The sequence below is a fragment of the Achromobacter sp. 2789STDY5608621 genome (assembly GCF_001299375.1).
GTDB lineage: Bacteria > Pseudomonadota > Gammaproteobacteria > Burkholderiales > Burkholderiaceae_B > Achromobacter > Achromobacter insuavis.
The window spans coordinates 66408-112055 of the sequence record NZ_CYTU01000009.1; the positions used below are offsets into that span (position 1 = coordinate 66408).

Consider the following 45648-nt stretch of genomic DNA (forward strand, 5'->3'; position numbering starts at 1 on the left):
GGGCCGGCGACACCAGTTGCGCGGCGGCGCGATCCAGCCGCTGCGCCGCGCGTTCCAGGCGGCGCTGCTGGCCGCGCACCAGGGTCTCGGCCGCGTACATGACGCGGCCCAGCAGTTCCGAGCGCGGCACGCAGGCCAGTTCGGCGGCCGCGGTCGGCGTGGGCGCGCGCACGTCGGCGACGAAGTCGGCGATGGTGAAGTCGGTTTCATGGCCGACGCCGCTGATGGTGGTGATGGCGCTGGCGTCGATCTCGCGGGCCAGGGCTTCGTCGTTGAAGCTCCAGAGGTCCTCGATGCTGCCGCCGCCGCGCACCAGCAGCAGCGTATCGACCTCGCCACGGGCGTTCGCCAGGCGGACCTGCGCGGCCAGCCGGCCGGCCGCGTCGGCGCCCTGCACCGGCGCCGGATAGATGATGACCGGCACCTGCGGCGCGCGCCGCGCCAGCGCCGACAGCACGTCGCGCAGCGCGGCGGCATGCAGCGAGGTGATCACGCCGATGGCGCGCGGCATCGGCACCGGTTCGCGCTTGCGCGCCGGATCGAACAGGCCTTCCGCGTTCAACTGCTCTTTCAGGCGCAGGAAGGCTTCGTACAGATTGCCCAGGCCGGCGCGGCGCATGGCGTCGACCTGCAGCTGGTAGTCGCCGCGCGGTTCGTACAGCGACACCCTGACCCTGATTTCGACCTGGTCGCCCGCGCGCGGCACGAAGCCGACCGCGCTGGCGCGGCCCCGGAACATGACGGCGCGCACGGCGGCGCGGCTGTCCTTGAGCGTGAAGTACCAATGCCCGGAAGCCGCCTGCGTGAAGTTGGAAATCTCGCCGCGAACCCACAGTGCCGGGATGCTGCGCTCCAACAACTGCCCCACCGCTTGGTTCAGCTGGGCAACTGTCAGGATATCCCGCGCAAATACGTTGTTTGTGACTGCAAGTTCAATTGTCATAAGGCTTTCCGATGCGTACCTGTCCACAGGGCATACGTAGCGGGCCGCCATGATACCGCGTCCGGGCATTTTTGCCGCGGCTGGCCCGAAAGCTAGCAAATTCGACCTAAGAACATGATTTTTATGGAATTTCCGACCATACGCGGCTGCTCGAATTTGGAGCAAACAAGCGCAAGCCCTGTGCCCGCAAGCGTTCCGGCGAAGTTTTGCACAGAATTATCCACAAATTCTGTGGATAGTTTTGGCGGCCGGCCGCCCTTGCCACATCCCCGCCGCGCCGTTACAGTTTCGGCTTGATCAGATGCCGGCGCGTGGCCCTTCCCCGCCCCCCGGTGCACCTGGAGTTGACCGCTTTGCTTTCCATCTTGCGCGAGGCCGGCTGGCCGATCTGGCCCCTGCTGGCGACGTCCGTGCTGGGTCTTGCGCTGATCTTCGAGCGCTTCCTGTCGCTGCGCCGCAGCCAGGTCATGCCGCGCGGCCTGAACGAACAAGTGGCCGAGATGCTGCGCAACCGCCAGGATTCGCCCGAATCGCTGAGCCGCCTGGAACGCAATTCCCCCCTCGGCCGCGTGCTGGCCGAGGTCATGCGCCACCGCCACCTGCCGCGCGAGGAATTGCGCAGCGTGGTCGAGGACACCGGCCGCGCCGTGGCCCATGACCTGAGCCGCTACATCCCCGCCATCGGCACCATCGCCGTGGTCGCGCCGCTGATGGGCCTGTTCGGCACCGTGGTCGGCATGATCGAGATCTTCGGCTCGTACACGCCCGGCGGCGGCGACCCCGCCCAGCTGGCGCGCGGCATCTCGATCGCGCTGTACAACACCGGCTTCGGCATCCTCATCGCCATCCCCGCCATGATCGCGCACCGCTATCTGCGCGGCCGCGTCGACGGCTACCTGAACGCGATGGAGCTGTCGGCCGCGCGGCTGGCGCGCGCCGTGTCGCACGCGCCCGCCCCGCGCGAGGACCGTCCATGAATTTCCGGGGCTCCCGGGGCGACCGCGACGAGCTGGACATCAACCTGATTCCGCTCATCGACGTCCTGCTGGTCATCCTCATCTTCCTGGCGGCGACCACCTCGTTCGCCCGCTTCACGCAGCTGAAGGTCACGCTGCCGCAGGCGTCCGCCGAACAGGAGACCCCGCCGGCGCTGGAAGTGGCGATCAGCCAGGACGGGCGCTATGCGCTCAACGGCACCCTGATCGACGTCTCCACGCCGCCCGAGATCGCCGACGTGCTGCGCCAGGCCGCCGCCGGCAAGACCGAACCGCTGGTGGTCATCAACGCCGACGCCCAGGCCACCCACCAGTCCGTGATCAACGTGATGGAAGCGGCCCGCCTGGCCGGCATCGGCCGCGTCAACTTCGCCGCCCAGACCACCCGGTGAGCGCGTCCCGCCCCAAGGCCTCGCTGCTTGCGCGCCAATGGCAGCACGGCGGCTGGCTCTCCACCCTGCTGCGCCCCCTGTCCGCGCTGACCGCGCGCGTGGTGGCGCGCAAGCGTGCGCGCTACCGCGACGGCCGCGCCAGGGCCTACCGGGCGCCGGTGCCGGTGGTGGTGATCGGCAACATCTTCGTCGGTGGCACCGGCAAGACGCCGATGGTCATCGCCACGGTCCAGGCGCTGCGCGCCCGCGGCTACACGCCGGGCGTGGTCAGCCGCGGCTACGGCGTGAAGCTGGGACCGCAGCCGCGCGTCGGCCTGGGGGAACTGGAGGCGGCGCAATTCGGCGACGAGCCGGCGCTGATCGCGCGCGCCACCGGCGCCCCGGTGTCGGTGCACCCGCGCCGCGCGCTGGCCGCCCAGGCGCTGCTGGCCGCGCATCCGCGTGTCGATGTGATCGTGTCCGATGACGGCCTGCAACACCTGGCGCTGGCACGCGACGTGGAAATCGTGGTGCAGGATCAGCGCGGCATCGGCAATGGCCGGCTGCTGCCCGCCGGCCCCCTGCGCGAGCCGGCCAGCCGGCTGCGCGAGGTGGATGCGGTGATCACCAACATCGGCGTGCCCGACGGCCGCGCGGCGCCGCCAGCCGACGCGCGGCCGCGCCAGGTCGCCATGTGGCTGGAACCCGATGACGCCCGCCAGATCGAGGGCGGCGCGCGCCGGCCGCTGGCGGCCTTCGCCGGCCAGCCGGACGTGGCCGCGGCCGCCGGCATCGGCAACCCGGAACGTTTCTTCGCCACGCTGCGGGCCCAGGGCATCGCGCTGGCGGCCACCCTGCCCCTGCCCGACCACCACGACTACGCGCGTTCACCGTTCCAGGAATTGGCCGCGCCCATCATCCTGGTCACGTCCAAGGACGCGATCAAATGCGCCGCCTTGCACGACGCGCGCCTGTGGGAAGTGCCGGTGCGGGCCGGCTTTTCCGACCCGCAACTGTTCGACTGGCTGGCGCAGGCATTGCGCCAGCGCGCCCCGCGCCAACCGGCCTAGAAGAACGCCGGACGCGCCGCGACCGGACGCCGGGCGTACTCCGCCAGGCCGCGCTTGCGCGCCGCCGCCGCGCGCAGCCGCAGCGCCGCCAGGACGCCGTGCACGATCACCAGCAACAGCGCCGCCGCCAGCCAGATCACGCGCGCCAGCGAAGGCCACGGATCGTCCAGCGAACGGCGCGCATCGAGGTCCACGACCGTGTCGCCCGAGGCCTCGCGCTCGACCGCCGTGACCACGCCCGCGGCCTGGAACGGCTGGGCGCCATCGGCCGCCAGCATCGCGACCTGGCGGCTCCAGGACTGCAGCATGTCCGGCATCTCCTCGCGCGCCATCAAGGACGACAGATCGGCATAACGGCCGGGCCACACCTGCAGGACGACGCCGCCGCGCTGGCGCGCCATCAGGTCGTTGCCGGCGCGCGCCAACACCTCGCGCAGCTGCGGCTCCATGCTGCTCTTGGCCAGGCCGCGCAGCTGGTTGGCGGCGCGCGTGATGATGACGCCCTCGTCGGCATTGCCCCGCTGCTTGAAGGCGCCGCCCTGCGCCAGCTGCAACAGCGCCAGCCAGTTGTCGGGTTCGTCGCGCGCCAGCATCAGGCTGTCGACGGTCTCGGCCTTGAGGCGATCGCACTCGGCGATGGCCTGGCCGGTGGCGCTCTCGCACGCCAGCTCGATGGTCAGCACCAGATCGGTCACGCGGCTCACCGTCACGGCCGACACGTTGCGGGCGTTGTAGGCGGCCAGCGGATTGCCGGCCAGGCTGCCGTAGACCTGATTGCGGACCAGCATGTCCATCATCGGGTTGGGCCGGGTCTTCAGAAAAGCGCCCGAATACAGCTGCAGCGCGGCCGGCGCCACGCGCAGTTCGTCGGCGCGGATCGCCTCGCCCTGCCAGCGGATGCGCTCGCAATCGAAGCGCACCTCGCCCTGGCGGTACGCGTCCGGCTGGAACTGGCAGCGGCCCGCGCCCTTCAAGGACACCAGGTCGCCGGGCGCGGGCGGATCCTGGACCAGCGCCGCGGCCGAGTCGTAGACGCGCGGCTGCGCGCCGCGCGCCCAGGCCGACGCAAGCGCGATGTCGCCGCGCAGGTCGGCGCCATCGATCAGGCCCAGCGCCACGCCGGCGATCAGGCCGGCCAGCGCCAGCGTCACGTGGCGACCCCAGGCCACGCTCGGAAACAGGCGCTGCTCCTCGTCCACCGAAAAGCGGTTGCCCAGGCGCAGCACGGCGTAGTCTTCCACCCGCAGGTCCACGTCGACGCGGCCGTCGTCCGGCAGCTCCAGGTTGGCGCGCCAATGGTCGGGCAGCGTCACCGGCAGCTTGTCGCCCAGGAACAGCTGGGTCGACACCGCCTGCGCGTTGGCCGGATTGGTCAGCACGATCGCGTTCAATTCGCCCCGCACCCGGTTCACCTTCTGCGCCGCGCCCAGCGGCCGCCGGCGCCAGGTCAGCCAGACGGCCAGCAGCGCCGGCGCGGCGGCCGAGGCCAGCCACGCCAGGCCGCCGCCCGCCGCGGCCACGCCCAGGCAGACGAAGGCCGCCAGCCACAGCAGGGCGGGCCAGAAGGCGATGCCGGACGGACGGCGCCAGGCGATCTCGGCGGGCGTTTCCTCGCGCTGGCTCAGGATCTCGACCCGCATGGCGTCGGCGAACTCGCGTTCGGCGTGGGCGTCGGACGCATTGCCGGCGTCCTGCGCGGCGGCCGCGTCGGCGTCGACCACGTTCTGCATCTCGCCCAGCTTGCCGCTGGACCATTGCTGGTTCTGCTTCTGCCGGCGCGCCTCGCGCTCGCGGCCGCCGGCCAGGTCGAATTCGCCGTTCAGCGCCACCACGATGGCGAATTTCTCCGTCATCACCACTTCGGCCTGGTTGTCCTCGCGCAGATAGTCGCGCGCATCGTAGGGCAGCACCACGTCGACGCCGCCCAGCGTGTCGTGCATGGTGGCCGCGCCATGGCCCGATTCCAGCCCGTGGCGCACGAAGGCGCCGCGCAGCGGGAACACGCCGTCATTCAGGAGCGCGACGCGTTGGGTCGGCTTGGCGGGCCGCACCAGGAACGGCTGCACCAGCGCCTGTTCCTCCGCGCTCAGCCGCCGCAGCGGCTGGCCTTCCTGCTTGAGTTCGCGCAGCGCGCCCTTGTTGTCACTGCGGCGCGCCATGTAGGTGATGGCGCTGATGACCGACCAGACCAGGATGATGAGCATCAGCCCGATGCGAAGGGTGTTGGCATCCATTGTTCTGTTTTTCCTCTTTCCTCACGTCGCGGCGGATCATAGCCACCATCCGTCCCGGAATTTCTAGCGCGAGCGTCAAAACATGACAATAATTAACAGAACCACCCATCCGGCGGCCCCGTTCACCGCCTCGCGCCGCGCGCCGGGCGGCCGATCGCGGGTTGCGCGCGCCCAAACTGTTTTAGAATCCCGGTCATGGAATCCCGCCTTCTCGACATCCTCGTCTGCCCCCTGTGCAAGGGCCGCCTCGAACACGACCGGACCCAGGCCGAACTGGTCTGCCGCGCCGACCGCCTGGCGTTCCCGCTGCGCGACGGCATTCCCGTCATGCTTGAATCGGAAGCGCGCTCGCTGGACGACGCCCCCGTTTCCTCCTGACCCGCCCGCATCGTGAGCTTCATCGCCCTGATCCCGGCGCGGACCGCCTCGACCCGCCTGCCCGACAAGCCGCTCGCCGACATCGCCGGCAAGCCGATGGTGGTGCGCACGGCCGAGCGCGCGGCGCAATCGGGCGCCGCGCAGGTCTACATCGCCACGGATGACGCGCGCGTCCAGGACGCCGCCCGGGCCCACGGCCTGCGCGCCCTGATGACGCGCGGCGACCATCCCACCGGCACCGACCGCCTGGCCGAGGCCGTGGAACAGCTGGGCCTGCCCGACGACGCCATCGTCGTCAACGTGCAGGGCGACGAGCCGCTGATCGAACCCGAACTCATCGACGCCGTGGCCGCCCGCCTGGCCGACAGCCCGGAGGCGGACATCGCCACCTGCGCCTGTCCGCTGGCCGACGCCCAGGCGCTGTTCAATCCCAATGTGGTCAAGCTGGTCTGCGCCGTCGACGGCCGCGCGCTGTATTTCTCGCGCGCGCCGATCCCGTGGGCGCGCGACGCGCTGGCCGGCGGCGAGCGCGTGCTGGCCGAGGGCCTGCCCGCCTGGCACCACATCGGCCTGTACGCCTACCGCGTGTCGTTCCTGCGCCGCTACCCGACCCTGCCGCAAGGCGCGCTGGAACGGTTCGAGTCGCTGGAACAGCTGCGCGCGATGGAGCACGGCCACGTCATCGTCGTCCATCGGGCGTCGCACCCTCCGGCCGCCGGCGTAGATACCCCCGCCGACCTGGAACGCGTTCGCTTGATCTATAGCAAACAGATATAAGGGTTATTTCGCATGGCGCGGCCCCGCAGAGGCTGCTGCGTTGCGGCATAATCGCTCGGATCACAAAAATTAAACCCCATTCAGGAGCACTCATGCGTCTCATCTTGCTCGGACCTCCCGGCGCCGGCAAAGGCACTCAGGCCGCGTTTCTCACCCAGCATTTCGGCATTCCCCAGATTTCCACGGGCGACATGCTGCGCGCCGCGGTCAAGGCCGGCACGCCCCTGGGCATCGAAGCCAAGAAGGTCATGGATGCCGGCGGCCTGGTCTCGGATGAGATCATCATCGGCCTGGTCCAGGACCGCCTGAAGCAGCCCGACTGCGCCAACGGCTACCTGTTCGACGGCTTCCCGCGCACCATCCCGCAAGCCGACGCGCTCAAGAGCGCCGGCGTCAAGCTGGACTACGTGGTGGAAATCGAAGTCCCCGAAGAAGACATCATCGAACGCATGAGCGGCCGCCGCGTGCACCAGCCCAGCGGCCGCAGCTACCACGTGCGCTTCAACCCGCCCAAGGTCGAAGGCAAGGACGACGTCACCGGCGAAGACCTGATCCAGCGCGACGACGATCGCGAGGACACCGTCCGCAACCGCCTGAACGTGTACCGCCAGCAGACCCGTCCGCTGGTCGACTATTACTCGACGTGGGCCCAGCAAAGCCCCGCCGACGCGCCGAAGTATCGCAAGATCTCCGGCGTCGGCGCGGTCGAGGAAATCAAGTCGCGCCTGTTCGACGCGGTCAAGAACTGACCGGGCGCTTCGATGGCTCCAGGCCTTCGGCGCCGGCCGGACGCGATGCGTCCCGGCCCCGGCCCGAAGGCCTTGTCGCATCCGGCGCCCGCCGCGCCGCTTTCATCCCTTGAATTGATCTGGTGGTAGAGACATGGAAATCGCGAACAAGGTATTCATCGTTACCGGTGGCGCATCCGGCCTGGGCGCCGGCACCGTGCGCATGCTGGTGGCCAACGGCGCCAAGGTCGTCATCGCCGACCTGCAGGACGGCCCTGGCGAGGAACTGGCCAAGGAACTGGGCCAGCGCTACGTGCACTGCGACGTGACGCAAGAGGCCGACGGCCAGCGCGCCGTCGCCGCGGCCAAGGAACTGGGCGCCCTGTTCGGCCTGGTCAACTGCGCCGGCGTGGCGCCCGCCGCCAAGATCGTCGGCAAGAACGGCGCGCACCCGCTGGACCTGTTCCAGAAGGTCGTGTCGATCAACCTGATCGGCAGCTTCAACATGATGCGCCTGGCCGCCGAGGCCATGAGCGGCAACACGCCCGAGCCCACCGGCGAGCGCGGCGTGATGATCAACACGGCCTCGGTCGCCGCGTTCGACGGCCAGATCGGCCAGGCGGCCTACGCCGCCTCCAAGGCCGGCGTGGCCGGCATGACCCTGCCGATCGCCCGCGACCTGGCCAAGACCGGCATCCGCTGCATGACCATCGCCCCTGGCATCTTCGGCACCCCGATGATCTTCGGCATGCCGCAGGAAGTGCAAGACTCGCTGGCCGCCAGCATCCCCTTCCCCGCCCGCCTGGGCCGCCCGGAGGACTACGCCAAGCTGGTGCAGAGCATCATCACCAATGACATGCTGAACGGCGAGACGATCCGCCTGGATGGCGCCATCCGGATGCCCCCGAAATAAAAATGCCCCCACGCCCCCCCAATTTCCCGGGGGGCTTTTTTCTTTTGCAGTCACCTCAATGAGCCTGTTCCGTTCCGCGGCCACCGTCAGCAGCCTGACCCTGCTGTCCCGTATTTCCGGCCTGGTCCGCGACGTCCTGGTGGCGCGCGCTTTCGGCGCCGGCCCCATCACCGACGCCTTCTGGGTCGCCTTCCGCATTCCCAACCTGCTGCGGCGGCTGTTCGCCGAGGGCGCCTTCGCCCAGGCCTTCGTGCCGATCCTGGGCCATGCCCGCAACAACCGCTCCGAGGCCGAAGTCCGCACGCTGCTGGACCGCGTGGCGCTGCTGCTGACCATGGCGCTGATGACGGTCACGCTGATCGGCATCATCGCCGCGCCGTGGGTGGTGTCGGCCATGGCCAGCGGCCTGCGCGGCGCGGCCCGCGATACCGAATTCGGCGCCGCCGTCTGGATGACGCGGATGATGTTCCCCTACATCTTCTGCATGTCGCTGATCGCGTTCGCCTCCGGCGTGCTCAATACCTGGCGCCGCTTCGCCGTGCCGGCGTTCACGCCGGTGCTGCTGAACCTGGCCATGATCGCCGCCTGCCTGTGGCTGGCGCCGCGCATGGACGTGCCGGTCTACGCGCTGGCCATCGGCGTCATGGCCGGCGGCGTGGCGCAACTGGCGGTGCAATGGGTCGCGCTGGCGCGGCTGGGCATGACGCCGCGCTTTTCGCTGCGCTTTCGCGAGGCCTGGGCCGACCCCACCGTGCAGCGCATCCTCAAGCAGATGGCGCCGGCCACGCTGGGCGTGTCGGTGGCGCAGATCTCGCTGCTGATCAACACCAACATCGCCACCTGGCTCACGCCCGGCAGCGTCACCTGGCTGTCGTTCGCCGACCGCCTGATGGAATTCCCGACCGCCCTGCTGGGCGTGGCCCTGGGCACCGTGCTGCTGCCCAGCCTGTCGGCGGCCCACGCCCGCGACGACCACGACGGCTACAGCGCCCTGCTCGACTGGGGCCTGCGGCTGGTGCTGCTGCTGGGCCTGCCCGCGGCGGTGGGCATGGCGCTGCTGTCGGACGGCCTGGTGGCCACGCTGTTCCACTACGGCGCGTTCTCGTCCCAGGACGTGCTGCAGACCCGGCTGGCGGTCATGTCCTATTCGGCCGGCCTGATCGGCCTGCTGGCGGTGAAGATCCTGGCGCCCGGCTTCTACGCCAAGCAGGACATCCGCACCCCGGTGAAGATCGCCATCGGCGTGTTGATCCTGACCCAGCTGATGAACGTCGCGCTGGTGCCGCTGATGGCCCACGCCGGCCTGGCGCTGGCGATCGGCCTGGGCGCCTGCCTGAACGCGCTGGCGCTGCTGATCGGCCTGCGCCGCCGCGGCGTCTACCGGCCCGGCGCCGGCTGGGGCCGCTTCGCCCTGCGCCTGGTTCCGGCCCTGGCGGCCCTGGCCGCGCTGCTGGTGTACGCAGATGGTCGTATTGACTGGATCGCCCTGCAGGCCCATGCCGGCCATCGCGCGCTCTGGCTGACGGGCGTATTGGCGGCCAGTGCGGCCGTCTACTTCGGCATGCTGTTACTGTTTGGGTTCCGTCCCCGGGACTTCGGACGCCGGTCCGCCCGCTAATTTCCGGGGTTCGCACCCCAATCTCCGCAAAAAGCCGGCTACCCGCCGGCTTTTTTTTGCATTTGATTCGTCAAGAATTGACAAGCGGCCGGTAATCTTTGGTAAAAAACCTTTATTATTTACAAATTGCCATCGAAAGGATTCCCGCCTGGCTACCCAGGCGGCAGCTTGAAGTGAAGTACGCCCAAGGACAACCCATGGCGGACCAAGTCATCAATTGGTTACTGCTGCTACGCTCCGGTAAAGCGACGGCGCAGGACTACAACGATTTCCTGGCGTGGCGCGCGGCCGACCCCCTGCATGAGAATGCCTGGCAACAATTGACGGGCACTCTGGCGGGTTCAGGCTTTGGCCGGCTGGGCGACGCCTATCCTGCCGGTTACGCCACGACCGCCTCGCCGCCGCCCCCACCGCAGGTGGCGCCCGCGCCTGCCGTCACGCCCCCCGTCGTCGTGCCGCCGCGCCGGCGCTTCCTGACGGGTTCGCTCGCGCTCGCCAGCGCGGGCGCCTGCGCCGCTTACGTCGGCAATGCCTTCTACCCCTTGAGCAACGTCGCGGCGGATGCCGCCACGGCCACCGGCGAGCGCCGCCGCTACCAGCTTTCCGACGGCAGCCAGTTGCTGCTGGACGCGCGCAGCCGCGTCAACCTGGACTTCACCCCCGCCTACCGCCAGGTGCGGCTGCTGGACGGCGCCGTCACCGTGTCGGTGGCGCCGGACGCCCGCCGGCCCTTCCTGGTGCAGACCGCCGAGGGCACCGTGCGCGCCCTGGGCACCCGCTACATGGTGCGCCAGCAGGCCCAGCGCACGGTGGTCGTGGTGCACGAGCACGAGGTGGTGGTGGAGACCATGGCCGGCGCCCACGGCATCGTGCGGGCCGGCACCGGAGCGCGCTTCGACGCCTCGCGCATCGACACCCCGCGCGCCGAGCTCATGGCCGAGGCCGCCTGGGAATCGGGCTGGGTCGACGCCCGCGGCCGCCCGCTGGCCGAGATCATCGCCGCCCTGCGCCCCTATCGCAGCGGGTCCCTGCGCGTCTCCATGGCCGCCGGCGGCCTGCCGGTGTCCGGCCATTTCCCCCTCGACGACACCGACGCGGCGCTGACCGCGCTCGAAGACATGATGCCCATCCACGTGCGGCGCTATACGCCCTGGTTCGTCTCGATCAACGTCGCGGCCTGACCACGCCCGCTGACACGGGGCTGTAACGAAAAGCCGCTTCCGTTGTATACTCAGCACGGTGTTTTTATCCAGTAGGCGCAGCAGGGCCCACCAGGCGTTGATTCCTTCGATGCCCGCGCGGTCTGAAGCCCGGGTCAAGCTACCCGGGCCCTGCAGTCCGAGGCTTTCCTCGCAGCGCCCCCCGCCCGGTTGACGGGCGCTCCATCGGCAGACACGGCATTTAAAGCTTGCAATCCCCCGGGGACTTGCTAAAATGTTCGACTTTGCCGAATTCAACTTACATAGCAACATGGCCAATACCGCCCAAGCCCGCAAGCGCGCTCGCCAATCCGTTGAGCGCAACAAGCACAATTCCAGCCTGCGCTCGATGCTGCGCACCGCCATCAAGCGCGTTCGCCAATCCATCGCCGCCGGCGACAAGGCTGCGGCTGGCGAAGTGTTCCAGAAGGCGTCGAGCGTGATCGATCGCGTGGCTGACAAGAACATCATCCACAAGAACAAGGCCGCTCGCCACAAGAGCCGCCTGGCTGCCGCCATCAAGGCGCTGGCCTAAGCCATTATGCCGCCCTGCCTTGCAGGGCGTCATGAATACGGCAAATGAAGAAGGATGCCCGCGGGCATCCTTTTTTGTTGCCTGTCGTTGCCTGGCGTTGCCTGCCGCCATGGCCATGGACCATGACGCCACTGCCGAGTGACAGTGGCCCACGGCAACTGTATCCGCCCGTCAGTCCTGCCGGGCCGCGAGGCGGGCGCGGATCTGCTGGGCCTCGTCGCGCAGGGTCGCGGTGAAGGCGTCCACCAGCGGATTCTTGGGCCGGTGCTCCGGAAACACCAGGTTGACCCGGAACGGGAACGACCGCCGCAATGGCCGGATATGCAGGCCGCGGCCGATGAAATCCAGCGCCGTCAGCGGGTTGACGATGGCCAGGCCCAGCCCCTGGCGCACGAAGGCGCACACCGAGACCGCCGTCGGCGTCTCGATGATCGCGCGCCGCAGCACGCCCTCGGCCGCGAAGGCCTCGTCGATCTGGATCCGGTAGGGATCGCTGGACGACAGGCTGACGAACGGTTCGCCGGCGAAATCGGCCAGTTCCAGCGCCGGCCGCGCCAGCAGGCGATGGCCGTCGGGCAGCACGCAGACCTCGTCCACTTCCAGCAATAATTCCAGCCGGGTGCCGGCCGGCTCCAGCTCGTGCTCGGTCAGGCCCAGGTCATAGCGCTGGGCCGTGAGCCATTCCTCCAGGAACGGCGATTCCTGCGCCTCCAGCGCCAGGCTCACGCCCGGGTAGTCCTGGCTGAAGCGCCGGAAGGCGCCCGGCAGCAGCGAATGGGAAAACGCCGGCAGCGCGATCACCGCCAGCTGCCCATCCTGGAACGCGCGCAGGCGCGCCGCCGTGGACGCCACACGCTCCAGCCCAGCGTATGACTGCCGCACCTCGTCGTACAGCGCCAGCGCCGGCATGGTGGGCCGCAGGCGGCCGCGCACGCGCTCGAACAGGGCGAAGCCGATGGTCTGCTCCATGCGCGCCAGCTCCCGGCTGACGGTGGGCTGCGAGGTGAACAGCAGGTCGGCGGCCTTGGTCACGCTGCCGGCGATCATGAGGGCGCGGAAGACTTCGATGTGCCGATGCGTCAACATGCCAAACCCATATCAGGAATGAATCGATGTGGAAAATCTAAGCATTTTACTGGATGGCCCGGCGCAGGCATGATGCTGCCCTGATTCCCTACCCCGTCACCGCTACAAGGTTCACCCCGCAATGGCTTTCGATCCGCGCCAACTCACCCAACTCGCCGCCGAGCACGGCACCCCGCTGTGGGTCTACGATGCCGCCGTCATCCGCGAGCGCATCGCCCAGCTGCGCCGATTCGATGTCATCCGCTACGCGCAGAAGGCCTGCTCCAACCTGCACATCCTGCGCCTGATGCGCGCCGAGGGCGTGATGGTGGACGCGGTGTCGCTGGGCGAGATCGAACGCAGCCTGGCCGCCGGCTTCGAGCCCGCGGGCGAGCCGGCCGGCGTGGTGTTCACGGCCGACCTGATCGACCACGCCACCCTGGCCACCGTCATCAAGCACGCCATCACCGTCAATGCCGGCTCGCTCGACATGCTCGAACGCGTTGGCCAGCACGCGCCGGGGCACCGGGTGTGGCTGCGCATCAACCCGGGCTTCGGCCACGGCCACAGCAACAAGACCAACACCGGCGGCCCGCAAAGCAAGCACGGCATCTGGATCGACGACGTCGCGGCCGCCATCGGCATTGTGCGCCGCTACGGCCTGAAGCTGGTCGGCATCCACATGCACATCGGCTCGGGCGTGGACTACGGCCACCTGTCGAGCGTGTGCGACGCGATGGTCGACGTGGTCGCGTCGCTGGACCACGACATCGAGGCCATTTCGGCCGGCGGCGGCCTGTCGATTCCGTATCGCGAGGGCGAGCCGCGCATCGACTGCGACCACTACTTCGAGCAATGGGACGCGGCCCGCAAGCGCATCGAGCAGCGCCTCGGCCATGAGGTGCGCCTGGAGATCGAACCGGGCCGCTTCCTGGTGGCCGAGGCCGGCGCGCTGGTGGCCGAAGTGCACGCGATCAACCGCCGCCCCGAGCGCGATTTCGCGCTGGTGGACGCCGGCTTCAACGACCTGATGCGCCCGGCGATGTACGGCAGCTACCACCGCATCTCGGTGCACGCGCCGGACGGCGCCACGCCGCCGACGGCCGAGACCCGCGTCGCCGTGGCCGGCCCGCTGTGCGAATCGGGCGACGTCTTCACGCAGGACGCCGGCGGCGTGGTCTCGGATCAGTCGCTGCCGCAGCCGCGCATCGGCGACTTCCTGGTGTTCCACAATGCCGGCGCCTATGGCGCGTCGATGTCCTCGAACTACAACACCCGGCCGCTGGCGGCCGAAGTGCTGCTGGACCGCAACGAGGCGCGCCTGATCCGCCGCCGCCAGACGGTCGCCGACCTGCTGGCGCTGGAGCAGTAAGGCAAGGCGCGGCCGTGGCGAACGCGACGGCCGCGCGATCGGGCAGGATCAGGTGGGAAAGGCTTCGCGCAAGGCGAAGGTGGCCTGCTTGAACACGCCCAGGTCGGTGCCGACCGCGACGAAGTGCATGCCCATGTCCAGGTAGCGGCGCGCATCGGCCTGCACCGGCGCCAGGATGCCAACCGCCTTGCCCTGCGCGCTGACGCGCTGGTACAGGTGGCGAATCGCCTCCTGCACTTCCGGGTGGCCCGGATTGCCCAGGTGGCCCAGGGCCGCGGCCAGGTCCGACGGGCCGATGAAGACGCCATCCACGCCCTCGACCGAGGCGATCGCGTCGACCGCCTCGATGCCGGGGCGGCTCTCGATCTGCAGCAGCACGCAGATGTTGTCGTTGATGGTCTTCAAGTAATCCGGCACGGTGCCGTAGCGGTTGCTGCGCTGCATGCCGGCCACGCCGCGGATGCCCTGCGGCGGATAGCGCGTGGCGGCCACGGCGCGGCGCGCGTCGTCCTCGGATTCGATGAAGGGGATCAGCAGGTTGTAGAAGCCGATATCGAGCAGGCGCTTGATCTCGACCGGATCGTTCCAGGTCGGCCGGCCGATGGCGGCGCTGGCGCTGCCCTGCAGGGCCTGCAGCTGCTGCAGGAACATCGGCACGGTGTTGGGCGAATGCTCGCCGTCCAGCAGCAGCCAGTCGAAGTCGGCCAGGCCCGCGACTTCCGCGGTGATGTGGCTGGACATGCACATCCAGAAACCGATCAGGCGCTCGCGCGCCAGGATGCGTTGGCGAAAGCGGTTGGGCAAGGGTGAAGTCATCGCTGCGTGTTTCCCATCGTATTGAACCCCCGGCGCCGCCCGGCGCGCGGGGGGGAGTTGATACCGGACGCTAGTCCATGCGGGCGCCGGAGGCCTTGGCCGCCGCGCCCCACTTGGTGATTTCGGATTGGACGAAGGCCGAGAACGCCTTGGGGTCGTCGCCCACCACCACGAAGCCTACGCTTTCCAGCTTCTGCCGGATATCCGGTGAAGCCAGGGCCTTGACGGTCGCCTGGTTCAGGCGCTGGATGACCGCGGGCGGGGTCTTGGCCGGCGCCGACAGGCCGAACCAGGACTCGGCGGCAAACCCCGGATAGCCCGATTCCGCCACCGTGGGCGTGTCCGGATAGGCCGGGTTGCGCTGGGCGCTGGCCACCGCCAGGGCGCGCAGCTTGCCCGACCTGACCTGCGGCAGCAGCGAATCCTGGTTCAGGAACATCACCGAGACACGGCCGCCGATCATGTCGGTGATGGCGGCCGCGCCGCCCTTGTAGGGCACGTGCACCAGGTCGAGCTTGGCGGCCTGCTTGAGCATTTCCATGGCCAGATGGCCGGACGAGCCGTTGCCCGAGCTGGCGTGGGTGTACTTGCCCGGATTGGCGCGCACCAGCTTGATGAAGTCGGCGAAGTTGGTGGCCGGGAATTCCATGTTGGCCACCAGCACATTGGGGCCGGTGGCCAGCAGCGAGATGTGGGCGAAGTCGCTGTCGCGGTACGGCATGCTCTGGTAGAGCGAATAGCTGATGGCGTTCGAGCCCACGCCCGACAGCAGCAGCGTGTAGCCGTCGGGCTCGGCCTTGGCGACCACGTCGGAGCCGATGTTGCCGTTGGCGCCACCCTTGTTCTCGACCACGACGCTCTGGCCCAGTTCCTTGGACAGCTCGGCGGCCAGCAGGCGTCCGACCGCGTCGGTGCTGCCGCCCGCGGGGAACGGCACGATCAGCTTGACCGGCCGCGTCGGCCAGTCCTGCGCCAGCAGCAGCCCCGGCGCGACCGCCGCGGCCGCGCCCAATGCCAGCGCGGCCAGCCCCAGCCGGCGGCGCGCCGGCGATGTCTTGTGTTGCATGGTTGTCTCCTTGTGGTGTTTTTCTAATGCTTGCCGCCCGGTGGCCGGGTCGGTGGATCAACGCGCGGGCAGGCCCGCGCGGCGGGAAAAACGTCACGCGACCGGACGGAGCGCTCAGTCCAGCAGATAAGGCACCGCGGCGCGCGCGCAGATTTCGCGCAGGCGCGTCGCCAGCGCCGCCGGGATCGGGATGCCCTGCTCGCGGCGGCGCGCGCGCTCGGCGGCCTCGGGCTCGCCGGCCACCAGCACCGGCTCGTCGGGCCGCGCGGGCGGCGTGTCGTGCAGCGTGTCGATCAGGTCGTCCATGTCAGACTCGAACGAGCCGCTGGCGCGGAACGCGTCGGGATTGAGCGCCAGGAAGAAGTGGCCGACGTCATCGGGCTCGCCGGGGCGGCGCGTGACATTGCGGCGCGCCGCCAGCGCGCTGCCACTGAGCGTGCCGCCCAGGATCTGCGCCATCATCGCCAGGCCGTAGCCCTTGTGGCTGCTCATGGCCGGCGTGCCGCCCAGCGGCGTCAGCCCGCCCTCGGGATGCTTGAAGATGAACTGCATGGCGCTGTCGGCCGCGGTGACCGGCTCGCCCTGCCCGTCCACCGCCCAGCCCGGCGGCAGCGGCTTGCCAAGGAAGTCATAGACCTTGACCTTGTTGGCCGCGACGGTGGTGGTGGCCATGTCGAGCACGAACGGCTCGTTGTGCGCGGCCGGCGCGCCGAAGGCGATGGGGTTGGTGCCCAGCATGGGCATGGCGCCGCGCGTGGGCACCATGATGACGCCGTTGGCGCTGCTGGTGACCAGCCCGACCACGCCGCGCTCGACGGCGATGCGCGCATAGACGCCGGCCGCGCCGAAGTGATGCGAATTGCACACCGAGACGGCGCCCACGCCATGCTCCAGCGCCTTGTCGACGGCCAGGTTCATGGCCTGCGCCGATACCGGATAGCCCAGCCCGCCCATGCCATCGAGCAGCGCGCTGGCGCCGCCGTCGCGCACCACGCGCGGGCGCGCGTCGAGCTTGAGCGAGCCGGCGCGCAGTTTGTCCTCGTACGCGGGCAGCATCGAGATGCCGTGCGAATCGATGCCCAGCAGATCCGTCTCGGCCATCAGGCCCGCGGTGATGGCGGCCAGGTCCGGCGCCATGCCCCATGCCTGCAACACAATCAGAATCTGCTCCCGCACCTGCCCCGCCGATGCCGCTGTTCCTGCCGAACCATTGCCTTGCACGCGATCTCTCCTGCTGTTGTCAGTGTGAAGCTCCCGGACGGCGCGCGGGCCGGTCAATCGCGTTCGCGGTCGACCAGCCGGTGGCGGGCCTGGCCCAGGTGGAATTGCATGGCGACCCGGGCGCGCTCGCCGTCCTGGGCGCGGATCGCCTCGAGGATGGTGGCGTGCTCGTCCAGGACGCGCTGGGCGCGCTGGCGCGACCCGGTGCGGGTCAGATTGAGCGTCAGGCGCATGAAGCCGTTGATGGACTCGTGGATGCTTTCCAGCACGCCGAGATAGAAGTCGTTGCCGGTGGCCTCGGTGATGCTGGCATGGAACGCCAGATCGGCCTCGGCCGACATCTGGCCGCGCGCCAGGCTGTCGGCGAAGGCGGCGTGCGCGGCCTCGATCTTCTGCAATTGCTCGTCGGTGCGGCGCAGCGCCGCCAGCCGCGCGGCGTCGCCTTCCAGCGCCACGCGCAGTTCCTGCGCGCGCAGGTAGGCGCCGACGTTGCCGACGTCGCTGAAGGCGGTCAGGCGCGGCGCCGGCTGGTGGCTGACGAAGGTGCCCAGGCCCTGGTGCGCGGTGATGAGGCCGTCGGCGCGCAGCCGCAGCAGGGCTTCGCGCACCACTGGCCGCGATACGCCGAAGCGCTCGGAGATCTCGTTCTCGGAAGGCAGCTTGTCGCCGACGTTGAGATTGCCGGCGACGATCTGCTCGAAGATCTGGCCGTACAGCTGATCCGCCAGCCGCACGCGGTGGCCGCGTTCCAGCACCAGCGCGCCCATGGCGTCCGGCTCGGCGGACGCGGACGGCGCGGACGGGGGCGATGCTTTGGGTCGGGCCACGGAGCCTCCTAGGGCCTGTTAACAGCGCTCATCGTACCGTCAATGCCGCGCGCGCGGCCATCAGGCCGTGACGGTTTCGCGGTCCCACTCGGCCAGCGCGCGCGCCACCGGCGCGACCCGTTCGCGCTCGGCGCTGGAGATGCCGGTCAGCAGCGGCAGCATCGGACCCATGTCGGCCACGCCGGACAGGGTCACGGCGTCGTGCAGCACGCGGATCGGGCTGATCGCGTCGCGGCAATCCTCCAGGCCCAGGTAGTGGGCGCGCACCGTTTCGGCCTCGTCGTAGCGGCCTTCCTTGAGCAGATGCAGCAGGCGCATCGAGCCGCGCGGGGCGACGCAGACCGAGCCGGAGGTGAAGCTCTTCAGGCCGAAGTCGCGATAGTGGACGATGGCCGGGCGCTCGCCGATGCCGCTGACCACGCGGTTGGCGTCCACGCTTTGCAGCAGCGCCGACAGATAGGCGTCGCGCGCCGGCTCCTCGCGCACCACCGCGTACTTGAACGCGACGATGCGGCCTTCCTCGACCAGGCGCGCCGCCGTGGCCGGCGCGAGGTAATCGGCGGACTTGATGTAGACCACCGCGGGCTTGCCCAGCGCGTCGGTGAAGCGGCGCACGCCATCGGCCAGGCCGGCGTCGGTGTAGGGAAACGACATCGGCAGCAGCATCGCGGTGGGAAAGGCGCGCGAACGCAGCAGCGCGGCCTGGTCCATCATCTTGCCGAAATCGGGGCCGACCGAGGGCAGGATCCAGGTGTCCGGCCCGGCCAGCGCGGCCAGCATATCGACGATGCGGGCGTATTCGCCCACGCCGACGTTGTAGAAGTTGGCGTTGCCGCCGTACATCACGTTGCGCACGCCGCCCGCCTCCAGGTGCCGCAACAGCTGCTGGTTGGCGGCTTCGTTCAGGGACAGGTCGGCATGGCGCGCCAGCGGCGGCACCGCGATGACGGAACGCTGCAGGTCCTGGACGGTGACCGGGGAGGTTTTCATGGCGGGGTCTCCTGGCGGATTCCGAGGCGGAATCCAGTTGTTAGATGACTGGTTCGCAAAAAGTATACTTGGTTGACAAGTAGACTCTCAATACCTATATTCGTTTTACAAGTCATCGGTAGCACGACGGCGAGGCGCGACAGACGCCGGCAGCATTCAGACCCGGGCCCCGGCCCGGCAGGAACACCCCACAAACGATGCGCGGCCACGCGCACACGAGGAGACGACTTCCATGCTTGCAGCCCCCTTGCGCGGCCGCCTGGCCCTTGCCGCCTGTCTGGCCGCGGCGGCCCTGTTGCCCGCCGCCGCGCGCGCCGCCGACTATCCGGCGCGCGACGTCAGGATCATCGTGCCCTTCCCCGCCGGCGGCACCGCCGACATCGCCGCGCGCGTGGTCGCGACCGAACTGGGCAAGGCCTGGGGCAAGGCGGTGGTGGTGGACAACAAGGCCGGCGCGGGCGGCAACGTCGGCACCGCCGAGGCGGCGCGCGCCGCCGCCGACGGCTACACCCTGCTGATGGGCACCGTCAGCACCCACGCCATCAACCAGTCCGTCTACGCCAAGCTGCCCTACGATCCGGTCAAGGACTTCACCCCGGTGACGCTGGTGATCCCGGTGCCCAACGTGCTCGAACTGAATCCGGGCTTTGCCGACAAGCACGGCATCCGCAACGTGGCGGACCTGATCAAGTACCTGAAGGCCAATCCCGGCAGCGTCAACATGGCCTCGACCGGCAACGGCACCTCGACCCACCTGTCGGGCGAACTGTTCCAGACCATGACCGGCACCCGCATGACGCACGTGCCCTACAAGGGCAGCAGCCCCGCGCTGACCGACGTGATGGCGGGCTCCTCGGATCTGATCTTCGACAACCTGCCGTCGTCGATGGGCTTCATCAAGAGCGGCAAGCTGCGGCCGCTGGCGGTCACCACCGCCACGCGTTCGCCGGCGCTGCCGGACGTGCCGACGCTGGCCGAGGCCGGCGTGCAAGGGTACGAGGCATCCAGCTGGTTCGGCCTGCTGGCCCCGGCCGGCACGCCGCCGGCGATCGTCGACAAGATCCAGCGCGATGTCGCCGCGGCGCTGCAACAGGCGCCGGTGCGCGAACAGCTGCAGGCCCAGGGCGCCACGCCGTCGGGCAACACGCCGGCGCAGTTCACCCAGTTCATGGCGCGGGAAACCGTCAAATGGGCCGCGGTCGTGAAGCAATCGGGCGCCAAGGTCGACTGACCCGCGCCGATCCGGACCCGGCCGCCACGCGTGGGCGCCGGGTTCTTCATCATCACGCGAACCAGGAGACACCATGAACAAATCGATGGGCGCAATCGCGCTGTCCGCCGCCGCGCTGCTTGCCGGGCCGGCGGTCCATGCCGCCGGCTATCCCACCAAGCCCGTCACGATGATCGTGCCGTTCGTGCCGGGCGGCTCGTCCGACATCACGGCGCGCAGCGTCACGCCGGGGCTGACCAAGGCGCTGGGCCAGACCTTCGTGGTCGAGAACAAGCCGGGCGCCAACAGCGCCATCGGCGCGCAGGCGCTGGCCCGCTCGACCGCCGACGGCTACACCATGATGGTCGGCTCGATCGGCACCTTCGCCATCAACGAGGCGCTGTACAAGAACCTCTCGTACAACCCGAGCAAGGACTTCGAGTACCTGACCCAGGCGGTGCGCAATCCCAACGTGCTGGTGGCCTCGCCGTCGTTCCCGGCCAACACGGTGGCCGAACTGGTCGACTACGCCAACAAGAATCCGGGCAAGGTGTCGTACGCCTCGTCCGGCACGGGCTCGTCCGACCACCTGTCGGCGGTGATGTTCCGCCAGCGCACCCAGACCTCGGGCGTGGACGTGCCGTACCGCGGCGGCGGCGCCGCCATCGCCGACCTGATGGGCGGCCAGGTCAACGTGTCGTTCCAGAATCTGGGCGCGGTGCAGACCCACATCAAGGCCGGCAAGCTCAAGGCGCTGGCCATCACCGGCGATGCGCGCGCGGCGGACCTGCCGGACGTGCCGACGCTGGCCGAGGCCGGCGTCAAGGACATGGTGGTGTATTCGTGGCAGGGCTTCGCCGTGCCCAAGGGCACGCCGCCGGCCGTGGTGCAGCAGCTGACGCAGGCGCTGCAGACCGCCCTGCGCGATCCGCAGACCGAGAAGACGCTGCAGGGGCTGGGCTTCGAAGTGGTGGCCAACACGCCGCAGCAGTTCAGCGCGTTCCAGCAGGCCGAGGTCAAGCGCTGGAAGGACGTGATCCAGAAGGCCGACATCCAGCTGGAATAAGGCCGCCAGGCGGTGCGGCCCGGGGATGCTCCCGCGGCCCGCGCCCTCTCAGCCGGATTCAAGGCCGGATCAAGTAGCATGAAGGTTTCGCCACCCACCTGTACGACAACATGACCACCAAGCATCGCATCATCCAGGTCGGCTCGCTGGCCGGCTCGCCCTCCGCCAACCAGCGCCTCGCCGAGCGCTATGACGTCATCGAGCTCTGGAAGCAGCCGGATCGCAAGGCGGCCCTGGCCGAACTCGGCAAGGGCGTCACCGCCGTCGTCACCTCGGCCAACTTCGGCGCCAACGCCGAACTCATCAACGCCCTGCCCGACCTGAAGGCCATCTGCAGCTGGGGCGTGGGCTACGAGACCATCGACGTGCAGGCGGCGCACGCGCGCGGCGTGCAAGTCAGCAACACGCCCGACGTGCTGACCGATTGCGTGGCGGACCTGGCCTGGGGCCTGCTGATCGCCGGCGCCCGCCGCATGGGCCAGGGCGAACGCTTCGTGCGCGCCGGCCAGTGGGGCCAGGTGCACGGCAGCATTCCGCTGGGCCAGCGCGTCAGCGGCAAGAAGCTCGGCATCGTGGGCCTGGGCCGCATCGGCGAGGCCATCGCCCGCCGCGGCGTCGGTTTCGACATGCAGGTGCGCTATCACAACCGCAGGAAGCGCGACGACATCGATTACGGCTACGAGGCCTCGCTGACCGACCTGGCGGCCTGGGCCGACTTCCTGATCGTGGCCACCGTGGGCGGCCCCGCCACGCGCCACCTGGTCAACCGCGAAGTGCTGGAGGCGCTCGGTCCGCGCGGCATCATCGTCAACATCGCGCGCGGTCCGGTCATCGACGAGGCCGCGCTGGTGGCCGCGCTGGAAGCCGGCAAGCTCGGCTGCGCCGCGCTCGACGTGTTCGAGCACGAGCCCAAGGTGCCCGAGGCCCTGATCAAGAGCGACCAGGCGGTGCTGCTGCCTCACATCGGCAGCGCCACGCTGGAAACGCGCCAGTCGATGGAGGACCTGATGCTGGAGAACCTCGCGGCGTATTTCGATACGGGCCGCGTGATCACGCCGGTGGATTGAGGCGGACGGGAACGGCGGCGCGTCAGCGCCGTCGGCTCCCGTGCACGTGACGCGAATACCGGCAACACAAACGCGGCCGGCACAAACGAAAAAGCCTCTCGGCGCCCATACCGAGAGGCTTTCGACTTTCAGGCCCGAAGACCCGTCCGCCGTGCAAAGGAACTACGGGATCCTGCGATCCGGCACTGCGCAACGCCTTACTTGGCAGGCGTCGTGGCGGTGCCCGATTTGTCCATCTTGGAAGCGCCCGATTTCTCGGCGCCTTGTTTGGCGGACGTCTTGTCGGACTTGTGATGCTTGTGCTGCGCCTGGGTCTTGGTTTCGCCCGCCTTGGTCGTGGCATCGGCGCCCGCCGCGAACGCCGAAGGCGCGGCAGCGAGACCGAGGCACAAGGCCGAAGTGGACAGGAACGCAGCGATACGGGAGTGAGTCGTCATTACATGAACTCCTAATGGTGAAGGCCGCGGGGCTGCCCCCTTGGCCTTTCCGACACGGGGCGGCAACATCGCCGCATGACCCGTACTCCGTTGGAACCCGCGCCCCGCCGAAGGTTCAGCCCGATGCGCGGAATTTTCGCGTCCTTTCCGACGTTAACGCTTCGTCATGGGATCGTGACAATCGACGCGCGCCCTGCGACGCTCAGCTTTCAAATATCAGCAGCGCCACGGTGGCGAACAGCATCGCCGCGAAACAGGCTCTCAGCTTTCGTTCAGGCAGGCGATAGGCCAGGCGCACGCCCACCGGCACGAACAGCAGGCTGCCCGCGGCCAGCGGCAGGCCCACCAGCCAGGCGGCCTGGCCGGCCCATGAATACGTCGCCAGCGCCACCGCCGAACCGGGAATCACCATGCACAGGGCCAGCGCCTGCGCGGTGGTCTGCGGCAGCCGGAACACCGTGGTGATGATGGGCACCGCCAGCACCGCGCCGCCCACGCCGAAGAAACCGCCCAGCGTGCCGCACAGCATGCCCAGCACGCTGGCGCGGCGCGGCGTGAAGACCGGCGCGTTGCCGCTGGCCCTGGGCGCGCGCCGGGCCAGGCCGGCGCGCCAGGTCTGCCAGGCATAGAACAGCGCGATGAAGAACAGGAACACGGCGAAGCTCAGGCGCAGCACGCCCGACTCGATGCCCAGCGCCAGCCGCGCGCCGACCCAGGTGAACACCACCGCGCCGCCCGCGCCGGCCAGCGCCACGCGGCGGTCGATGCGGGTCTGCTGGTTGTACTTGCGCACCGCCATGATGATGGTGGGCAGCACCATGATCAGCGCGGTGCCCTGCGCCAGCTGCTGGGACATGCCCATCAGCAGCACCAGCGCCGGAATCGCGATCATGCCGCCGCCGATGCCCAGCACGCCGCCCATGAAGCCAATGAGGCACCCCGCGCCCAGGCACAGGGCGATCAGCAACAGACTCACGTGGGGCTCCCGTCAGCGCAGTTTGTCGAGCGCGGCGTCGAGCCGGTCCACCGCCCAGATCTCCAGCCCCTCGATGGGCTGGCGCGGCGCGTTGGCCTTGGGGATGAGCGCGATCGAGAAGCCCAGCTTGGCGGCTTCGCGCAGGCGTTCCTGGCCGCGCGGCGCGGGCCGGATCTCGCCCGCCAGGCCGACTTCGCCGAAGGCGATCAGGCCGCGCGGCAGGGGCCGGTCGCGCAGCGACGACATGATGGCCAGCAGCACCGGCAGGTCGGCCGCCGGCTCGGTGATCCGCACCCCGCCCACGGCGTTGACGAACACGTCCTGGTCGAAGGTCGAGACGCCCGCATGGCGGTGCAGCACCGCCAGCAGCATCGCCAGGCGGTTGCCCTCCAGGCCGACCGTCAGGCGGCGCGGATTGGGCGCGTGGGAACTGTCCACCAGCGCCTGGATCTCGACCAGCAGCGGGCGGGTGCCTTCCTGCGTGGCCATCACGCAGGAGCCAGCCACCTGCTGCTCGTGCTGCGACAGGAACAGCGCGGAGGGATTGGCGACGCCGCGCAGGCCGCGGTCGGTCATGGCGAACACTCCCAGCTCGTTGACCGCGCCGAAGCGGTTCTTGAAGGCCCGCACCAGGCGGAACGACGAATGCGTGTCGCCCTCGAAGTACAGCACCGTGTCGACGATGTGCTCGAGCACGCGCGGGCCGGCCAGCGCGCCGTCCTTGGTGACGTGGCCGATCATGACGATGGCGATGCCGGTCTGCTTGGCCAGGCGCGTCAGCTGCGCGGCGCACTCGCGCACCTGCGACACCGAGCCGGGCGCGGCGGTCAGCTCGCCGCTGTACAGGGTCTGGATCGAGTCGATGACGGCCACGCTGGGCTTCTGCTCGGACACCGCGGCCTGGATGGCTTCCAGGCGGATTTCCGCCAGCAGATTGACATTGCCGGTCTGCAGCCCCAGCCGGCGCGCGCGCAGCGCCACCTGCTCGGCCGATTCCTCGCCGGTGACGTAGAGCACGTTGGTGCTTTCCGACAGCGAGGCCAGCGCCTGCAGCAGCAGGGTCGACTTGCCGATGCCGGGGTCGCCGCCGATCAGCACTACGGCGCCGGCCACCAGGCCGCCGCCCAGCACGCGGTCGAATTCCTCCAGCCCGGTGGGGGTGCGCGGCGTTTCACGCGCCTCGATCTCGGACAGGCTGCGCACCGGGCTGCTGGAGGCCAGCGGCGCGTAGCGGTGCGAGGCCGCGGCGGCCGGCGCGGCCGACTCCACGGTTTCTTCCAGGGTGTTCCAGGCGTTGCAGTGCGGACACTTGCCTTGCCATTTCGGGGTGGTGCCGCCGCATTCGGCGCACACATAGACGGTTCGGGTTTTAGCCATGGGCGCAAGTTTACCGGCACACGGCGGCGCCCGGGAGCCGCGGACGCGTCGCCGCGGCGCGCCGGACCGGCGGTTTTGCCCCGCCCTGGTGCAGCCAGCTTTCAATTCGCTTGCATAAACAGGGACGTGTCACAGTTACACCATGCAAACAGAAGAAATTCGCTGGCAGATTTCTGCAAATCGCGCATAATCACCGGGTGATGCGCAATGTTGAACCGTCGGTTATGTGGCGGCATACCCGGCGCCGCCGTGCGACAGGACGGCACGACGGGAATCGCGGCGCATCGCGAGACGCTTGGGCCGCAGACACGGCCACCTAAACCGGAACACGACCCGCCCCTGGACGAGACCGCCGGACCACCGGCGCAGCACAGGCCAAGGTCAGACGCGAATACGCCTTGCCACCAGGCGTATGCGCGAGGAGTACGCGCATGAGCATTACCTATCGCCCCCCCTTCGACGAAGACGACGAACTGGATTTGCGCGCCCTGTATCGCAAGCCCAGGGCTGGCGGCAGCCCCGAACTGGACGCGGCCGTGCGCCGCACCTGGCATCCCGGCCGCAGTTGGCACCCGGGCTGGGCGGCCGCCGCCTGCGCCGCGCTGGTCGCCGGCCTGTTCGTCTGGACCGACATGCGTGAAAGCGCCGAGCATGCCGACGCGGCGCCGCAACTGGCCGTGTCGCACGAGCCGGCCATCAATATCGAACGCGGTCCCGCGCCCCGGCCCGCGGTCGCCGAAGCGCCCGCGCCGCAGCCGACGTCCGCGCCGGTGCAGCGCGCCGCGGTGCAGACGCCCGCCGACGCGCCCGCCGCCGTTCCCGCCCAGCAGGCGGCCACGGAAGCCGCGCCGGCCACCGCCGAACAACCCGCCGAGGCCGCCAGCAGCGAGCCGGTCGCCTTCAGCGAGCAGGACATCGAGGCCCGCGTGGCGCACATCCGCGCGCTGATGCAGGACGACCAGCAGGAAGACGCCGTGACGGCGCTGCACGAATTGCAGCAAGGCGCCCCCGACCTGACCCTGCCCGACGACCTGCAGGAACTGGCGCAGCAGAACCCTGCTTCCTGACCCCGTTTCCGCTTTCCGCTTTACCCGTCCAGGCCCGCCTTCGTTGCGGGCCTGGACGTTGATACCCCCGAGATCCGGTCAGAAACTGATCGGCTTCTTGCTAACATGGCCAACATGAGTCCGAGCTTCCACCACCGCAACCTCCCCCACCTGCTGCTCTACGCGCGCGAAACCCTGATGGCGCACTTCCGGCCGATCCTGCACGCGGCCGGCGTCACCGAACAGCAATGGCGGGTGTTGCGCACGCTGAGCGAAGTCGGCGCGATGGAACCCAACCAGATCGCCCGCAGCTGCCAGATCCTCAGCCCCAGCCTGACCCGCATGCTGGCCGGCATGGAGGAACAGGGCCTGATCAAGCGGGTGCGCTCGAACGCCGACCAGCGGCGCCAGGAAATCTCGCTGACGCCCAAGAGCAACAAGCTGATCGACCGCATGCGGCCGCAGGTGGATGCCAAGTATCAGGAAATCGAGGACCGGATCGGCAAGGAATTGCTCGACCGCCTGTACGCCGACGTCGACGCGATGGTCGACCTGATCAAGCGCGATCCGGCCGAATGACTCAGTCCGGCACGGGCAGGATCGCGTTGATCTGGCCCGTGCCCGAACTGGTGAAGTAGTCCGTGACGATCTCGGCCGGCCGGTCGTAGGCGTCCCAGCCCAGCAGTCCCAGCAACATGGCGGTGTCGTGCATGCCGCCCTCGCCCACGCACAGGTCGGCGTATTCCGGCAGCATGGCGCAGAACGTCTTCCAGTCGCCCTGGCGCCACAGGTCCACCACCCGCAGGTCGACCTGGCGGTAGAACTCGCGGCTGATCTGGTGCATGGCGGCCTCGGGGCTGCCGTTGTCGTTGAAGCGGTGCGACAGCGAACCGCTGGCCAGCACCGCGACGCGGCTGTCGCTCTGCTCGATGGCCTGGCGCAGCGCCGCGCCGAAGCGGCGGCTGTCTTCCAAAGCATGCCAGGCGCACCAGGCCGCCACCGACACCACCTTGAAGCGGTCGTCGCCATTCATGTAGCGCATGGGCACCAGCGTGCCGTATTCCAGCTCCAGGCTGGCGATCTCGTGCGCGCGGGTGGCCACGCCGGCGGCGCTGGCGCACTCGGCGATGCGCCGGCCCAGCGCGGGATCGCCGCGATAGGCGTAGTCCATGTCCTTGATGAAATGCGGCAGCTCGTTGCTGGTGTAGCGGCCGGCGAAGCGCTCGTTGCAATTGACGTGATAGCCGGCGTTCACCAGCCAGTGCACGTCCAGCACCACCAGCGTGTCCACGTCCAGGTCGCGGCAGCGCTGGCCGATGGCGCGGTGCCCCTGGATCGCGGCTTCACGGCAGCCATGGTGGCGGCCGGGCATTTCGGATAGGTACATCGACGGCACGTGCGTTACCTTGGCCGCCAGCGCGAGCTTGCCCATGGTGTTTGTCTCCTGGTTGTCTTGCCGGATGGGGTTCAGACGCCCCACTTCGGGATGTGATGGCTGCCCATCGAGACGCAGACGTTCTTGATCTCGGCGAACACTTCGTAGCTGTATTCCCCGCCCTCGCGGCCGGTGCCGGATTCCTTGGTGCCGCCGAACGGCTGGCGCAGGTCGCGCACGTTCTGGCTGTTGATGAACACCATGCCGGCCTCGATGCCGCGCGCCAGCCGGTGGGCGCGGCCGATATCGCTAGTCCAGATGTACGACGCCAGGCCGTACTTGACGTCGTTGGCCAGCGCCAGCCCGTGGGCCTCGTCCTTGAACGGGATCAGGCAGGCGACCGGACCGAAGATCTCTTCCTGGGCGCAGCGCATGCGGTTGTCGACGTCGGCCAGCACCGTGGGCCGCACGAAGTTGCCGCCCGCCAGGCGCGCCGGCAGGCCCGACGGCGCGTCGGCGCCGCCAGCCAGGATGCGCGCGCCCTCTTCCTTGGCCAGGCGGATGTAGCCGGTGACCTTTTCCCAATGCTGGCGCGTGATCATCGCGCCGACGTGGGTCTGTTCGTCGAAGGGATCGCCCACCGCCAGGCGATTGGCGCGCTCGGCGAAGCGGCGCACGAAATCATCGTAGATCGATTCCTGCACGAAGATGCGCGAACCCGCGGTGCAGCGCTCGCCGTTGAGCGAGAAGATGGTGAACAGCGCCGCGTCCAGCGCGCGCTCGACGTCGGCGTCGTCGAACACCAGCACCGGCGACTTGCCGCCCAGCTCCATCGAATATTTCTTGATGCCGCCCGCGCTCGCCAGGATCTTCTTGCCGGTGACGGTGCCGCCGGTGAACGAGATCGCGCGCACGCCGGGATGGCGCACCAGCGCGTCGCCAGCGGTGGCGCCATAACCCTGCACCACGTTGAGCACGCCGGGCGGAATGCCGGCCTCCAGCGCCAGCAGGCCGAGCTGGTCGGCCGTCAGCGGCGACAGCTCCGACATCTTCAGCACCGCGGTGTTGCCCAGCGCCAGGCAGGGCGCGGTCTTCCAGGTGGCGGTCATGAAGGGCACGTTCCACGGCGACACCAGCGCGCACACGCCGACCGGCTGGTACAGCGTGTAGTTCAGCATCTGGTCGTCCACCGGATAGGTGTGGCCGTTCATGCGGGTGCAGACTTCGGCGAAGAAGGTGAAGTTCTCGGAAGCGCGCGGGATCAGCTGCTTGCGCGTCTGCGAGATCGGCAGGCCGGTGTCGCGCGTTTCCAGCTCGGCCAGCTGCGGCACGTTGCGGTCGATCAGTTCGCCCAGGCGGCGCATCAGCCGCGCGCGCTCCTTGGCGGGCGTGCCGGCCCACTTGGGAAAGGCCTCGGCCGCGGCGGCCACCGCGGCGTCGATCTCGGCCTGGCCGCCGGCGGCGACTTCGTCGATGGCCTCGCCGGTGGCCGGGTTGAAGGTGGTGAAGCGGTCGGCGCTGTCGACCTGCCTGCCATTGATCCAGTGCTTGATGCTCACGTGCGTCTCCTCGCCTTGGGCGGACGGCCGGCGCCAATGCGGCGGGCGGCTCGAGAATTTAGTTAACTCGTTAACTTTATGCGCCGACGGTGGCCCTGTCAACGGCGGAAAACCCCTGCCGCGCGGGCGCGCCGGCGATTGCCGCGGCCCCGCTTTTTCACTATGATAATTAACATGCTAACAATATGCCGGAGAGGGCTGGTCCCGCGCCTGTCATGCCACATATCTGGATTGAGTACTCCGCCAACCTGGACCTGGACACCCGCGCCCTGATGCGCGCGGTGCAGGACGCCGCCGTCGGCGACGGCAGCCTGTATCCGCTGGCCGGGGCGCGCACCCGCGCCGTGCGGGTGGACGACTACCTGATCGCCGACGGCCATCCCGACAACGCTTTCGTGCACGTGCTGCTGCGCATCGGCCACGGCCGCAGCGCCGCGCAGCAGGCGGCACTGGGCGAACGCGCGTTCCAGGCCTTGCGCGACGCGCTGGCGCCGGAAATGGCGCGCCGGCCGCTGGGCCTGTCGCTGCAGGTCGAGGAGGCCGACGCGGTGCTCAACTACAAGCACAGCAACTACCGCGACTACCTGGCGGCGCGCGCCGCCGCGCTGCCGCGCACCGTGGCGGGCGCCGCGCTCAACACGCGCCAGGCGCTCGCCGCGCTGGGCGAGGCGATGAACGCGCCGCCCTACCAGGCCGCGCCGCGCGCGCCGGTGCTGTACATCAAGCCGGCCAACACCCATGCCGCCGATGGCGACGCGATCACGCTGCCGGCCGACGTGCCCGAGGTGCGCATCGGCGCCACCCTGGGCATCGTGTTCGGCCGGCGCGCCTGCCGCGTCAGCGAAGCCGAGGCGCTGGCCCACGTGGCCGGCTATCGCGTGGTGGCCGACCTGTCGGCGCCGCACGACAGCTACTTCCGCCCCGCGCTCAAGCAGCAATGCCGCGACGGCTTCTGCCCCATCGGCCGCGACCTCGCGCCGGTGACGGCGGTGCCGGATCCGGACGCGCTCGGCATCGAGACCTGGATCGACGGCGAGCTGGCGCAGCGCGCCAGCACCGCCGACCTGGTGCGCCCGGTGGCCCGCCTGATCGCCGACGTCACCGCCTTCATGAGTTTCGAGCCCGGCGACATCCTGCTGGCCGGGGCCCGCGCCGATGCGCCGCTGGCGCGTGCGGGCCAACGCTACGAGATCCGCATCGCCCAGGTCGGCACGCTCGGCAACACGCTCATCGCCGGCGCCTGAGGCGCCCCACGGAACCCGCCATGAAACACGCACGCATCGCCTACGAAGGCGCCCTTCACGCCGCCACCGACGCCGGCCACGGCCGCATCCGCCTGGCCGACGGCCGCGAGCTGGCCGAGGACGCCGTGACCTGGCTGCCGCCGATCGAGCCGCGCACCACCTTCACGCTGGCCATCAACTACGCCGACCACGCCAAGGAACTGGCGTTCAAGGCGCCGGCCGAGCCGCTGGGCTTTCTCAAGGCGGCCAACACCTTCGTCGGCCACCGGGCGCAGACGCTGCGGCCGGTGGACGTGGGCTTCATGCACTACGAATGCGAGCTGGCCGTGGTGATCGGCAAGACCGCCCGCAACGTGACGCGCGATCAGGCCTATGAGTACGTGGCCGGCTACACCGTGGCCAATGACTACGCGCTGCGCGACTACCTGGAAAACTGGTATCGCCCCAACCTGCGCGTCAAGAGCCGCGACACCTGCACCCCGCTGGGGCCGTGGCTGGTGGACCGCGACGACGTGCCCGACCCCATGAACCTGGACCTGCGCACCACCGTCAACGGCGTCGAGACGCAGCGCGGCAACACCCGCGACATGGTGTTCGACATCCCCGCCCTGATCGCCTACTTCAGCGGCTTCATGACGCTGTCGCCGGGCGACCTGATCCTGACCGGCACCCCCGACGGCATCGTCAACGTGCAGCCGGGCGACGAAGTCGTGACCGAGATCGACGGCATCGGCCGGCTGGTCAACACGCTGGCGCCCCACCCCGACTGATTTCCCCCACCTGGATACCCCGCATGCTCGATTCCACCACCGTGCGCGCGCTGGCCGCGCGCCTGCACGACGCCGAACGCTCCCGCCAGCAGATCCGCCAGATCTCGCTGGAGCATCCCGACATCACCATCGCCGACGCCTACGCCATCCAGCGCGCCTGGATGGACATCAAGCTGGGCGAAGGCCGCGTCAAGCGCGGCCACAAGATCGGCCTGACCTCGCGCGCCATGCAGCTGTCGTCGCAGATCGACGAACCCGATTTCGGCATGCTGCTGGACGACATGTTCTTCGAGGACGGCGGCGATATTCCCGCCAGCCGCTTCATCCTGCCGCGGCTGGAAGTGGAGCTGGCCTTCGTGCTGGGCAAGCGCCTGCAAGGCCCGAACGTGACCCTGTTCCAGGTGTACGACGCGGTCGAGTACGTGATCCCGGCGCTGGAGATCATCGATGCCCGCTCGCACGGCATCGACCCCGACAGCAAGCGTCCGCGCAAGGTGTTCGACACCATCGCCGACAACGCCGCCAATGCCGGCGTGGTGATGGGCGGGCGGCCGGTGAAGATCGGCGAGCTGGACCTGCGCTGGATCGGCGCGATCCTGTCGCGCAACGCGGTGATCGAGGAGACCGGCGTGGCCGCCGGCGTCTTGAACCATCCCGCCAATGGCGTAGTATGGCTGGCGAACAAGCTGGCCGCGCATGAGGTGGCGCTGGAAGCGGGCGAGATCATCCTGTCGGGTTCCTTCACCCGTCCGGTGGCCGCGCGCCCCGGCGACACCTTCAACGTCGACTACGGCGTGCTCGGCTCCGTCAACTGCCACTTCATCTGATCCCCACGCGGCCCATGGATATCCTGACCAATCAATTCAAACGCGCGCTGCGCGCCGGCACGCCCCAGATCGGCCTGTGGGCCGGCCTGGCCAGCGCCTATACCTCCGAGATCATCGCCGGCGCCGGCTTCGACTGGCTGCTGATCGACGGCGAGCACGCCCCCAACACGCTGCAGACCACGCTGGCGCAGCTGCAATCGGTAGCGGCCTATCCGGTCGCGCCGGTGGTGCGCCCGGCCTGGAACGACCCGGTGCAGATCAAGCAGATCCTCGACACCGGCGCGCAGACGCTGCTGGTGCCGATGGTGCAGTCGGCCGAGGAAGCCGCCGCCGCCGTGGCCGCGGTGCGCTATCCGCCGACGGGCATCCGCGGCGTGGGCAGCGCGCTGGCGCGTTCGTCGCGCTGGAACCGCATCCCCAACTACCTGGAGCGCGCCAACGACGAGATGTGCGTGCTGGTGCAGATCGAGACGCCGCGCGGCGTGGACGCGCTGGAAGCCATCCTGGCCGTGGACGGCGTCGACGGCGCCTTCATCGGCCCGGCCGACCTGTCGGCCAGCATGGGCTACCTGGGCCAGCCCGAGCATCCCGAAGTCACCCGCACCATCGACGCGGCCATCGGCCGCATCGTCAAGTCGGGCAAGGCCGCCGGCATCCTGCACAGCGGCGTGGCGCAGGCCAAACACTATCTGTCGCTGGGCGCGACCTTCGTGGCGGTGGGCGTGGACGCGGTGCTGCTGGCGCGCGCGGCCGAAAAGCTGGCCGGCGAGTTCAAGGACCTCAAGCCGGTCGGCAAGGCCGGCGGGCCGTACTGAGTTTCCCCCGGGAAACCGCGGCAAGAAAAACGGCGCCCGCGGGCGCCGTTTTTTTATCGAAGGCCAGGAGCGGCGTAGCCACGATGGGCCGCGCCGCCTGGCCCGATCCGGGCGGTCAGGAGCGGCCGCCCAGGCTGCCGCCGCCGTCCACGCCCAGCACCTGGCCGGTGATGAAGCCGGCGTCGTCCGACAGCAGGAAGGCGATGGCGGCGGCCACTTCGGCCGGCGTGCCCAGGCGCTTCATCGGCACCGAGGCCAGCGCGCGTTTTTCGCCCTCGCTGCCCGCGGGACGGGTGGCGCGGAACATTTCGGTTTCGATCGGGCCCGGCGCCACCGCGTTGGCGGTCACGCCGTATTCGGCCAGTTCCAGCGCCCAGGTGCGGGTGCAGCCCACCAGCGCGCTCTTGGCGGCGGAATAGGCGGTGCGCTCGAGGCCGCCGTGGATGGCGCGGCTGCAGACGTTGACGATGCGGCCGGCGCGGCGCACCTTCATCGATTCGATGAAGGCCTGCGTCACCTGCACGGCGACGCGCACGTTCAGGTCCAGCACGTTGTACAGGGTGGCCAGGTCGATTTCGCCCAGCGGCTGCGGCGAGGCGATGCCGACGTTGTTGACCACGGCGTCGACCGGGAATTTCTCGCGGATCTCGCGCAGCACTTCCTCGGTGCGGCCGGCGTCGGCCAGGTCACAGGCATAGAGATAGCCGGGGAAATCGACGTCTCCGGTGTTGCGCGCGATACCGACCACATGACAACCCATGTCGGACAGCCGTTGCGTAAGGGCCCAGCCTATGCCTTTGGTGGCGCCCGTGATGAGCACGCATTTGTCCTTCATGGATCGAAACCTCGTCGTTCGTTACTGGGGCGAAAACGGGCGCCTGGGCGCCCGGTTTTTCAAGTAGACACCATCCGGCGTTGGCTGTCTTGTAAATTGCGTAGCAATTCTTGCATGCTGGACGCTCGCCGCCGAGGGCGGAAGTATCCGGCGAAAAAACGGACGCCATCAGGCATCCGACAGGCCGGGGCCGGAAAAGTGCCCCAGGGTTGATCAAAAAAGGATCAGGCGTCCCGGGTGACCGGCACGCGCGGCGCCAGGGCGCACAGCAGCTCGTAGCCGATGGTGCCGGCCGCCAGGGCGACTTCGTCCACCGACGGGCCCTCTTCGCCCCACAGCGACACCGGAGCGCCGACGCCGGCGGCCGGAATCGGGTCCAGGTCGACGATCAGCATGTCCATCGACACCCGCCCGACCAGCCGGGTGCGGATGCCGGCCACGACCACCGGGGTGCCGGTGGCGGCGTGGCGCGGGTAGCCGTCGGCGTAGCCGCAGGCGACGATGCCGACGCGCATGGCGCGGTCGGCGCGGAACAGCGCGCCGTAGCCGACCGAGTCGCCGGCCTTCAGTTCCTGCACCGCGATGATCTCGGAGCGCAGCGACATGGCCGGCTTGAGGCCGAAGGCGCTGGCCTCGGCGTCGGCGAAGGGCGAGGCGCCGTACAGGCAGATGCCGGGACGGACCCAGTGGGCCTGGGTCTCGGAGCCGACGGCGACCTCGGCGAAGCGCAGCGTGGCCGCCGAGTTGCAGACGCTGACGGGGCCCGTCATCTTATGCGTCACCGAATTGAACACGGCCATCTGCTCGGTGATGCCCTGGGGGCCGTCGGCGCAGGCGAAATGGGTCATCCGGCCGATCGAGCCGATCACGCCCTGCTGCTGCAGCAGCGTCGCGCGCTCGTGGGCGGCGGCATAGGCGGCGGGCGAGAAGCCCAGCCGGTTCATGCCGCTGTTGAGCTTGAGCATGATGTCCACGCGGCGCGTCAGGCGGGCGCGGGCCAGCATGTCGAGCTGTTCGCGCTGGTGCACGGTGATGCTCAGGTGGTAGCGGTCGACGATCTCGAGGTCGGACGGATTGAAAAAGCCTTCGAGCAGCAGGATCGGGCCGCCCCAGCCGGCCTCGCGGCAGCGCACGGCCTCGTCCAGGTCCAGCATGGCCAGCCCCTGCGCCTTGGAAAACCCGGCGACGGCCTGTTCGATGCCGTGGCCGTAGGCGTTGGCCTTGATGACCGCCCAGATCGACGGCGGCAGGCCGGCGGCCGCGGCGGCGGTCTGGTCGAGGTGGCTGCGCACGGCGGCCAGGTTGTGGGCCAGGGCGGAAACGGAAACGGTGGCTGAAATTGGGCGGGGCATGGTGTGAGATCCTGTGGCGCTTAAGTCTAACTGATCGGCGTGTCGGCGGCGCGGGGCCGCGACGGCGCGCGTACTCTAAAATGACCGTAATCCGGCCCGCGCGGCCAGACCGCAGTCAGAAAGCAGGACCAGACCATGCCCATCGATCACTACGAGAATTTTCCCGTCGCCTCGCTGCTGCTGCCGCGCAGGCTGCGCGGCGCCGTGACCGATCTGTACCGGTTCGCCCGGGCGGCGGACGACATCGCCGACGAAGGCAGCGCCAGCGACGACGAGCGGCTGGCCCAACTGGCGGCGTTCCGCGCCGAACTGCACCGCATCGGCGCCGAACCGGGCGCCGTGCCCGCGCCCGGCGCGCCCGAACTGGCCGGCATCTTCGTGCCGCTGGCCGCCACCATCGCCCGCCACCAGTTGCCCATCACGCCGTTCTACGACCTGTTGTCGGCCTTCGAGCAGGACATCGGCGTCAAGCGCTACGACGACTACGCCGCGCTGGCCGACTACTGCACCCGCTCGGCCAACCCGGTCGGGCGGCTGATGCTGCACCTGTTCGAGGCCGCCGATCCACAGAACGTGGAGCAGTCGGACGCCATCTGCACCGGGCTGCAGCTGGTGAACTTCTGGCAGGACGTGCGGGTCGATTGGCACAAGCACCGCGTCTACCTGCCGCAGGAAGACCTGCGCCGCTTCGACATCTCGGAAGAGGACCTGGCGGCCTGCCGCCTGACGCCGGCCTGGCGCGCGCTGATGGCGTTCCAGGTCGAACGCACCCGCGCGCTGCTACACTTCGGCGCTCCGCTGGCGCGCCGCCTGCCGGGCCGCATCGGCCTGGAGCTGCGCCTGGTGGTGCAAGGCGGGCTGCGCGTGCTGGAGCGGATCGAGGCGAGCGGCTACGATGTATTCATGAACCGACCCGAATTGGGCGCCAAGGACTGGGCCATCATGCTGTGGCGCTCCATCAAGTAAGTAAACGGCCCTGCCAACTATGACCCCTGACGAGTACTGCCAGGAGAAAGCCGCCAAGAGCGGTTCCAGCTTCTACTATTCCTTCCTGTTCCTGCCGCCCGAGCGGCGTCGCGCCATCACGGCGCTGTACGCCTATTGCCGCGAGGTCGACGACGTGGTCGACGAATGCACCGATCCGTCGCTGGCGCGCATCAAGCTGGCGTGGTGGCGCACGCAGGTCGACCAGATGTTCGACGGCAAGCCCGACCATCCCGTGACCCGCGCGCTGCTGCCGCACCTGCAGAGCTGTTCGATCACGCGCGAACGCCTGCTGGCGGTGATCGACGGCATGGAAATGGACCTCGACCAGACCCGCTACCTGGACTGGCCCGGCCTGCGCAAATATTGCTGGCACGCCGCCGGCGTGGTGGGCGAGCTGTCGGCCGGCGTCTTCGGCTATACCGATCCGGCCACGCTGGTCTACGCCGAAAAGCTCGGCCTGGCGTTCCAGATGACCAACATCATCCGCGACGTGGGCGACGACGCCCGCCGCGGCCGCATCTATATCCCGGTCAACGACATGCAGCAGTTCGAGGTCAAGGCCTCGGACATCCTGAATGGCGAATATTCCGAGCGCTTCTCGGCCCTGATGAAGTTCCAGGCCGAACGCGCCCGCGAGCTGTACCGCGAGGCGATGCGCAGCCTGCCCGAGGTCGACCGGCGCGCGCAGCGCCCCGGCCTGATGATGGCGGCGATCTATCACGCGCTGCTCGATGAAATCGAGCGCGACAACTGGCAGGTGCTGCACCAGCGCATCTCGCTGACCCCGCTGCGCAAGCTGTGGCTGGCGTGGAAGACCTGGGTGGGCGGCGGACGCGGACTGGTCCGCCGGTTGGCACGGTGAAGGCGGCGGTCATCGGCGCCGGCTGGGCGGGCCTGGCGGCCAGCGTCGCCCTGCGCGAGGCCGGCGCCAAGGTCACCGTCTTCGAAGCCGGCCACACGCCCGGCGGCCGCGCCCGGCGCGTGTTCCACGATGGCTTCGAATCGCCGCTGGACAACGGCCAGCACCTGCTGTCCGGCGCCTACAAACACACCCTGGCGCTGATGCGCCGGGTGGGCCGCAACCCGGATGCCCTGCTGATGCGCCGGTCGCTGCGGCTGGCCAGCCTGGACGGCCGCTTCCGGCTGTCGGCGCCGCGCCTGCCCGCGCCCCTGCACATGGCGGTGGCGATCCTGGGCGCGCGCGGCCTGTCGTGGTCCGACCGCTTCGCCACGCTGCGCCTGATGCGCGGCCTGCGCGCCATGTCCTGGACGCCGCCGCGCGACTGGACCGTGCAGCAGCTGCTGCACTACCACGGCCAGTCCGACGCCCTGATCCGCCAGGTCTGGGAACCGCTCTGCCTGGCCGCCCTGAACACGCCCGTGGCCAGCGCCAGCGCCGGCCTGTTCGCCCGCGTGCTGCGCGACAGCCTGGCCGGCAGCCGCGAGGACAGCGACCTGCTGCTGCCCTGCACCGACCTGTCGGCGCTGTGGCCGGACGCCGCCGCGCGCCAGGTCACCATGCGCTATGGCAGCACGGTGCGCCAGTTGCGGCCGTCCGAAGACGGCATCGACATCAACCAGGAACGCTTCGACGCCGCCGTGCTGGCGGTGCCGCCGACCTTCGCCGCGCGCCTGCTGGAAGCGCCGCTGCGGGCGGCCGGCGCGACCGGCCTGCTGGACGCGCTGCGCGCCTTCGACTACCTGCCGATCGCGACGCTCAACCTGCGCCTGGCCGGCCCCTGGCGGCTGCCCGAGCCCATGATGATGCTGCGCGAGGAACCGGCCCGCGGCCACGTCGGCCAATGGCTGTTCGACCGCGCGCAGCTGGCCGGCGATGCCCAGGCCGGCGAACTGGCGGTGGTCGCCAGCGTCGCCACCAGCCTGGCCGACCGCAACCGCCAGCAGGCCATCGAGGCCCTGATCGACCAGGTGGCCGAACAGGCCGCCGGCCATCCGCAGCGGCTGCCGCCGATGCCGGAAGTGACCTCGGCGGAATTGTTCATCGAGAAGCGCGCCACCTTCGCGGCGGTGCCGGGCCTGACCCGGCCGTTGAACAGCACCCCCTGGCCCACGCTGGCCCTGGCGGGAGACTGGACCGACACCGGCTACCCCGGGGTGCTGGAAGGCGCCGTGCGCAGCGGCCTGGAAGCGGCGCGGGTGCTGAATCCGCGCGCCAGCGACTGACGCGCCGCCTGGCCGTCAAGGGCCGGCGGCGACCGGCGGCCTGAGCGCCGCGCGCGTCAGCGCAGCACGCTGACGGTGGCCAGCCCCAGGCCGGTCAGCAACAACGATCCGATCAGGCTGATGCCGGCGTAGCCCAGCGCGCCGGCGTACGCGCCGCGCTCCAGCATGGCCACGGTCTCGGCCGAGAAGGTCGAGAACGTGGTCAAGCCGCCCATGAAGCCGGTGACGGCCGCCAGCCGCACCCAGGCCGGCCATTCGGGATGGCCGGCCACCAGCGCCAGCACCAGGCCGACCAGGTAGCCGCCCGCCAGATTGGCCGCCAGCGTGCCCCAGGGCCAGGCCTCGGTGTTGAGCCACAGGCTGACGAGCCAGCGGGCCCACGCGCCGCACATGGCGCCCAGGCCCACGGCCAGGAAATTCAGGGGGATCAGGGTCTGGTAGGCGGACATGGGCTCAGGGCGCGCGGTGCTGCTTGAGGCGCAAGGAAAAGACCAGCAGCAGTATGCCAAAGAACACGGCATAGATACCGATGACCCAGACCAGCGCCAGCGCGCCCGCTCCCGGCTGCATGATCAGCATGGCGCCGAACAGGATCGACACCAGCCCCGACAGCCCCAGGAACCATTCGTTGCGGATGTCCTTGCGGAAGCGGATCGCGGCGGCGATCTGGAACACGCCGGCCACCAGCGCCCAGATGGCGATGATGTAGAGCAGGATCAGCGCCGTCAGGCCCGGCCACAGGAACGTCACGATGCCGGCCGCCACGCCCAACAGGCCGACGATGATCAAGGCCCACAACGGTTTGCCCTGGTCGCGGATGCGGATGCCGGCGATCAGCGCCAGCACGCCATCGGCCAGCGCGAACGCGCCCCACACCAGCACCAGCGCCGACAGCGTGATCGCCGGCATGAACATGGCCATCAGGCCGAACAGGATGGCGACGACGCCGCGCAATGCCACCCAACCCCAGTGACGACCGATCTGATCCACGACTTGCGAGTCAAGCATGACGACCTCCGGTGGTGTGTAACGGGTGACCTATCTTATCCCCGCCCGCGACCAGTCCGAAACCGATTGAAATTTCCTTCCCACATTAACGATGTGTTTTATAAGATTCATTCTCATTGAGTGTTAGACTCCGGCCCTTGTATTTTCCCCCCACCATGGACAGTCACGCCTCCCCCCGCCGCCGAGCCTACTGGCTCAAGACGCTGCACCAATGGCACTGGATCAGCTCGGCGCTGTGCCTGCTGGGCATGCTGCTGTTCGCGGTGACCGGGCTGACCCTGAACAACGCCTCCCACATCGAAGCCAGGGCCCGCGTCACCAACCGCGAGGCGCGCCTGCCCGAGCCCGTGCTGGCCCAGCTGGCGGCGCCCGCCGGCCAGAAGAAAGGCCCCCTGCCCGCCGCCGTCGTCCAATGGCTCGACCGCGAACTGGACACCGCCACTGGCGGCAAGCCGGCCGAATGGTCGGCCGACGAGGTCTACCTGTCGCTGCCGCGCGCCGGCGGCGACGCCTGGCTGTCCATCGACCGCGCCAGCGGCGATATCGAATACGAACGCACCGACCGCGGCTGGATCGCCTATCTCAATGACCTGCACAAGGGCCGCAATACCGGCCAGGCCTGGAGCTGGTTCCTCGATATCTTCGCCATCGCCTGTCTGGTCTTTGCCCTGACCGGGCTGGTGCTGCTCAAGATGCACGCGGGCAACCGCGGCGCCACCTGGCCCATGGTCGGCCTCGGCGTCGTCATCCCGCTGGTGCTGGCGCTGCTTTTCATTCACTGATCCATTCGATCCGCCCTGGAGATATCCATGCGCAAGCTGTTGTTGTCGGCCATGCTGGCCGGCCTGATCGCCCGAACGGCCCATGCCGCCGACATCGGCCTGTCCATCGAGGTGCCGCGCCTGGACGTGGCCGAATACCACCGCCCCTACGTCGCGATCTGGATCGAGAATCCCGACCAGAGCGTGGCCGCCGACCTGGCGGTCTGGTACGACGTGGCCAAGAAGAACAACGAAGGCACCGAGTGGCTCAAGGATATGCGCCAGTGGTGGCGCCGCAGCGGCCGCAACCAGACCTTTCCGGTGGACGGCGTCAGCGGCGCCACCAAGCCGGTCGGCAAGCACGCCCTGCAATTCGACGCCGCCGCCAAACCGCTGGCCAGCCTGAAGCCGGGCCAGTACGCGGTGGTGGTGGAAGCGGCGCGCGAAGTCGGCGGCCGCGAGCTGCTGCGCATTCCCTTCCAGTGGCCGCCGCAGAAGGCCGAGCAATTGACCGCGCGCGGCGAACACGAGCTGGGCGCCATCGCCCTGGACCTGAAACCCTGACCCTGAGGAAAGCCACCATGAAATCCGCCGCCAAACTGGCCGCCGCCCTGGCCCTGAGCCTGCCTTTCGCCGCGCAGGCCCATGACGTCTGGATGGTGCCGTCCTCGACGGTGCTGTCCGGCACCGACAGCTGGATCACCGTGGACGCCGCCGTCGGCAACGACAAGTTCTACTTCAACCACGCGCCGCTGCGCCTGGACGGCCTGGCCGTGGTGGCGCCGGACGGCTCCGCCGCCGAGGCCGAGAACCTGAACCGTGGCAAGCTGCGCAGCACCTTCGACCTGCAGCTCAAGCAGAGCGGCACCTACCGCATCGCCGTGGTCAACGACGGCGTGTTCGCGCGCTGGAAGGAAGACGGCAAGCCCAAGCGCTACTTCGGCAAGCCCGAGGGCCTGGCGCAGGCCGTGCCGGCCAACGCCGCCGACCTGGAAGTCACGCAGAGCCTGGGCCGCGTCGAAACCTTCGTCACCGCCGGCAAGCCCAGCGCCGTCAAGCCCGTGGGCCGCGGCCTGGAGCTGGCGCCGGTGACGCACCCGAACGACCTGTACAGCGGCGAATCCGCCAGCTTCCAGATGCTGCTGGACGGCAAGCCCGCCGCCGACCTCGACGTGACCCTCGTGCCGGGCGGCGCCCGCTACCGCGACAAGGTCGGCGAGATCGCCGTCAAGACCGACAAGGACGGCAAGTTCTCGGTCAAGTGGCCGCAGCCGGGCCTGTACTGGGTGGAAGCCGGCACCGAAGACGCCAAGGTGACGGTGGCGCAGGCCAAGAAGCGCCGCCTGTCGTACGCCGGCACCGTCGAAGTGCTGCAACCCTGACGGTTGCCGCCGGCATGTCGGACACGCCTTCCTATGCGCCGCGCGGCGCGGTCACGGCCGCGCCGCGCGTGAGCTTCGGCGGCCTGCCGGCGCGCGCCGCCGCGCTGGCGGGCGCCACCATGGGCACCACCTGGTCGGCGCGGCTGGCCCTGCCGGCCGGCCGCGACGAAGCGGCCGCGCGCCAGGCGATCCAGGCCGCGCTGGACGAGGTGGTGGCGCAGATGAGCACCTGGGAAGCCGAATCCGACATCAGCCGCTACAACCGCGCCGGCCCCGGCTGGCGCGAACTGCCGGCCGCCTTCTTCCATGTGCTGCGCCACGCGCTGGCGTTGGCCGAAGACAGCGATGGCGCCTATGACCCGACGGTCGGCCCGCTGGTCAACGCCTGGGGCTTCGGCCCGTGGCAGCGCGGCTTCGAGCCGCCCTCGCCGGCCGCGATCGACGCCGCCCGCGCGCGTTGCGGCTGGCGCCGCGTGACCCTGGACTCCGCGCGCCAGGCCGCGCACCAGCCGGGTGGCATCTATCTCGATCTGTCTTCCATCGCCAAGGGCTATGGCGTGGACCGCGCCGCGCAGGCGCTGGACGCGCTCGGCCTGACCGATTACCTGGTCGAGGTGGGCGGCGAGCTGCGCGCGCGCGGCCAGCGCCCCGACGGCCAGCCCTGGCGCGTCGCGGTGGAAGTGCCCGACGGCAGCGACGCCCACGCGCTGGCGCTGCCGCTGCGCGACCTGGCCATCGCCACCTCGGGCGACTACCGCCGCTATGCCGGCGAAGGCGATGCCCGCTATGCCCACACCATCGACCCGCGCAGCGGCCAGCCGGTGCGCAACGGCGTCGCCTCGGTCACCGTGCTGCACGCCCACTGCATGCAGGCCGATGCGCTGGCCACCGCGCTGACGGTGCTCGGCGAACGCGACGGGCTGGCCTACGCCGAACGCCACCGCCTGGCGGCGCTGTTCATCATGCGCGACGCCGGCGGCTACCGCGTCGATGCCAGCGCGGCCTTCCAGGCCCTGGCCGTCGCGCGCTGAATCATGACGTCCCGCTGGATCGCCGCCGCGTGCGTGGTGCTGGCCTGGCTGCTGCTGTGCGGCTGGGCGTGGCATCGTGCGCGGCGGCGCCAGACCCTGGCGGCGCAGGCCCTGCGCGAGCTGGACGCGCCCCAGGGAGACGACGCCATCCTGGTGGCCTACGCCAGCCAGACCGGCTATGCCGAAGCGCTGGCGGCGCAGACCGCGCAGTCGCTCCAGGCCGGCGGCCTGGCCGTGCGCGTCGCGCCGCTGGCGCAACTGGATGGCGCGCGCCTGGCCGCCAGCCGGCGCATCCTGTTCATCGCCAGCACCTACGGCGAAGGCGATCCGCCCGACGCGGCCGCGGCCTTCGCCAGCCAGACGATGCAGGCCGCGACGCCGTCGCTGGGCAGCCTGCGATACGCGGTGCTGGCGCTGGGAGACAGCGAATACGCCCATTTCTGCGGCTTCGGCCGCCGCCTCGACGAATGGTTGCGGCGGCACGGCGCCACGCCGCTGTTCGACCGGGTCGAGGTCGACGACGGCAATCCGGCGGACCTGCGCCACTGGCAGCATCACCTGGGCCTGCTGGCCGGCCGCGGCGACCTGCCGGATTGGGAAGCGCCGGCCTATGCGTCCTGGCGGCTCGCCGGCCGCGAACTGCTCAACCCCGGCAGCCAGGGCGGCCCGTGCTACCTGCTGACGCTGGCGCCGCCCGCAGCCAGCGCGCCGGTCTGGCTGGCCGGCGATATCGCCGAAATCGGCCCGCGCCTGACGCGCGACGGCGCGCCGCAGCCGCACCGCGAATACTCGATCGCCTCGCTGCCGGCCGACGGCGCGCTGCAACTGCTGGTGCGCCAGATGCGCGGCGCCGATGGCGCGCTGGGCGTGGGCAGCGGCTGGCTGACCGAGATCGCGCAAGTGGGCGATCCGATCGACCTGCGGATCCGCGGCAACCGCAATTTCCACGCGCCGGCCGACAGCCGGCCGCTGATCCTGATCGGCAACGGCACCGGGCTCGCCGGCCTGCGCGCCCTGATCAAGGCGCGCCGCGCCGCCGGGCACTCGCGCAACTGGCTGTTGTTCGGCGAACGCAACGCCGCGCATGACCGCTTCTGCGGCGCCGAACTCGACGCCTGGCGCGAGGACGGCACGCTGGCCCGCCTGGACCGGGTGTATTCGCGCGACCAGCCCGAGCGCCGCTATGTGCAGCACCGCCTGCTGGAGCAGGCCGGCGATGTGCGCGCCTGGATCGCCGAAGGCGCGGCGATCTACGTCTGCGGCAGCCTGCAAGGCATGGCCGGCGGCGTCGATGCCGCGCTGCGCGACATCCTCGGCGACGAGCCGCTGCAGGCGCTGCGGCACGACGGCCGCTACCGCCGCGACGTGTACTGAGGCCGCCGGCCCAGGGGCCGGCCGCGCCGCGCCGCGCTCCAGCCTATTGCAGCTTGATCTGCGCCTGGTCGATCACGGTCTTCCAGCGATCGCGCTCGGCGCGGATCTGCGCGCCGAATTCGGCCGGCGTGTTGCCCAGCGGGAACGCGCCGGTTTCCTCCATCTTGGCTGCGGTGGCGGGGTCGCGCACCGCCTTGGCGAAGGCCTGCGCCAGCTTGTCGCGCACGTCGGCCGGCATGCCGGCCGGCCCCACCACGCCGTACCAGGCGGTGACGTCGTAGTCCTTGTAGCCCTGCTCGGCGAAGGTCGGCACGTCCGGCAGGCGCGGATTGCGCGCCGCGCCGGTAATCGCCAGCGGACGCAGGTGCTTGCTCTTGATGTACGGCAGCGACGACGGGAAGTTGTCGAAGATCACCGGCACCACCCCGCCCACCGCGTCGGTCAGCGCCGGCGCCGACCCGCGGTAGGAGATGCTGTTCATCTTGCCGCCCGTGATCTGCAGGAACCAGATCATGCCCAGGTCGTTGATGCCGCCGGCGCCGGCATTGGCGTAGCCGTCCTTGCCCGGATTGGCGCGCACGTGCGAGACGAATTCCGCCAGGGTCTTGGCCGGATACTGCGGATTGACGCTGAGGATGTTGGGGCTGGTCACCAGGTTGCTGACCGGCGTGAAGTCCTTGACCGGGTCGTAGGCCAGGTTCGGGAACAGGTGCGGCGCGGTGCCGTGGGTGCTGACGGTCGCCAGGCCCACGGTGTAGCCATCCGGCTTGGCGCGCGCGGTGGCGGCCATGCCGATGGTGCCGGACGCCCCGGTGCGGTTCTCCACCACGATCTGCTGCCCCAGGATCTCGCCGGCCTTGGCCGCGGCCAGCCGGCCGACGATGTCGGTGGGACCGCCGGCCGGGAACGGCACGATCAAGGTGATGGGACGGTCGGGGAATTCGGCGTGGGCCGCCGGCAACAGGGCGGCCAGCGCCAGGGCGACGCAAGTCTTGCGGATCATGGGGGTTGTCTCCTGTGGGGATCGGTTCTGCTTGTTATGGGGAAAGCGTGGGCGCGCCCGCGATGCTGGCATCGCGGCGCAATATCCTGCCGGGGCGCTGCGTCTCGGGCGCCGCCGGAAACACCGGGCAGCCGTTGACCAGCACGTGCTCGATGCCGGCCGAGGCCAGCGTCGGCGCGTCCCAGGTGGCGCGGTCGCGCACCGTGTCGGCGTCGAACACCACCACGTCGGCCCAGGCGCCGACGGCCAGCCGGCCGCGGTCCGCCAGGCCGAACACGCGCGCCGGCAGCGCCGTCATCTTGGCCACCGCCGCCTCCAGCGTCAGCAGCTCGGCCTCGCGCACATAGCGGCCCAGCACGCGCGTGAAGCTGCCCCACAGGCGCGGATGCGGATGCGCGTCGTTGGGCAGGCCGTCGGAGCCCACCATGCAGCACTCGTGCTGGAAGATGCGGCGCACCTCGTTTTCATCCATGGCGAAGTAGATCGCGCCGGCGGGACACAGGCGGCGCGCGGCCGTGACCGGGTCGCAGTCCCAGCGCGCGGCGATCTCGGCCAGCGACTGGCCACCGCATTCCGGATGCGGGGTCGACCAGGTGATGCGGATGTCGTCGATCTGGTCGGCGCGCTCCGGAATCAGGATGGTGGAGCTGCCGGGATAGGGATAGATGTCCAGCGCCACGTCCACGCCGTCGGCGCGGGCGCGGTCGATGTTGGCCAGCGTGGCCGCGCTCTTGCCCCAGTTGGCGGGCATCATGCATTTGTGGTGCGACAGCACCGTGGCGCAGCCGGTGCGGCGGCCGACCGACAGCACCTCGTCGACCGCGGCCTCGACCGCGTCGCCTTC

Annotated in this window: 46 protein-coding genes and 1 pseudogene; 28 read left to right on the forward strand and 19 right to left on the reverse strand. The window is 69.8% G+C overall.

All coding sequences use genetic code 11. From position 1 onward, the window contains the following. A partial coding sequence (gene xseA / locus AOZ53_RS11755) for an exodeoxyribonuclease VII large subunit (protein ID WP_054487881.1) occupies positions 1 to 943 on the reverse strand: 943 nt, incomplete at its 3' end. A gap of 353 nt (positions 944 to 1296) precedes the next feature. On the opposite strand from xseA, the gene AOZ53_RS11760 reads away from it, so the two are divergent. The 3 genes from AOZ53_RS11760 to lpxK are packed head-to-tail and all read left to right on the forward strand — an operon-like array spanning position 1297 to position 3379. Beyond that, entirely contained in the window at positions 1297 to 1920 is a 624-nt protein-coding gene (locus AOZ53_RS11760) for a MotA/TolQ/ExbB proton channel family protein (protein ID WP_054430105.1), read from the forward strand. Further along, positions 1917 to 2330 (forward strand): ExbD/TolR family protein, encoded by a 414-nt coding sequence (locus tag AOZ53_RS11765; RefSeq protein WP_054430107.1) that lies wholly within the window; start codon positions 1917 to 1919, stop codon positions 2328 to 2330. Before AOZ53_RS11760 ends, AOZ53_RS11765 begins: the two co-directional genes overlap by 4 nt. After that, positions 2327 to 3379 carry a tetraacyldisaccharide 4'-kinase gene (gene lpxK / locus AOZ53_RS11770; RefSeq protein WP_054487882.1) on the forward strand — a complete coding sequence of 351 codons (1053 nt, stop codon included), beginning with the start codon at positions 2327 to 2329 and terminating at the stop codon, positions 3377 to 3379. Before AOZ53_RS11765 ends, lpxK begins: the two co-directional genes overlap by 4 nt. On the opposite strand, the gene AOZ53_RS11775 is transcribed toward lpxK, so the two are convergent. Further along, complete coding sequence (locus tag AOZ53_RS11775; RefSeq protein ID WP_054487884.1) at positions 3376 to 5613, reverse strand: IgaA/UmoB family intracellular growth attenuator; 2238 nt, start codon at positions 5611 to 5613, stop codon at positions 3376 to 3378. The two genes, lpxK and AOZ53_RS11775, sit on opposite strands and share 4 nt — an antisense overlap. A gap of 195 nt (positions 5614 to 5808) precedes the next feature. Between AOZ53_RS11775 and AOZ53_RS11780 the strand changes: the two genes are divergently transcribed. The 7 genes from AOZ53_RS11780 (at position 5809) to rpsT (ending at position 11761) form a co-directional block, all read left to right on the forward strand. Further along, positions 5809 to 5991, forward strand: coding sequence for a Trm112 family protein (locus AOZ53_RS11780; RefSeq protein ID WP_006396036.1), 183 nt, complete (start codon positions 5809 to 5811; stop codon positions 5989 to 5991). 12 nt (positions 5992 to 6003) lie between these two features. Then, positions 6004 to 6768: a 3-deoxy-manno-octulosonate cytidylyltransferase gene (gene kdsB / locus AOZ53_RS11785; protein ID WP_054430112.1), complete on the forward strand. Its 765-nt coding sequence runs from the start codon at positions 6004 to 6006 to the stop codon at positions 6766 to 6768. A gap of 92 nt (positions 6769 to 6860) precedes the next feature. Continuing rightward, the gene (gene adk, locus AOZ53_RS11790) at positions 6861 to 7517 is read left to right on the forward strand and encodes an adenylate kinase (protein WP_054430114.1); all 657 of its coding nucleotides are present in this window, start codon (positions 6861 to 6863) and stop codon (positions 7515 to 7517) included. Between the two features lie 133 nt (positions 7518 to 7650). Next, a complete protein-coding gene (locus tag AOZ53_RS11795; protein ID WP_054430117.1) occupies positions 7651 to 8409 on the forward strand; it encodes a 3-hydroxyacyl-CoA dehydrogenase in 759 nt (252 codons plus the stop codon). A 58-nt stretch (positions 8410 to 8467) separates the two neighbouring features. Then, positions 8468 to 10027 (forward strand): murein biosynthesis integral membrane protein MurJ, encoded by a 1560-nt coding sequence (gene murJ / locus AOZ53_RS11800; protein WP_054430119.1) that lies wholly within the window; start codon positions 8468 to 8470, stop codon positions 10025 to 10027. A gap of 197 nt (positions 10028 to 10224) precedes the next feature. Further along, on the forward strand, positions 10225 to 11208 hold the full coding sequence (locus tag AOZ53_RS11805; protein WP_054430121.1) for a FecR family protein: 984 nt from the start codon (positions 10225 to 10227) through the stop codon (positions 11206 to 11208). Between the two features lie 289 nt (positions 11209 to 11497). Then, the gene (rpsT, locus tag AOZ53_RS11810; RefSeq protein ID WP_006396042.1) at positions 11498 to 11761 is read left to right on the forward strand and encodes a 30S ribosomal protein S20; all 264 of its coding nucleotides are present in this window, start codon (positions 11498 to 11500) and stop codon (positions 11759 to 11761) included. A 171-nt stretch (positions 11762 to 11932) separates the two neighbouring features. On the opposite strand, the gene AOZ53_RS11815 is transcribed toward rpsT, so the two are convergent. Beyond that, positions 11933 to 12847, reverse strand: a complete 915-nt coding sequence (locus AOZ53_RS11815; protein WP_054430123.1) for a LysR family transcriptional regulator — start codon at positions 12845 to 12847, stop codon at positions 11933 to 11935. Between the two features lie 121 nt (positions 12848 to 12968). Between AOZ53_RS11815 and lysA the strand changes: the two genes are divergently transcribed. Further along, positions 12969 to 14198 carry a diaminopimelate decarboxylase gene (gene lysA / locus AOZ53_RS11820; RefSeq protein ID WP_054487886.1) on the forward strand — a complete coding sequence of 410 codons (1230 nt, stop codon included), beginning with the start codon at positions 12969 to 12971 and terminating at the stop codon, positions 14196 to 14198. A 48-nt stretch (positions 14199 to 14246) separates the two neighbouring features. Here the strand turns inward: lysA and garL are convergent, their stop codons facing one another. From garL to AOZ53_RS11845, 5 genes are all read right to left on the reverse strand, one after another. Beyond that, a complete protein-coding gene (garL, locus tag AOZ53_RS11825) occupies positions 14247 to 15014 on the reverse strand; it encodes a 2-dehydro-3-deoxyglucarate aldolase (protein ID WP_054430127.1) in 768 nt (255 codons plus the stop codon). A 70-nt stretch (positions 15015 to 15084) separates the two neighbouring features. After that, positions 15085 to 16080: a Bug family tripartite tricarboxylate transporter substrate binding protein gene (locus AOZ53_RS11830; protein ID WP_054430129.1), complete on the reverse strand. Its 996-nt coding sequence runs from the start codon at positions 16078 to 16080 to the stop codon at positions 15085 to 15087. Positions 16081 to 16194: 114 nt separating this feature from the next. After that, the gene (locus AOZ53_RS11835) at positions 16195 to 17301 is read right to left on the reverse strand and encodes an Ldh family oxidoreductase (protein ID WP_054487888.1); all 1107 of its coding nucleotides are present in this window, start codon (positions 17299 to 17301) and stop codon (positions 16195 to 16197) included. Between the two features lie 53 nt (positions 17302 to 17354). Then, entirely contained in the window at positions 17355 to 18068 is a 714-nt protein-coding gene (locus AOZ53_RS11840) for a FadR/GntR family transcriptional regulator (protein ID WP_054430135.1), read from the reverse strand. Positions 18069 to 18188: 120 nt separating this feature from the next. Further along, positions 18189 to 19118, reverse strand: a complete 930-nt coding sequence (locus AOZ53_RS11845; RefSeq protein ID WP_054430137.1) for a dihydrodipicolinate synthase family protein — start codon at positions 19116 to 19118, stop codon at positions 18189 to 18191. Between the two features lie 232 nt (positions 19119 to 19350). Between AOZ53_RS11845 and AOZ53_RS11850 the strand changes: the two genes are divergently transcribed. The 3 genes from AOZ53_RS11850 to AOZ53_RS11860 all read left to right on the forward strand — a co-directional run bounded on the left by AOZ53_RS11850 (position 19351) and on the right by AOZ53_RS11860 (position 22461). Beyond that, entirely contained in the window at positions 19351 to 20349 is a 999-nt protein-coding gene (locus tag AOZ53_RS11850; protein WP_054487890.1) for a tripartite tricarboxylate transporter substrate binding protein, read from the forward strand. A gap of 73 nt (positions 20350 to 20422) precedes the next feature. Next, the gene (locus AOZ53_RS11855) at positions 20423 to 21394 is read left to right on the forward strand and encodes a Bug family tripartite tricarboxylate transporter substrate binding protein (RefSeq protein WP_054430142.1); all 972 of its coding nucleotides are present in this window, start codon (positions 20423 to 20425) and stop codon (positions 21392 to 21394) included. Positions 21395 to 21504: 110 nt separating this feature from the next. Then, positions 21505 to 22461 carry a 2-hydroxyacid dehydrogenase gene (locus AOZ53_RS11860; protein WP_054430146.1) on the forward strand — a complete coding sequence of 319 codons (957 nt, stop codon included), beginning with the start codon at positions 21505 to 21507 and terminating at the stop codon, positions 22459 to 22461. 197 nt (positions 22462 to 22658) lie between these two features. On the opposite strand, the gene AOZ53_RS11865 is transcribed toward AOZ53_RS11860, so the two are convergent. The 3 genes from AOZ53_RS11865 to radA form a co-directional block, all read right to left on the reverse strand. Further along, a complete protein-coding gene (locus AOZ53_RS11865; RefSeq protein WP_054475412.1) occupies positions 22659 to 22898 on the reverse strand; it encodes a hypothetical protein in 240 nt (79 codons plus the stop codon). Positions 22899 to 23100: 202 nt separating this feature from the next. After that, on the reverse strand, positions 23101 to 23874 hold the full coding sequence (locus AOZ53_RS11870; protein ID WP_054430150.1) for a sulfite exporter TauE/SafE family protein: 774 nt from the start codon (positions 23872 to 23874) through the stop codon (positions 23101 to 23103). Positions 23875 to 23886: 12 nt separating this feature from the next. Next, positions 23887 to 25251 carry a DNA repair protein RadA gene (radA, locus tag AOZ53_RS11875; protein ID WP_006396055.1) on the reverse strand — a complete coding sequence of 455 codons (1365 nt, stop codon included), beginning with the start codon at positions 25249 to 25251 and terminating at the stop codon, positions 23887 to 23889. Positions 25252 to 25682: 431 nt separating this feature from the next. On the opposite strand from radA, the gene AOZ53_RS11880 reads away from it, so the two are divergent. Together AOZ53_RS11880 and hpaR are read left to right on the forward strand one after the other, a co-directional pair. Further along, positions 25683 to 26318: a hypothetical protein gene (locus AOZ53_RS11880; RefSeq protein WP_054430154.1), complete on the forward strand. Its 636-nt coding sequence runs from the start codon at positions 25683 to 25685 to the stop codon at positions 26316 to 26318. A 114-nt stretch (positions 26319 to 26432) separates the two neighbouring features. Further along, positions 26433 to 26876 carry a homoprotocatechuate degradation operon regulator HpaR gene (hpaR, locus tag AOZ53_RS11885; protein ID WP_035361752.1) on the forward strand — a complete coding sequence of 148 codons (444 nt, stop codon included), beginning with the start codon at positions 26433 to 26435 and terminating at the stop codon, positions 26874 to 26876. A gap of 1 nt (position 26877) precedes the next feature. On the opposite strand, the gene hpaD is transcribed toward hpaR, so the two are convergent. Both hpaD and hpaE read right to left on the reverse strand, forming a co-directional pair. Continuing rightward, positions 26878 to 27729, reverse strand: coding sequence for a 3,4-dihydroxyphenylacetate 2,3-dioxygenase (hpaD, locus tag AOZ53_RS11890; RefSeq protein ID WP_054430155.1), 852 nt, complete (start codon positions 27727 to 27729; stop codon positions 26878 to 26880). Between the two features lie 35 nt (positions 27730 to 27764). Next, positions 27765 to 29231, reverse strand: coding sequence for a 5-carboxymethyl-2-hydroxymuconate semialdehyde dehydrogenase (hpaE, locus tag AOZ53_RS11895; protein ID WP_054475406.1), 1467 nt, complete (start codon positions 29229 to 29231; stop codon positions 27765 to 27767). Positions 29232 to 29446: 215 nt separating this feature from the next. Between hpaE and AOZ53_RS11900 the strand changes: the two genes are divergently transcribed. The 4 genes from AOZ53_RS11900 to hpaI are packed head-to-tail and all read left to right on the forward strand — an operon-like array spanning position 29447 to position 32887. Further along, positions 29447 to 30475 carry a fumarylacetoacetate hydrolase family protein gene (locus AOZ53_RS11900; RefSeq protein ID WP_054487891.1) on the forward strand — a complete coding sequence of 343 codons (1029 nt, stop codon included), beginning with the start codon at positions 29447 to 29449 and terminating at the stop codon, positions 30473 to 30475. 20 nt (positions 30476 to 30495) lie between these two features. Further along, positions 30496 to 31245 carry a fumarylacetoacetate hydrolase family protein gene (locus tag AOZ53_RS11905; RefSeq protein WP_054487893.1) on the forward strand — a complete coding sequence of 250 codons (750 nt, stop codon included), beginning with the start codon at positions 30496 to 30498 and terminating at the stop codon, positions 31243 to 31245. Positions 31246 to 31268: 23 nt separating this feature from the next. Continuing rightward, entirely contained in the window at positions 31269 to 32072 is an 804-nt protein-coding gene (gene hpaH, locus AOZ53_RS11910) for a 2-oxo-hept-4-ene-1,7-dioate hydratase (protein ID WP_054487895.1), read from the forward strand. Between the two features lie 14 nt (positions 32073 to 32086). Then, positions 32087 to 32887, forward strand: a complete 801-nt coding sequence (gene hpaI, locus AOZ53_RS11915) for a 4-hydroxy-2-oxoheptanedioate aldolase (protein WP_054430167.1) — start codon at positions 32087 to 32089, stop codon at positions 32885 to 32887. A gap of 115 nt (positions 32888 to 33002) precedes the next feature. Here the strand turns inward: hpaI and AOZ53_RS11920 are convergent, their stop codons facing one another. Further along, the gene (locus tag AOZ53_RS11920) at positions 33003 to 33722 is read right to left on the reverse strand and encodes an SDR family oxidoreductase (RefSeq protein WP_006396065.1); all 720 of its coding nucleotides are present in this window, start codon (positions 33720 to 33722) and stop codon (positions 33003 to 33005) included. A 224-nt stretch (positions 33723 to 33946) separates the two neighbouring features. Continuing rightward, entirely contained in the window at positions 33947 to 35074 is a 1128-nt protein-coding gene (gene alr / locus AOZ53_RS11925; protein ID WP_054487897.1) for an alanine racemase, read from the reverse strand. Positions 35075 to 35209: 135 nt separating this feature from the next. Between alr and hpnC the strand changes: the two genes are divergently transcribed. Genes hpnC through hpnE form a run of 3 tightly spaced genes read left to right on the forward strand, consistent with a single transcriptional unit; the run spans position 35210 to position 38245 of the window. After that, positions 35210 to 36040 (forward strand): squalene synthase HpnC, encoded by an 831-nt coding sequence (gene hpnC, locus AOZ53_RS11930; protein ID WP_054487899.1) that lies wholly within the window; start codon positions 35210 to 35212, stop codon positions 36038 to 36040. A gap of 19 nt (positions 36041 to 36059) precedes the next feature. Continuing rightward, positions 36060 to 36923, forward strand: coding sequence for a presqualene diphosphate synthase HpnD (hpnD, locus tag AOZ53_RS11935; RefSeq protein WP_054430176.1), 864 nt, complete (start codon positions 36060 to 36062; stop codon positions 36921 to 36923). Then, positions 36920 to 38245 (forward strand): hydroxysqualene dehydroxylase HpnE, encoded by a 1326-nt coding sequence (gene hpnE, locus AOZ53_RS11940; RefSeq protein ID WP_054487901.1) that lies wholly within the window; start codon positions 36920 to 36922, stop codon positions 38243 to 38245. The genes hpnD and hpnE overlap by 4 nt, the downstream gene beginning before the upstream one ends. Positions 38246 to 38301: 56 nt before the next feature. Here the strand turns inward: hpnE and crcB are convergent, their stop codons facing one another. Both crcB and AOZ53_RS11950 read right to left on the reverse strand, forming a co-directional pair. After that, a complete protein-coding gene (crcB, locus tag AOZ53_RS11945) occupies positions 38302 to 38694 on the reverse strand; it encodes a fluoride efflux transporter CrcB (protein WP_054430187.1) in 393 nt (130 codons plus the stop codon). Positions 38695 to 38698: 4 nt separating this feature from the next. After that, positions 38699 to 39253: an HdeD family acid-resistance protein gene (locus AOZ53_RS11950; RefSeq protein WP_054430188.1), complete on the reverse strand. Its 555-nt coding sequence runs from the start codon at positions 39251 to 39253 to the stop codon at positions 38699 to 38701. A gap of 155 nt (positions 39254 to 39408) precedes the next feature. Here AOZ53_RS11950 and AOZ53_RS11955 point away from each other — a divergent pair, with 155 nt between their 5' ends. Genes AOZ53_RS11955 through AOZ53_RS11975 form a run of 5 tightly spaced genes read left to right on the forward strand, consistent with a single transcriptional unit; the run spans position 39409 to position 43801 of the window. Continuing rightward, complete coding sequence (locus tag AOZ53_RS11955; RefSeq protein WP_054430189.1) at positions 39409 to 40035, forward strand: PepSY-associated TM helix domain-containing protein; 627 nt, start codon at positions 39409 to 39411, stop codon at positions 40033 to 40035. A 27-nt stretch (positions 40036 to 40062) separates the two neighbouring features. Next, positions 40063 to 40578 (forward strand): DUF2271 domain-containing protein, encoded by a 516-nt coding sequence (locus AOZ53_RS11960; protein WP_054430191.1) that lies wholly within the window; start codon positions 40063 to 40065, stop codon positions 40576 to 40578. Positions 40579 to 40595: 17 nt separating this feature from the next. Next, the gene (locus AOZ53_RS11965) at positions 40596 to 41396 is read left to right on the forward strand and encodes a DUF4198 domain-containing protein (protein ID WP_054487903.1); all 801 of its coding nucleotides are present in this window, start codon (positions 40596 to 40598) and stop codon (positions 41394 to 41396) included. Between the two features lie 14 nt (positions 41397 to 41410). Next, on the forward strand, positions 41411 to 42427 hold the full coding sequence (locus tag AOZ53_RS11970; RefSeq protein ID WP_082385610.1) for an FAD:protein FMN transferase: 1017 nt from the start codon (positions 41411 to 41413) through the stop codon (positions 42425 to 42427). Positions 42428 to 42430: 3 nt separating this feature from the next. Continuing rightward, entirely contained in the window at positions 42431 to 43801 is a 1371-nt protein-coding gene (locus AOZ53_RS11975; protein WP_054487906.1) for a sulfite reductase subunit alpha, read from the forward strand. A 43-nt stretch (positions 43802 to 43844) separates the two neighbouring features. On the opposite strand, the gene AOZ53_RS11980 is transcribed toward AOZ53_RS11975, so the two are convergent. After that, positions 43845 to 44804, reverse strand: coding sequence for a tripartite tricarboxylate transporter substrate binding protein BugE (locus AOZ53_RS11980; protein WP_054487907.1), 960 nt, complete (start codon positions 44802 to 44804; stop codon positions 43845 to 43847). 34 nt (positions 44805 to 44838) lie between these two features. Next, positions 44839 to 45648: pseudogene (locus AOZ53_RS11985) on the reverse strand (N-acyl-D-glutamate deacylase); the annotation flags it as partial.

What these genes read in the sequence shown, in the direction of transcription:
- AOZ53_RS11900 (WP_054487891.1), top strand. Translation starts at nt 29,447, where the DNA reads ATGCCACATATCTGGATTGAGTACTCCGCCAACCTGGACCTGGACACC.
- murJ (WP_054430119.1), top strand. Translation starts at nt 8,468, where the DNA reads ATGAGCCTGTTCCGTTCCGCGGCCACCGTCAGCAGCCTGACCCTGCTG.
- AOZ53_RS11970 (WP_082385610.1), top strand. Translation starts at nt 41,411, where the DNA reads ATGTCGGACACGCCTTCCTATGCGCCGCGCGGCGCGGTCACGGCCGCG.
- AOZ53_RS11950 (WP_054430188.1), bottom strand. Translation starts at nt 39,253, where the DNA reads ATGCTTGACTCGCAAGTCGTGGATCAGATCGGTCGTCACTGGGGTTGG.
- AOZ53_RS11980 (WP_054487907.1), bottom strand. Translation starts at nt 44,804, where the DNA reads ATGATCCGCAAGACTTGCGTCGCCCTGGCGCTGGCCGCCCTGTTGCCG.
- hpnD (WP_054430176.1), top strand. Translation starts at nt 36,060, where the DNA reads ATGACCCCTGACGAGTACTGCCAGGAGAAAGCCGCCAAGAGCGGTTCC.
- AOZ53_RS11860 (WP_054430146.1), top strand. Translation starts at nt 21,505, where the DNA reads ATGACCACCAAGCATCGCATCATCCAGGTCGGCTCGCTGGCCGGCTCG.
- AOZ53_RS11850 (WP_054487890.1), top strand. Translation starts at nt 19,351, where the DNA reads ATGCTTGCAGCCCCCTTGCGCGGCCGCCTGGCCCTTGCCGCCTGTCTG.
- AOZ53_RS11960 (WP_054430191.1), top strand. Translation starts at nt 40,063, where the DNA reads ATGCGCAAGCTGTTGTTGTCGGCCATGCTGGCCGGCCTGATCGCCCGA.
- AOZ53_RS11780 (WP_006396036.1), top strand. Translation starts at nt 5,809, where the DNA reads ATGGAATCCCGCCTTCTCGACATCCTCGTCTGCCCCCTGTGCAAGGGC.
- AOZ53_RS11855 (WP_054430142.1), top strand. Translation starts at nt 20,423, where the DNA reads ATGAACAAATCGATGGGCGCAATCGCGCTGTCCGCCGCCGCGCTGCTT.
- AOZ53_RS11805 (WP_054430121.1), top strand. Translation starts at nt 10,225, where the DNA reads ATGGCGGACCAAGTCATCAATTGGTTACTGCTGCTACGCTCCGGTAAA.
- alr (WP_054487897.1), bottom strand. Translation starts at nt 35,074, where the DNA reads ATGCCCCGCCCAATTTCAGCCACCGTTTCCGTTTCCGCCCTGGCCCAC.
- hpaH (WP_054487895.1), top strand. Translation starts at nt 31,269, where the DNA reads ATGCTCGATTCCACCACCGTGCGCGCGCTGGCCGCGCGCCTGCACGAC.
- AOZ53_RS11765 (WP_054430107.1), top strand. Translation starts at nt 1,917, where the DNA reads ATGAATTTCCGGGGCTCCCGGGGCGACCGCGACGAGCTGGACATCAAC.
- AOZ53_RS11920 (WP_006396065.1), bottom strand. Translation starts at nt 33,722, where the DNA reads ATGAAGGACAAATGCGTGCTCATCACGGGCGCCACCAAAGGCATAGGC.
- AOZ53_RS11880 (WP_054430154.1), top strand. Translation starts at nt 25,683, where the DNA reads ATGAGCATTACCTATCGCCCCCCCTTCGACGAAGACGACGAACTGGAT.
- hpaI (WP_054430167.1), top strand. Translation starts at nt 32,087, where the DNA reads ATGGATATCCTGACCAATCAATTCAAACGCGCGCTGCGCGCCGGCACG.
- AOZ53_RS11815 (WP_054430123.1), bottom strand. Translation starts at nt 12,847, where the DNA reads ATGTTGACGCATCGGCACATCGAAGTCTTCCGCGCCCTCATGATCGCC.
- AOZ53_RS11905 (WP_054487893.1), top strand. Translation starts at nt 30,496, where the DNA reads ATGAAACACGCACGCATCGCCTACGAAGGCGCCCTTCACGCCGCCACC.
- AOZ53_RS11775 (WP_054487884.1), bottom strand. Translation starts at nt 5,613, where the DNA reads ATGGATGCCAACACCCTTCGCATCGGGCTGATGCTCATCATCCTGGTC.
- hpaR (WP_035361752.1), top strand. Translation starts at nt 26,433, where the DNA reads ATGAGTCCGAGCTTCCACCACCGCAACCTCCCCCACCTGCTGCTCTAC.
- AOZ53_RS11975 (WP_054487906.1), top strand. Translation starts at nt 42,431, where the DNA reads ATGACGTCCCGCTGGATCGCCGCCGCGTGCGTGGTGCTGGCCTGGCTG.
- adk (WP_054430114.1), top strand. Translation starts at nt 6,861, where the DNA reads ATGCGTCTCATCTTGCTCGGACCTCCCGGCGCCGGCAAAGGCACTCAG.
- AOZ53_RS11965 (WP_054487903.1), top strand. Translation starts at nt 40,596, where the DNA reads ATGAAATCCGCCGCCAAACTGGCCGCCGCCCTGGCCCTGAGCCTGCCT.
- lysA (WP_054487886.1), top strand. Translation starts at nt 12,969, where the DNA reads ATGGCTTTCGATCCGCGCCAACTCACCCAACTCGCCGCCGAGCACGGC.
- AOZ53_RS11955 (WP_054430189.1), top strand. Translation starts at nt 39,409, where the DNA reads ATGGACAGTCACGCCTCCCCCCGCCGCCGAGCCTACTGGCTCAAGACG.
- rpsT (WP_006396042.1), top strand. Translation starts at nt 11,498, where the DNA reads ATGGCCAATACCGCCCAAGCCCGCAAGCGCGCTCGCCAATCCGTTGAG.
- AOZ53_RS11795 (WP_054430117.1), top strand. Translation starts at nt 7,651, where the DNA reads ATGGAAATCGCGAACAAGGTATTCATCGTTACCGGTGGCGCATCCGGC.
- garL (WP_054430127.1), bottom strand. Translation starts at nt 15,014, where the DNA reads ATGACTTCACCCTTGCCCAACCGCTTTCGCCAACGCATCCTGGCGCGC.
- AOZ53_RS11845 (WP_054430137.1), bottom strand. Translation starts at nt 19,118, where the DNA reads ATGAAAACCTCCCCGGTCACCGTCCAGGACCTGCAGCGTTCCGTCATC.
- crcB (WP_054430187.1), bottom strand. Translation starts at nt 38,694, where the DNA reads ATGTCCGCCTACCAGACCCTGATCCCCCTGAATTTCCTGGCCGTGGGC.
- hpnC (WP_054487899.1), top strand. Translation starts at nt 35,210, where the DNA reads ATGCCCATCGATCACTACGAGAATTTTCCCGTCGCCTCGCTGCTGCTG.
- AOZ53_RS11840 (WP_054430135.1), bottom strand. Translation starts at nt 18,068, where the DNA reads ATGGGCGCGCTGGTGCTGGAACGCGGCCACCGCGTGCGGCTGGCGGAT.
- hpaD (WP_054430155.1), bottom strand. Translation starts at nt 27,729, where the DNA reads ATGGGCAAGCTCGCGCTGGCGGCCAAGGTAACGCACGTGCCGTCGATG.
- AOZ53_RS11865 (WP_054475412.1), bottom strand. Translation starts at nt 22,898, where the DNA reads ATGACGACTCACTCCCGTATCGCTGCGTTCCTGTCCACTTCGGCCTTG.
- AOZ53_RS11830 (WP_054430129.1), bottom strand. Translation starts at nt 16,080, where the DNA reads ATGCAACACAAGACATCGCCGGCGCGCCGCCGGCTGGGGCTGGCCGCG.
- radA (WP_006396055.1), bottom strand. Translation starts at nt 25,251, where the DNA reads ATGGCTAAAACCCGAACCGTCTATGTGTGCGCCGAATGCGGCGGCACC.